The following is a 47705-nucleotide window of genomic DNA, read 5'->3' on the forward strand; positions in this document are numbered from 1 at the left end:
TTCCAGCGCCTCCTTCCATTTAGCGTAAGCATCTTTGGTAGCAGCGCTGTGTTCAGCATCAGGTTCTATGGTTTGTAATGCACTAAGGCCATTAAAAGCGTCTGCACGGTTCTTGTAATAACCAAGGCCGAAACCAGCAGCCCGGGCGGCTCCCTGTGCGCCGTCGGTATTGTATAACTCTACCGTAGCACCTGAAACGTTGGCAAAAGTTTCGCGGAATACAGGACTCAGGAACATATTGGCTTCTCCCGCACGTATATTTTTGAGGGATACACCCACTGTTTCCATGATCTCCATTCCATAGTATAAAGCAAAAACAATTCCTTCCTGGGAAGCACGCGTATAATGCGGCAATCCGTGGCGACTGAATTGCAGACCTTTGAAAGTACTTCCTGGATCCTGGTTTTCAAGCATACGCTCGGCACCGTTGCCAAAAGGAAGGCAGTACAGTCCGTCTGAGCCGATAGGTGCCTCGGATGCAAGCTGGTTCATTTGCGGGTAGCTGATATTCCCCTGAAAAAGGGAGTTTCTAAGCCACCCGTTCAAGCTGCCGGTACCATTTACGCAAAGAAGAACGCCGTAACGGTCAACTTCCGAAATAGGGTTTACGTGCAAAAATGTATTTACCCTTGATTTCGGATCAAATTTGATTTGTTCGCTTACACCGTAAACAACGCCGGAAGTGCCTGCTGTTGCAGCGACTTCGCCGGGTTCCAGTACGTTGAGCGAGAATGCGTTATTAGGTTGGTCGCCCGCTCTGTAAGTAACTGGTGTGCCTGCTTTGAGACCAAGTGCCTCTGCTGCCTCGGCAGTAATGTGCCCCTGATCGGAAAATGTGGGTAGCACGTTTGGGATAAGACCGGCATCAAAGCCGAAATGATTAAACAGGAAGTCAGCGGGACGTTTGTTTACAAAATCCCAGAAGATACCTTCGGAAAGACCTGATGGTGTTGTCACAACTTCGCCGGTCATTCGCATTGCCAGGTAGTCGCCCGGTAGCATGAACTTGTAGACTTTTGTGTAAACATCAGGTTCATTCTGCTTCACCCAGCCTAGTTTTGCTGCTGTGAAATTGCCCGGAGAATTCAGCAGGTGCGGCAGCACGTATTCTTCTCCCAATTCCTGCATGGCAGTGTTACCCACTTCAACCGCCCGGCTGTCACACCAGATAATGGACGGACGGAGTACGTTTAAATTTTCATCAACCACAACCAAACCATGCATCTGATAAGAAATCCCGATGGCGGCAACTTCTTCTGGCTTGATTCCTGCCTTATTGACTACTGCCTGCGACGCAAGACACGCATTTTTCCACCAGTTTTCAGGCTGCTGTTCTGCAAAGCCAGGTTTAGGAGCGTCGATTGTCATTTCGCGCTCCGGAAAAAAAGCGGACGCTGCCACTGCGCCGGTATCTGCATGGACCAAACATGCTTTAACAGAAGAACTGCCTAAATCGAATCCCAGAAAATACATTATGTTACGAGTATTTATTGATTGCTAAATGCGGACTACGGATATTATAACTGCTGAAAAATACAAAAATGTTCACTTAAAATCACAAACCAATGCCATTAAGTGTAATGTTTACAATTAAAGTTTGATCCGCATGATAAATGTCATTTTTTCAATACGTTGGAAAAAATCCCGTGTAGAAAAAATTCTCTATATTGAAGTCGCATATGAAACCAGACCCAGCAAATTGTAGTTTGATTTGTGTTTAGTTTGCATAAGCTCAAATATCGGGTGGATATTTGTATTCTAATCAGTTGGATACATCCTTTATCAGGAACTATGAAAAAAATTGTACGGATCTTTTTGGTGAGCAGTTGTATCGTGTCGTTGCTCGGATTAAGTCCGGGGGAGAAGAAGTGGGAGAAGTCGTTTGCCAGGATTGACAATGAAGTAAGGAAGAACAGCAAAGCTTACGTCACACTTGAAAATGCTACCAAAACAATCGGTCACCGCCTCACAGGCAGCGCCAATGGGGAAAAGGCCGAGGAATATGCATTTAAGCTCCTGAAAAGCTACGGCTTTACCGATGTTAAGTACCAGCCTTTTGAAGTAGAAGCATGGATGCGGGACACGGTTACCCTGTCCATTGCACCCGGAAGTTCAGATAATTTCAGGGATGTACCAGTTGTTTCACTGGCGCACTCTCCGGTAGAAGCCAACCTGCAGGGTGAAATTGTGGATGTAGGCAATGGTTTGGAAGAGGACTTTGAGGCTGTAAAAGATAAAGTGAAAGGCAAAGTAGCACTTGCCAATATCAATCTCGTAGGTGTCACTGGCAAAAAGAACCTGCACCGTTCAGAGAAAACCGCATTGGCTATTAAGTACGGAGCCACCGGCGTAATCATGGTCAACGGAGCGCCTGGAAAGATCCTGCTTACAGGAACAGCTTCCGTTACAGGTGCGATTATATCCATTCCAGCCGTTTGCATATCAAGCGAAAGCGGTTTTGAAGTGCGTAAGTGGTTGAAAGAGGAAGGTCCGCTGGAAGCGCACATTGAAATGCATAATACCTCCAAGCAAATCAAAGCCCGCAATGTGATTGCAACACTAAAAGGGAAATCGGATGAACGCGTGATTATTGGCGGGCATTTAGACTCCTGGGATCTTGCTACCGGAGCGATCGACAATGGAATCGGCTCATTTGCAGTGATGGATATTGCTCGGACGTTCAAAGCCTTGAAGGTGAAGCCGGAGAGAACGATTCAGTTTGTTCTTTTTATGGGCGAAGAGCAGGGTTTACTTGGGTCGAAACACTTTGTGAGTGAGCTTAAAAAATCGGGAGATATCAACAAGGTCACTTACATGATGAATCTGGATATGACCAATGATCCAAAGGGAGTGAATGCATTCGGTCGTGACGAGATGAGTGAGTTCTTTGCGAATGTGGGCAATGCAATTCATTCAGTGGACACAAATTTTAAGAACGAAATTATAAACCGCGCAGGTTTGCACAGCGACCATCAGCCATTTATGCTGGAAGGTGTGCCTATTGCAGGCTTGTCGGGGCATCTGGATCCAAATGTGCTGCAATGCTACCACGCAGATTGTGATGATTTCAGTCTAGTGAATAAAGAGCAGCTGGAAACTACGGTTCGCATTGGAGCTATGTACTTATTTGCGCTTTCCAATGCTGATCAAATTGCAGTTAAGAAGTTATCAGATCAGAAAACGCGCGATTTCCTGATTTCACAGGGTTTGAAAGAAGAACTGGTGATTGGTCAGGAATGGCGCTGGGAGCACTAAACGAATTGAAATGCTTGTTTTCCCGAATGCAAAGATTAACATCGGCTTGAATATTGTTGAAAAGCGGGCCGATGGTTTTCATAACATTGAATCCTGTTTTTACCCGGTTGGCTGGAAAGATGCATTGGAAATTACGCGGGCAGAATCCTTTTCAGTGGAATTTGACGGTATCTCGATACCCGGCAACGAAGCGGAGAATATCTGTGTAAAAGCATATCAGCAACTTGCCGCAGATTTTGATTTACCGCCTGTTAAAATCCATTTGCTGAAAGCGATTCCTATCGGAGCAGGTTTAGGGGGAGGCTCGGCAGATGCGGCTTTCACTATCAAGGCATTAAATGAGTTTTTTAACCTGAAAATATCTTTTGAAAAACAACTTTCCTACGCACGTAGATTAGGCAGCGACTGTGCTTTTTTCGTTCTTAACAAACCCGCGTACTGTTTTGGTAAAGGTGATGAATTTGAGCAGTTCGACATGAATCTGAAAGGGAAGTGGATTGTGCTTGTGAATCCCGGAATCCATATTTCAACAGTAGAGGCGTATTCGGGAATAAAGCCACAAAAGAGTGGAGCAGATCTTAGAACATTGCTTAGCAGGCCGATAGAAACGTGGAAAGATGTTGTTAAAAATGATTTTGAAGCAACGCTGTTCCCTAAATACACTCTTTTAAAGGAAATTAAAGAGGAACTATATATACACGGTGCGCAATATGCATCAATGAGTGGCTCAGGATCAACCATATTCGGGATTTTTGAGCAGGAAACAGATCTGGCCGAACAGTTCAGTCAGTTTAAAGTATGGCAGGGGATTATGGGTTGAATAATTCTTTGCAAATTATGTTTAACAACATTTATACAGCGTTATAATCCAACAGAATGTAAGACTGAAAATTGACCAGAAGATGAGCCCAAAACCTACCACGAAACTGAGGGAAAGTCCCTTCACAAAGCGCCGAGAACCACTTGGGTTTATGCTTTGGTTGTGTGTAGCGGGTAGCTCGCTGCTCTTCCTGTCAATCTTCATTATCTTCTTTCTAAACCTTCGTCAGGAGTCTGGGCAGCTCGATTCACTGCCGGATATGTTCTGGCTTAGTACACTGGTAATCCTTTTCAGCAGCATTACCCTCCATGAGGCAAACCTGGCCTTTGCAAACGAGAGGTTCCTGCATTACCGCGTCTTTCTTTGCGCGACAATGTTCCTGGGTATGATGTTTATCGCATTGCAGATAGGCGGTTGGTTCGAGATGGTCAATACCCAGATTTTCAGCAACCTTAGTAATTCGAAAGGCTTCATTTATCTTCTCACAGGTTTACACCTCCTGCATATGCTGGGCGGAGTAGGATACCTGGTGTATTTATTCAGAAAGGCAGTTAAGAACCGCGCCTATGTTGACGCATTTGTTTACAGTGTCAACCCTCCTAACCGGCTACGCATTAAGCTATTTACCAGATACTGGCATTTTACAGGTGCGCTCTGGCTAATCGTTTTTGTAGTCCTGATCCTTCTTTATTGATCAAAATTCTTTTTGAGACTATTTCGGGCCAGAAATGTAGCTAGTAAGGTGAGAATTGCGGCCATGATCATCGGAGCGCCAGGTAAGTAGACCGGCGCAGAAGATTTAGTAAAAGCCGCAAAAAGGTTGGTCATCAAGGGCGGGCCGATGATAGAAGTCAGACTTTGCAGGCTCGTCAATGCACCTTGTATCTCACCCTGTTCATTTGCCGATACCTGTGTTGATATAATTCCCTGCAAAGAAGGTCCGGCAATTCCACCAAGAATGTAAGGAACTGTGAATACGTACATCATCCAACCTTCTGTGGCAAATGCATATAGCAGAAAACCGATGGCATAAAGCAGCAAGCCCAGATATACGCCGCGTTTCTGGCCAAGCTTGGGGATAATGAGCCGAATCAGATAACCCTGTACCAATGCACTCAGTACGCCTACCACGCCAAGTGAGTAACCTATTTCAGCTTCTCCCCATTTAAATTTTTCAATTACATAGAAGGACCAGTTACTGTGCACAGCATGCATGGCGATGTACATCAAGCCTAACGAAAAAATCAATCCATAAATAACCGGGTAGCGTTTCAGGTTTTTCAATGAACCGATCGGATTTGCTCTGCTCCATTCGAACTTGCGCCTGTTTTCGGGCTTCAAGGATTCCGGTAAAATGAAGTACCCGTAAAGCCAGTTGATAAAAGAGAATCCTGCGGCTGCCATAAAGGGAACCCGCGTGCCAAACTGCCCCAGTAAACCTCCCAAAACAGGACCGATTATAAATCCGAGGCCAAAGGCTGCGCCCAGTAAGCCGAAGTTTTGCGCCCTTTTTTCAGGCGTGCTCACGTCCGCAATATAGGCCGCGCCCGTAGTGAAACTCGCGCCCAGAATTCCTGCTATAATGCGTCCTGCATACAACCAGCCGAGCGAAGGCGCAAAAGCAAGGAAGAGGTAATCAATCCCGAAACCGAAAAGTGAGGCGAGCAAAACGGGCCGCCTGCCAAACTGATCGCTGATACCGCCGATAATGGGTGCACAAAGAAATTGCATGGCTGCGTAAGCAAACAGAAGCCAGCCTCCGTCACGTGAAGCCTGGCTGATGGTGTCGCCGGTCAGTTCACTGATCAGCTTGGGCATGACCGGAATGATAATTCCGAGCCCGATTACGTCGATAAGAAGTGTAACGAAAATGAAACCTATCGCAGGGGAACGGTTTGCAGACATTGTGGTGCAGTTTTAGGTCTTTATTACCTTAAAATTTTAATGCCTGCAATGGCTATTTTGTCAAAATCTTGAACTCTACCCGGCGATTAAGCTGCTGGCCTTCGGGTGTATCGTTCTTCGCAACCGGTACCGTCTCGCCGTAGCCCTTGCTCGCAATACGGTCAGGCTCTATGCCTTTGCCTATCAGGTATTCACGTACTGTATCTGCCCGTTCCTGCGACAATTGTACGTTGAATGCGGCACTACCTGTATTGTCCGTGTGTCCGCCGAGTTCGATGGTCATTGTTTTGTTTTCCACCATCGACAGAGAGATCCTGTCCAGCTCGGGATAAGATTCTTTGTTCAAGGTAGATTTTCCGGTAGCAAAGAATATATTGTTCAGCCTGACGATCTGGCCTTCTTCAATCGGGATCAGCTTTAAAGACTTGTTCGCAATTTCCCGGAAGTTCTTGCCGGATCCATTGGTTGTAGAATCCGTTAAATCGACATTTTCGCCTTCGGCGATGAAGTTCGGTGCAACAGCCCGCATGCTGTATTTGTTACCGTAAGGAAGTACAATCTTGTATTCGCCTGTAGTTGGGTTGGTAGTCGCGGTGCCCACTTCTTCTCCGTCCGCGAGATTTTCATACACGATGGTTGCTTCAACAGGTTTGCCTGTCTTAGAATCAATTACTTTCCCGCTGATCATCACCACCGGGTCAGCTGCCGGGATGTTCGCAATGGGAGCCTCGGATGCTGTGTCGCCTGGCGTTATTTTTGGCCGGAGGTCAAATCTTACAACATCGCCTTTACCCTCGGTATCTTTAAAAGACACCATATACGCAAAATCGCCTAGTGCTGAAATAGTGTAGTAAGCATCATAACCATCGGTATTAATGGCGGGACCAAGATTAACAGGCCGGCTCCATCTCTTCCAGGATTTATCAATTCGCTTGCTGTAATAAATGTCATTGCTTCCCTGCCCGCCTTTGCGATCACTCGAAAAATAAAGCGTTACGCCGTCAGGGGCAAGAAATGGGGTTGTTTCAGTGAATTCGTTCGTATTGATTTCAGGTCCCAGATCCATTGGCTTGGTCCATGTACCGTTTTTTTGTTTGAAACTGACGTACATATTATCGACTTTGCTGTTCTTTTTTTCGCTGAAAGACATGACCAGCGTTTTACCATCTGTGGACAGGTACCCGCAGTCGAACTGGCCTTTGCTGATTTTGGCATAACCCGGAATCTCGATCTTGTTCGGTGCCGACCAGCCTCTCGCCGTTTTCTTGCTGGTTGAAAATCCCCGTGTCTCGTAGACACCGTTTTTGTAAGCGCCTTTTAACAAAAGCGTATTTCCGTCGGGAGTAATGCTGTATAGCGAGTTGTAATCTTCCTTGTTCAATGGAGAAGGAAGTCGCCGCGCCTGTGTCCATTTGTCGTTTTTCAATTCAGAATACCAGATATCCTGGCTGCCTTTTGCCCCGTGCGTATTTTGCGGGTGACTCACCCTTGAAAAATAAATGGTTTTGCCATCAGGAGAGATAATGGGGCTGATCTCGTTGTATTCAGTATTGACAGTTTTTCCAAGATTTTCCAGTTGCCCGAAAGCGCTCAGGGATACCAGGCATACAAAAAGGTACAAAATTGAAATACGAATCATGCAGGGGAGGCTAACTAGTTGTTATCTACATATAACGAGCTATCAAGAGGCTTATTTTCCGGATTTTCGCGTCGGAATATCTCCATTTTCTCCAATAGTTCAGCAGAATTATTAGCAACTACCAGCAACTGTTGATTCTGCGGATGTAAAAAGCCTTCTTCAACCATTTTGTCCAGTTGAAGCAGCAGCAAATCGTAATATCCATTTACATTGAGCAAACCAATGGGACCGTGGAAAATCCGTAGCTGCGCCCAGGTTAGTATCTCAAATAATTCATCGAAAGTACCATAACCACCTGGCATAGCAATCACACCATCTGACAGCGAGACCATCTTGGCTTTCCGCTCGTGCATAGTATCTACAAAATGCAGTTCTGAGAGCGTTTTGTGCGCTTTTTCAAGGTTGGAAAGAAAGTTGGGGATGATACCTGTGACAAAACCGCCGTGGTCCATTGCTCCATCTGCAACCCGGCCCATTAAGCCCATATTGCCACCACCGTAGATAAGTTTGATGTTTCGTTTAGCCAGTTCGTGTCCTAGTTCGTAGGCGTTTTCAGCGTAAACAGGTTTTTTTCCGGGGTTTGAACCGCAATAAACTACAATGGATTGCATAGTGTTGGTGTTGTGGATTATGCTTCAAGAACCGCATTGCTCAATGCTTTCAAATCTAAGTCGCCGAATGTACCTGAGCTCATCAGGAGCAGGTTTGCATTCTGCCAGGTCAGCGATTTCAGGAATGCCTCCAGCTGAGTCGCATCAGTGAAAATCTTTAAATCATCTCTTTTGAATGCAGCGCGGATATCTTCTTCTGAAAGCGCTTCAAGCCGCTTGTGTTCTACGGTTTGGGGATTGTAATAAATAACCGCAACATCGGCCGCTTTCAGCTTTCTTCTGTATTGATTCAGAAATGCTTTGTTCAGGCTGCTGAAAGTGTGCAGCTCGGCGCAGGCTACCAGCTGCCGGTTGGGAAACTGCTCCTTTAATGCGGCAGTAGTCGCTTCCACTTTGGACGGTGCGTGTGCAAAGTCGCGGTAAACACTTACCGAATCGGAGCTACCCAGCAGTTCAAGCCGTTTGGATGCGCCTTTGAATGTTTGAATGGCATTGTAAAATTCTTCATCGGTCACGCCCAGCCGCTCGCAGACAGCTTTTGCGCCGCTGATATTTTTCATGTTATGGTTACCAAAAACCAAAACCGGCACTTCGCCTTGCTCAGCAGTTAGCAAAATGGTCTTGCCGTTTTCAATCTTATTCGGGTGTGCATTGTAGGGGATGCTAGCTACATCCGGCCGCTCCTTTTGTCCGATTACACTGAGCATATCATCGGTTTCATCAAAAATGATCGCGCCTGCCTTTGGCAGAGAATCTGCTAAAAGCTCGAACTGCTTCACGTAAGATTCCCAGGTTGGGAACACATTAAAATGGTCCCATGCAATGCCGCTGATCAATGCAATGTGCGGCTGGTAATGCATGAATTTCGGGGTAGGATCAAGCGGGGAGGTAAAGTATTCATCACCTTCGACAATGATCACCGGCGCATTTTCGGATAGCTTCACCATGTTATCGAAGCCTTCGATCTGTGCGCCTACCAGGTAGTTGAAAATGCGGTTATTGTGTTTCAAAACGTGCAGTACCATAGAGGTAGTGGTGGTTTTGCCGTGACTTCCGGCTATAACCACGCGCTGCTTGCTTTGACTTTGCTCAAAAATATATTCAGGGTAAGAGTACACTTTGATCCCCAACTCCCGTGCACGGGCAAGTTCAGGATTGTCCTGGCGGGCATGCATTCCCAGGATCACAGATTGAAGATCGGAAGTTATTTTCTCGGGAAACCAGCCGGTAACAGCAGACAAAAGATCGTATTGGGCAAGTCGGCTGGCCGAAGGTTCATATATCTCATCGTCTGATCCTGTAACGATATATCCTTTCAGATGAAGCTCGATGGCAAGATTATGCATGACGCTGCCACCTATTGAGATGAAGTGTATTTTAGTCAAGGACGAATTTGGACTCATTGATTGGGAAAACTGATTTGTCCGAAAGTTAGCAAGATTTGATGTTTGAGCCAACCTGTTACGTTGAGCAAACCTTTTGTCACATTGAGCGCAGTTGCGTTTCGACTGCGCTCAACGTGACAAACTAGCTCGACAAAACCGCTAAGCTAATTTCTTGTACTTAATGCGCTTTGGCGTAGCGTCTCCGCCGAGTCTTTTGCGACGGTTTTCTTCGTACTCAGAGAAGTTTCCTTCAAACCAATACACCTGGGAGTCGCCTTCGAATGCAAGTATGTGCGTGGCAACTCGGTCGAGGAACCACCTGTCGTGGGAAATGATTACGGCGCAGCCTGCAAAGTTTTCTAAACCTTCCTCCAATGCACGTAAGGTATTCACATCCAAATCGTTGGTAGGCTCATCGAGCAGCAGCAGGTTACCGCCTTCTTTGAGCGTCATCGCCAAATGAACGCGGTTTCTTTCACCGCCTGAAAGGTTACCTACTTTCTTTTCCTGGTCACCGCCGCCGAAATTGAAGCGACTTACATAGGCGCGTGCATTCGACTGTTTGCCGCCGATCATAATCCAGTCATTCCCGTCGGCAATGCTTTGATAAACCGTTTTGACAGGGTCCAGATTATCGTGTTCCTGGTCAACATAAGCCAATTCCACAGTTTCGCCCACATCAAAGTGTCCGGTAAGTGGTTTCAGCTGTCCCGTGATCAATTTGAAAAGCGTGGTTTTACCCGCACCATTTGGCCCGATAATACCCACAATTCCATTGGGAGGCAATGCAAAATTGAGGTTTTCATAAAGCAGCTTGTCGCCAAAGCCCATTGAAACATTATGTGCCTCAATTACCTTATTACCCAGCCTTGGACCAGCCGGAATGAAGATCTCCAATTTCTCTTCTTTCTCGCGTCCTTCCTCTCCAAGCAATCTTTCGTATGCGCCCAAACGTGCTTTTGACTTCGCCTGGCGGCCCTTTGCGCCCATTCGAACCCATTCCAATTCGCGTTGCAGCGTTTTCTGGCGTTTTGATTCCGTTTTTTCTTCTTTCTTCAGACGCTCTTGCTTCTGTTCCAGCCAGGATGAATAATTTCCTTTCCAGGGAATACCTTCGCCGCGGTCCAGTTCCAGGATCCAGCCAGCTACATTGTCGAGGAAGTACCTGTCGTGGGTTACCGCAATCACAGTTCCTTTATATTGTCTCAAATGCTCTTCCAGCCAAAGTACCGACTCAGCATCAAGGTGGTTGGTAGGTTCATCCAGCAAAAGCACATCAGGCTGGCGGAGCAGGAGGCGGCACAATGCTACCCTGCGTTTTTCACCCCCCGAAAGTGTCGATACCAGCGCATCCGAAGGCGGGCAGCGCAATGCATCCATTGCGATTTCAAGACGGTTATCCAGGTTCCACGCGTCGGCTGCATCCAGTTTTTCCTGAACTTCACCTTGTCTTTCCAATAATTTGTCAAAGTCTGCATCTTCCTCGCCGAAGGCTTCATTGATCTGGTCAAACTCTTTTAAAAGATCGACAATCTCCTGAACACCTTCTTCAACCACTTCCCTGACAGTTTTGGTTGGGTCTAGTTTGGGCTCCTGTTCAAGCATTCCGACGGAGTAACCGGGCGAGAAAACGACGTCTCCCTGGATGTCTTTATCGATTCCGGCAATAACCCGCAGCAGCGTTGATTTCCCTGAACCATTTAATCCAAGAACCCCGATTTTTGCACCATAAAAAAAGGATAAATAGATATTTTTAATAATATGCCTGTTGGGAGGAATGATTTTGTTGACCCCAGACATTGAGAAAATAATGGTTTCGTTACTCATTTTTTGTTTAATTTGTGCGTAACAAATATCGTTATATATCCCTACACTTAGCAGATAAAAAAATTGGAAGAATGGAAAATGCCACATTGAATGATGAATACGGCTACGTTAAGGACAGCAAAGTATTTTTAAAGGGGTATTTAGATTTCCCCGACCGGCAAATTGGAGAAGTTAAAAGGACAGAGCAGGAGGCGATAGATTATTTTAAAAATCGGTTTAATATCGTCCTGAACAAAGTCGAGCAACTGGAGAAGGAAATAGATGAAGCCCTGAACAAAGGCTCTTATCTGACCAAACTGATCCAATTGCAACGTAAGCTTAAAGGTTTTGACGCACTTGGGGATTTTGTCCCTCTGCTGCAGCGGCTGGAAGAGAAAGAGGAGTACCTGAAAGGCTTGATCGAAGTTAACCAGCTCAAAAATCTTGAAATAAAACGTGCACTGATCGAGGATGTCAGAGTGGCTGCCGCCATTGAAGACTATGCTGCCGCAACAGATCAGATACAGGAAATAAAAGCAAAATGGATCCGTACAGGGCCAGTTGAGAAAGAGTATCAGGAGGAAGTGGAAAGCACTTTCCAGCAGATACTCGACGATTTCTTCCAGCGCCGCCGCGACTATTTTGACGAACAGAATAAGATTAACCAGCAACGCATTGAAGAGTACGAAAAGCTGATCAAGATTACAAAAACACTCAGCTATTCACGCGACCTGGACGATGCTTATGCCAAGGCACGCGATGTACGCAACGCGTGGAACAATGTAGGAGAAGTACCGCCAAAGCGCTTTTTCAAAGTCAACAAAGCTTACAGGCACTTCCTGAAATTGTTTTATGATAAATATAATCTTGCAAAAGGCATTGAACCAAAAGTACGCGTAGACCCGCGGATTGTGGAACAACAAAAATTATTGGCACAAGCTGAAACACTGCTGCGCTCACAGGATATCGTGGAAGCTTCCCAGGAAGCCAAGGTGCTGCTGAGTAAGTGGAAGGAGATCAAAATACCATTCAAGCTGGCTGATAAAGAGCTTGCCGAGCGATTCAGAATGGTTTGTGATAAAATATTTGAGTTAAGCTACCTGGCGCGCGTAATTAGCAGAAAGTATCCTGCATTTGAACTGAAAAGTCAGGAGGAACAGCTTCGCACCAAATACCGGGAGCTGGAATGGCTTGCAAAACGCGAAAAGAGCGATCTTGAATTTGCAATCCTTGAATTTGACAGAACAGCTACCGGCGATCCTGAGCTGGACAAGCAGGCAGCCGGCCGCATTAATATCCAGAAACGTAAAGTTCAGATGAAAGAACGCATTCTGGCTGAATTTGACAGAAAGTTGAAAACCATTACAGGTTAACGATTAAGACTACTTCATAGAAGATTTGTTGATCACCAAATTAGAAGGCAATACCCTGGTCTCGAATTCGGCCGGGGTATTTTTGCTTTCAATCAGATCCAGTAACAAAGAAGTGGCCTGTTGCCCCATTTCGAAAGAAGGCTGCGTAATGGAGCTTACCGGCGGATCGAGCAGCGACGACATGGCCAGATCGCAAAAGCCTACCACTGCCACGTCGTCGGGCATGCGATAACCCAGCTGCCGCAATGCAGAATGTACGCCCATAGTAATCCGGTCACTTGCGCCGAAAATAGCATCTGGCCGCTCGCGCAGCGCCATTAACTGATAAGTCCTTTCCGTACCACCTGCCTGTGTTACTTCGCTATGCAAAACCCATTCATCCTGAAATGCGATATTGTGTTTCCGCAAAGCGTCTTTGTAGCCTTCCAGCCGGAAGTGCGTAATGGAAAGTGGCTTTGGCCCTGCAATGTGGGCAATCCTGCGGCAACCCTCATTGATTAAATGTTCCGTTGCTTCAAATGCGCCTTTGTAATCGTCCACACGTACTCTGTGTGTTTGCATGGCGTCGCTCACCCTGTCAAAAAACACTACAGGAATTCCCTGCTCCTGCAAGGAAATGAAATGATCTATGTCCTCAGACTGGCTCGAAATAGCCACTACCAAACCGTCGACGCGCCGGGATGCAATGTGCCGGGACGCAGAACGCTCTCTTTCGAGCTGCTCGTGGCTCTGGTAAATCATGGTATGATACCCGCGGCTGTAAGCAATATCCTCAACCCCGCCGATCGCCGAGGAGTAAAATCGGTTTGCAATATCCGGCACGATTACCCCAATTGTTTGTGTGCGGTTTTTCAGCAGGCTGATCGCGATGGGGTTAGGGTAGTAGTTGAGCTGCTCAGCCAGAGCAATGACTTTCTTCTTGGTTTCTTCGCTGATTTCGCTGCTATCCCTTAATGCACGGGAAACTGTCGATTTGGAAATGTTCAGCTGTCGTGCGATTTCTTTGATGGTAATGGAAACCTTTTTCATAGAGGATATGGGAATAATGCAATCGTGCTAAAAAACCTGTGGAATGCACCAAAGCCGGATGGTTGCACAATTTACCGAATTAAGGCAAAAGTTCCGGGAAAAATACCGGGAACGGGAACGGTTCCGGGAACGGTTGCGTGAATTAATTGCTTTTTTTCAAGATTTATTTTTGTGTATCACTGAATCATTGGTTAAACTCGGTTCATTGTTGACGAAGATCAGCTACTGCACACCACTACCAATCACGGAAATTTCTAAACCAACCCAGCCTGAAAATACATGGAAGCGAAATCGTTTACCTCTACAATATCTTCTGCCACAAATCAGAAAGGTTTGTTGGAGAACCTGTTTGGCAAAGTAGTGGCGACCGGAGACTACCATGCTTTCCGCGAGCTCTTCAACCACCATTACAGATCACTCTGCAACTACGCAATGCGCGTAGTAATCACCCGCGAAATCGCCGAAGAAGTTGTTTCGGATGTGTTTGTGAAACTTTGGAAAAATCGCGAGCAGATTGAAGTGCATACTTCTTTTCAGGCTTACATTTACCGCGCGGTACGCAACCAGGCTTTGGATTATCTCAAACTACGGATACACCGGCAGAATGAGCGTGAATCACTGGATTCGGTACAATGGAATATGACCCACGCGGATCATTTTTCTCCCTGCGAGGAATTGTCGTTCAATGAGTTTTACGAGCACGTTGAAGATTGCATTCAGGCACTGCCAAGACAATGCCAGCTGATTTTCCGGTTAAGCCGCGAAGAAGGCTTGCGTTACCGGGATATCGCCGAAAAGCTCGCTATTTCTGTCAAAACAGTAGAAACTCAGATGAGCCGCGCATTGAAAGTGTTGAGAGAGCGCGTGCCTGAGCATAGGTTGGTAGCTTAGGAAACTTCGGCTGTCGGCTTTCGGCAATTTAGGAACTTCGGCCGTCGGCTTTCGGTAATCAGCCTTTTTTAAGATACCATTGATAATCACTTGTGCTGACAGATCGATCTGAAAAGCATTTAACTAAAACTGCTAAAAGCCGACGGCCGACAGCCGAAAGCCCCCTTTAAAATGTCCCTGGAACAAACTTGGCGGTGGTTCGGACCTAATGATCCTGTTTCTTTGCAGGATATCAGACAGGCTGGTGCCACCGGAATCGTCACTGCATTGCACCACATCCCTAATGGTCAGATTTGGGAGATAGAAGAAATTTCAGCAAGAAAACAAATGATTGAGCAGGCGGGGCTTACCTGGTCTGTGGTCGAAAGTGTACCTGTGCATGAGGCTATCAAAACGCGTACAGGAGATTTTGAAAAATATATCCGCAATTACCAGCAAAGTCTACGCAATCTCGGGGCATGCGGTATTGATACGGTTTGCTACAACTTCATGCCGATCCTGGACTGGACGAGAACGGATCTTGATGCGCCTATGAAAGATGGCTCAACAGGATTAAGGTTTGATGCCGCGCAATTTGCCGCATTCGATCTTTATCTGCTGAACAGACCGGAAGCACAGGATTTGTACACCGACGAGCAAAAAACAAAAGCGAAAAGCTGGCTTGATGCTGCCAGGGAAGAAGACGTGCAGCGGCTAGTCCGGAATATCATCGCCGGATTACCGGGCTCCGAAGAGAGTTTTACAATCGAAGAATTCCGGAAAGTACTTGATACTTACAAAGAAGTCGGTGATCTGGAATTGAGAACGCATTTGTACCAGTTTATTCAGGCAATCGGTCCTGTGGCAGAAGAAGCTGGTATCAGGCTCGCCATTCACCCCGACGATCCTCCGTATCCGATTTTAGGACTTCCACGTGTAGTAAGTACTGAAAATGATGCGATGATGCTGCTCGAAGCCTACGATCATCAGGCGAATGGCATTTGTTTTTGCACCGGATCGTATGGAGTGCGGGCAGATAATGACCTGGCTGGTATGGTGGAAAGATTGGGTGACAGAATCCATTTCATCCATTTGCGAGCCACCAAGAGAGAGCACGACGGCAGCTTCTACGAGGCCGATCACCTGGACGGAGATGTAGATATGTACAGTGTCATGAAGGGGTTGGTCCTGGAACAAAAAAGAAGACTTGAAGAAGGGAGAACTGATCTCCGAATGCCTTTTCGACCAGACCACGGCCACCGGATGCTCGACGATTTGTCGACAGGAAAAAGAACCAATCCGGGTTATACAGCAATCGGCCGCCTTCGCGGGCTTGCCGAGCTACGCGGGCTGGAATATGGAATTGAGAGAGGGTTGAGAAATTAGCCCCCCAACCCCCCGGTGGGGGGCTTTAATTCGATATATAATAGGCCCCCTTCAAGGGGGTTTGGGGGTGGGGCAAACAAGGGTTAAACCGCACAAAAAATGACAACAATCGCTACCGCACAGAAGACATTTATCAGCGAAGATTTTCTCCTTCGCTCCGAAACAGCCCGCGTTTTATATCATGATTACGCGAAAAAAATGCCGATTATCGATTACCACTGCCACCTGCCGCCTGACCAGATCGCAGCAGACAGGCAATTCGATAATCTTACGCAGATTTGGCTGTACGGCGACCATTATAAATGGCGGGCAATGCGGGCCAATGGTATTAATGAGCGGTATTGCACGGGAGATGCGAGCGACTGGGAAAAGTTTGAACAATGGGGAGCGACGGTACCGTACACAATGCGTAACCCACTCTATCACTGGACACACCTCGAATTGCTGCGGTATTTTGATGTGGATATTCTCCTCAACAAGGATACCGCCCGCGAAATTTACGAAGAGTGCTCTGCCAAATTAAAGCAGCCTGATTTTTCGGTAAAAAGCCTGCTTAACAAGATGAATGTAAAGGTCATCTGTACCACGGATGATCCGATTGATGCGCTTGACTATCACAAAATGATTGAGGAAAGCGGCTTTAATATCAAGGTACTGCCTACTTTCCGACCGGATAAAGCAATGCTTCTGATTGATACACCGGAGGATTTTAATGCGTATTTAGAAAAGCTGGCGGCAAGTGCGGGAAAGTCTTCGATCTCAGATTATAACGAGCTTCTGGCAGCACTTCAAAACCGTCACGATTTCTTTGCTGCTATGGGCGGCCGACTTTCTGATCACGGATTGGAGCATATTTATGCGAATTTCGATGAAGAGGCAGCTAAGAATGCATTCCATTTAACCAGGTCGGGGCAGATTGCAAGTGAGGCGGATCGTACTGCTTTCAAGTCGATGCTGCTGTTTGATCTTGCCAAAATGGATCATGCGAAATCGTGGACGCAGCAGTTCCATTTAGGCGCGTTAAGAAACAACAATGCACGAATGCTGCGGGAACTCGGGCCGGATACGGGCTGGGACTCCATCGGCGATTACAGCCAAGCGCAGGCTTTATCCAAATTTTTGAACAAACTCGATTCTACCAACCAGCTGGCTAAAACTATACTTTACAATCTCAACCCGTCTGATAACGAAGCGCTGGCCACTATGACAGGCAACTACAATGATGGTACTGTCGCGGGCAAAATGCAGTTTGGTTCGGGCTGGTGGTTTCTGGATCAAAAGGATGGGATGGAGCGGCAAATGAATGCCTTATCGAATATGGGACTACTCAGCCGCTTTGTTGGAATGCTGACAGACTCACGCAGCTTCTTATCTTACCCCCGTCACGAATATTTCAGAAGGATATTGTGTAACCTGATCGGTAACGATGTGGACAATGGGGAGTTGCCAAACGATATTCCGTGGCTGGGCAAAATGGTACAGGATATCTCGTATCACAATGCCAGCAGGTACTTTAAGTTTTGAAAAATACTAGATTCTCATAAAATGTAATTAGATAGCCCAGACTCTTAGTTATGGGCTATTTTGATGTTTAAGTGTTATTTTTGATCAATTCTTAACCTTTACCAAAGCCTTTTCCACATTGGTATACAAAAAAGGCACTATCTAAAATATGGCTCAAATAGTTTCTTTCGGTGAAGTCCTGATGCGGCTTTCCACTCCTGGTTTTTCCCGTTTTGAACAGGCTCGGCAGCTCAATGTTACCTATGCAGGGGGCGAGGCGAATGTATCAACGGCGCTGGCTTACTGGGGACATCATACCGCTCACGTCACACGGTTTCCGGATTCTCCGATCGGGCGGGCTGCGGCGCAGTACCTGCAATTTCACGGTGTCGATATTTCACATATTATTTACGGCGGACCTAGAATGGCCGTATACTTTCTTGAAATGGGCGCAGCATTGCGGGGAAGCCAGATCGTATACGATCGCGCGAATTCCTCTTTGGCTGAAATCGATCCGAAAGAAATTGACTGGGATAGCATTTTAAAAGATGCCAAATGGTTTCATTGGGCGGGTATCACTCCTGCATTGTCGCAAGGTGCGGCGGATGCACTGCTGGACGGGATTAAAGTTGCCAGAAAATATGGACTGACCGTTTCGGGTGATATCTTCTATCGCGCGAATTTGTGGAAATACGGTAAAAAACCTTCTGATATCTTACCGGAGCTTACTGCAGGAACCGACATCGTGATTGCCAACAAGGAGAACATCAAAGAGATTTTCGGCATCGAAGGAAACGATTTCCAAGAGTCCTGCGTCAACTTACAAAAGGCTTATCCGCAGGTTAGCACAGTTGTAGATACAAAAAGGACCTCCATAAGTGCCTCCCACAATTTGCTACGCGCTTATTTGTGGAATGGGAGTCAACTTCTGGAAACAGAGGATATTGAGATAAACCCGATTATTGACAGGGTAGGAGGCGGAGACGCTTTTATTGCCGGTCTCATTCACGGGTTAATCACTTTTAACGATCAGCACAAAGCGTTGGAATTTGGCGTGGCAGCATCTGCATTGAAGCATACGATAGAAGGAGACGCATTGATTTCGACCATCGATGAAGTGGAGGCAATCAGGCAGGGTGAAACCTCGGGGAGAATTAAAAGATAAATCAAGTACCCGGTTGAACTGGCTCACTCAAATCATTATGGATAAAGAAACAACATTGGTACTATTGAACGAAGTGGGCATTGTGCCCCTGTTCTACCATGCAGATATAGAAGTTGCCAAAGAGATTGTTAACGCAAGCTACCGCGGCGGCGCAAGGGCAATTGAATTTACAAATCGCGGGGACAATGCATTTACCGTTTTTACGGAACTGCTGACATATACGAAGGAAAGCCTGCCAGGGCTCTCACTGGGGATAGGTACCATTTATGATGCTGAGACTGCTCAGAAATTCATCGATGCAGGGACAGATTTCATTGTGACACCCTGTCTCAACCCGGCGGTTGGAAATGCATGTGCTGCGGCAAATATTCCGTGGATTCCCGGTGTGGCTACGCTTACCGAAATATACAATGCGCAGCAGGCGGGTGCGGAAGTTGTTAAGTTGTTTCCGGGAGACGTTGTGGGATCTGCATTTGTAAAAGCGATCCGGGGACCAATGCCAAAGGTAAAGATTATGGTAACAGGCGGAGTGCAGCCGACACGAGAAAGTATCAGCGAGTGGTTTGGCGCTGGTGTGTATGCAGTCGGCTTGGGTTCAAACCTGTTCCCAAAGGACATTGTTGCAGAAGGAAATTATCCCTGGATCGAGCAAAAAGTAGCCGAAAGTATTGCACTCGTTAAAGAGTTTCGTCAGAATAGCTGAGGACTTTTTAACCTTAGTATTCTAAAATATCACTCAGGCGGACTGAAAACTCAGAGAGTACAGCTCCGCCTGAAAGTGTTTCTTCAAAAGTTACAGATACTACCTCTTTCCCTGGTTCATAGATGTAAGTGATTTGGTTGTCTGTGCAAATCAGCCAAGCTAACTTCACGCCATTTTTGATCCATTTATCCATTTTGCTTTGCAAATCCGCCAGGCTGTCCGTTTCTGATTTTAATTCAATAATAAAGTCAGGGGCAAGATGCGGGAAGGACTTCTTCTCGGCAGTACTCAATGCATTCCAGCGTTCCAGTTTTATCCAGGCCACGTCTGGTACGCGCATGGAAGAATCCGGAAGGAAGTAGCCTCCATTCGATTCGAGTACCTTTCCAGCTTTATATTTCCGGTTCCAGATTCCTAATTCCGTTATCAGTTCGCTGTTATTTGAACTACTAAGTGCAAAAGTGGGCGTCATATTGATAAAGAGTTGACCATGCTCGTCTCTTTCAACAGACAGTTCCGGGTTGGCAATGCTGAATGCAACCAGTTCTTCGTCATTGAAAAACTCATGTACCGGAATGTTCAATGGGACAATCATAATGCAGTGTTTTACCAAATATAAGCATACTGCGGAAGTAATGAAAATACTGCTGCTGCTCCTAATTCTTTGGGATAATCGTTAGTACTTCTGCATTTTCGGCCATGTTTTCCTTCACTGCATTGGCAAAACCGGGCAGCAATGTCAGGTTAGTATCCCACAGCTCAGTGTCGCTCATTACCTGTTCCGCAAGGTCGACTGGCGAAGCCGCATTTCTCCACTTTTCATCGAAATAAGCCGCAGAGTCGCAGCGGATGGAATAGGGTTTACCGTCCAGGTCTCCGTAATAATTACCGTCTTTATGCACAACCGGTTTCATAAATTTCAGAAAGGCAGCAAAACCTTTTGCAAATAGCAGCGGCGGCTGGTCTGAATGCTTATAGTGTTGCAGTAAGGTTGGAATATTCCGCATTTTCATCTTCGCCGTGTATTGCACCGTAATGTCAATCAGCTGGTGGCGGATAAATGGATTGCGAAAACGATCCAGTACCAGATTCCCGAATTCCCGCGCACGCGCCGGATCCACCTGGTAGGGTATCGCCGGAGCCAACTCGTTCAGCATTAAATCTGAAACGAAAGTGGCAATTTCAGGCGTTTCCATACTCTCACGCACAGTCTCCAATCCATGCAAATAGCAGAGCCCGGAAGACAATGTGTGTGTTCCATTGAGCAATCGCAGCTTCAACTCGCGATGCAGATCGATGTTAGGCTCAATTACTACCCCGCTGTCTGCTTCGGCGAAGCTCAGCACTGAGCGGATATTTGCATCACCTTCAATTGCCCAAAGGCTGTAAACTTCTGATATAATCAAAAGATCGTCCCTGAAACCCTGTTTCTCGGAAAGCTCCGCTATGCTCTCCGCGTCCGGTTTGCCTGGTACTATCCTATCTACGAGAGAATTACAAAAATGGTTTGCATTTTCAAGCCAGCCTATGAACTCACTGCCCAGCTCGTGCCGCGAAGCTTGTTCCAGTACAATCTCACGCAGTTTTGTTCCATTGCCAACAATCAGCTCAGTCGGGACGATCACCATTCCTGATTCCATGGAACCGTCGAAGGCCTGAAAACGTGCATGTAAAAAGGCGGTAAGCTTGCCCGGAAAAGAGGCTGGGGGAGATGCGAAAATATCATCATCTGTAAGCTGAATACCTACTTCCGTTGTATTCGAAACGACAATCTGCATTTCAGGGTTAGCCGCGCATTTCAGAATTTCATCCCATTCAGAACTCGCGCTTAATGTCCGGCTAATTGAAGCATTAACAACGGTTTCATCAACCTGCCGACCGTCTGCTATCCCGCGGATACTATGCGAGTACAGGTTTTGTTGTTGTCTAAATGCATCCGTTCCACCATTTCCTGTGGATTTTACAACCACAATCCTACCATTGAAAATCCCTTTTTGATTCGCCTTGTTCACGAAATAATCGGGCAAGCCGCGCAGAAGCACGCCTGTGCCAAACTGAATGATTTTTTCGGGCAAAGCGAGCAGCTGCCTGTGATTTGCCAGCAGGTCAGGACGTTGATCCAGGAGTTCGGGTGAAAGTTGCGGTAAAGACATTTTTAAAGAAATAGGTACATTCATGTGACGCCAATTACAAATAGTAACCCCTAACAAAAAGAGGCGCCGTCAAGCGCCTCTTTAATCATATATATTCTAAAAAACCGCGCCTAAGCCTCAATGGTAACAAAGCCGCTTTCTTCCTTTTCTTTCTTCTTGTCCGGAAAAACAAACTTGATCGGATTTTTAACTTGCTCAGGTAGCAATGCAATCGCAAGTACCTCGTCTATTGTGTCGACATAATGGAAAGACAGGTCCTTAATGTAGTTAGCAGGTACTTCTTCCACATCCTTCCGGTTTTTAACACACAGAATAATTTCCTTCACGCCGGCTCTGCGTGCCGCCAGGATTTTCTCCTTTACACCGCCGACAGGAAGTACTTTTCCACGCAGGGTAATCTCGCCTGTCATTGCAATAAAAGGCTTAACCCGACGCTGCGTGAAAATGGACGCCATTGAAGTTACCATCGTAACCCCGGCCGAAGGTCCGTCTTTCGGAACAGCACCCGCAGGAACGTGTACGTGAAGATCGTACTGGTTGAAAATGCGGTAGTCAATGTCGAGCCTGTCAGCATTTGCTTTCAGGTAAGACAATGCAGCTACTGCTGATTCTTTCATTACATCGCCCAGCTGTCCGGAAAGTGTCAGATTACCTTTTCCGCGGCTCAGGCTTGTTTCAATAAACAAAATTTCGCCGCCAACAGAAGTCCAGGCAAGGCCGGTAACTACACCGGCAAAATCGTTATCCTGGTAAAGGTCTTTGTCAAAAATCTCTGCACCCAGGTATTTTTCAATCTGATCAGCTTTCAGACTTTTAGGGTAATCCTGCTCCATTGCCACCAATTTCGCGATCTTGCGCACAACCGTACCCACTTTCTGTTCGAGGTTGCGGACGCCGGATTCGCGGGTGTAACCTTCCGCGATTTTCAGCAGCGCCGAATCGTCGATCTTGATATCTGTCGATTTCAACCCGTGGTCTTTACGTTGTTTTGGTACCAGGTAGCGTTTTGCAATCTGCAATTTCTCTTCAATTGTGTAACCCGTCATTTCGATGATTTCCATCCGGTCGCGCAATGCGGGATGAATGGTATCAAGCGAGTTGGCTGTGGCTACAAACAGTACCTTCGAAAGATCGTATTCTACTTCCAGGTAATTGTCTGTAAAAGAGGAATTTTGCTCAGGGTCAAGTACTTCCAGCAATGCCGACGAAGGATCGCCGCGATAATCGGAGCTTACCTTATCGATTTCATCCAGAATAAAAACCGGATTGGCTGAACCTGCTTTTTTGATATTTTGAATGATCTTACCCGGCATTGCGCCAATGTAAGTCTTGCGGTGGCCACGGATTTCAGCTTCATCATGCACGCCGCCGAGCGCCATTCTGATGTATTCCCGGTTCAATGCTTTTGCAATGGATTTTCCCAAAGAAGTTTTACCCACTCCCGGAGGTCCGTATAAGCAAAGAATAGGCGCTTTCAAATTGCCTTTCAGTTTCAAAACTGCCAGGTATTCGATGATCCTTTCTTTCACTTTTTCCAATCCGAAATGGTCTGCATCAAGTACTTTCTGTGCGCGTACCAGGTCGAAATTGTCTTTTGTATATTGTCCCCAGGGCAAATCTACCAGTGTTTCCAGGTAATTCATCGTCACCGGGTACTCTGGCGCCATCGGGTTAATTCTTTGCAGCTTGTTTAGTTCTTTATCAAAATGAAGACGTACCTGATCAGACCATTTCTTCTGACTTGCCTTTAAACGAATTTCGTCCAGATCCCGCTCGGGACTATCCATTCCAAGTTCGTCGTGCAAAACTTTGATCTGCTGGCGCAGGAAATAGTCACGTTGCTGCTGGTCAATGTCAGAGCTCGCCTTTGTCTGGATTTCGCGTTTCAGTTCCAGCATTTCGATCTCCCGCATCATGTATTGAAGCAAAAGCGTCGCCTGCTTATGTCCGTTTCTTTCTTCAAGCAGCTTCTGTTTGTCGGCTACTTCTACATTGATATTGGAAGAAAGGAAATGGATCAGGAAAATCGGGCTTTCGATATTATCCAGTGCAATGCGCGCCTCCTGAGGTATCTCGGGGTTCAGCCGCATGATTTTATGCGCCCCGTCACGAAGTGATTGCAGCAGTGCTTTTGACTCTTTTTTAGTAGGACCAGCAAACGAATCCTCTATCGCGCGGACTTCGGCTGTAAGATAAGGCTCTTCGTGAATGATATTCTTGATCTCAAAACGCTGCCTTCCCTGCACGATAATGGTCACATTTCCATCGGGCAAAGTGATCATTTTCAGGATCTGCGCAACTGTACCAATGTTGTAAAGATCTTCCGCAGTAGGATCTTCCTTGTTGGGAAGAGCTTGCGTAACAGCACCGAGAATCCGTAGGTTAATGTCAGAATTACGATATATCTTTTTTACCAAACGGATCGCTTTCTGGCGCACCACAGTGACAGGAATAACCATTCCCGGGAAGAGTACAGTCTGTCTGATTGGTAAAATGGCAAGTTCATTCGGAAGTTCAAAAGGCTCATCGGAACCGTCAGGTCCGCCAAGTGGAACAATTTCGAGGCTATCCATGTCGGAATCAGACATTAGCAGCCGACTATATAAGTCAGAAGGTTCAAATTTCATAGGCATTCTGTCAAAATGACAGATAATCTTTTCCCAATATATAAATAAGGCCTTTCAAAAGAAAGGGAATAATAAAACAAAATAGCTGTGCCAATTGGTGCTTGTCAGGTCGGTTTTGGCCGTTTTTAAAGCGCGTGTACGGTCTGTCCTTTTTTGAAAAGAAAGGTCTTTTTCTCCGATACAAGCTTCAAATTTGTCATATTCACCTGATCGTCGAACACCTCCATCAGCGTGCTGTTTTGAAGACGGTAACCATCGGTTTTTCCCTGAAACGGAATTTCCAGATAAATCCAGGTCGCGTCCTCCTCCTGCTCTTTTCCAACGTAATGCATTGCCACAGGATTTCTACCCGAATCTGTTAAGACGAAGCCTTTTCGGATGTACTTTTCAACCAGCGGATCATTCTTGTCATTGTCTTTTACAACAAAGCGCTGGTTTCCGTTGCTCTGAGACAACCCTTTTTCAAGATCATCGGTAAAGATCCGGATACTCACCTCAAAGGATTTTTGAGCAGGATTGAACTGCATGTGCGTGACCGAAACGTGGTATTCGTGCTTCGGTGCAAAGGAGGTGAGAAGGAGGAAGGAGGAAAGGAAGAAAAGGGGGAAGGAGGCGGGAACACGCAATCCCTTCCTCCATCCTCCCTTTCGTCCTTTCTCCCCTTTAAAAAACAGCTTTCCAAACATCATTGAAGATCGCAAATGCCATCAGGCCGAGCAATAATACCATACCTACTTTCTGCGCGTTTTCGAGGAATGCGTCAGAAGGTTTGCGGCCGGAAACGAGTTCGTAAGTAAGAATAACCGCGTGACCACCGTCAAGCGCAGGAATTGGAAGTGCGTTCATGAATGCGAGTACCATAGAGAGCAAGCCTGTAAGGTACCAGAACCGGCTCCAATCCCAAACGCCGCCAAACATACGGGCAATGCCGATAGGTCCGCTCAATGCTTTGGATGCAGATACTTCGCCGCGGAAGATTTTACCAAAACCTTTGATATTATCAAAAACAACATTGAATGCATCCTTCGTGCCGACGCCGATCGCCTCTCCAAGGGTGTACTCAACTGTTGTGTATTTTAAAAGACTGTTTCTGTAAAAACCAATTGTACCATCTTCCGAAACCTGCAGTGGAATGCTTTTCTGTGCACCGGCCCTCTCAACAACAATGGTAACCTGCTTTCCTTTTACCTTGTCCAGCTCGTCCTGCATCTGGTGAAAAAACTGGATCGGTTTTCCATTTAGCGTAAGTACTTTGTCACCTGTCTGCAGACCCGCCTTTTCAGCAGGCAAGCCAGGGATCAGCTCTCCGATCGTAAACGGTTCCTGTGCACGGATGAAATTCCCTTTTTGTTTAGGGTCTGAGACTTTTTCGATGAAATTGTTAGGTATCTCAACCACCAGCTCCTTTCCATCGCGGTTAACCGTATAAGAACTGTTGCTGCCCAGGAATACTTCCGAGCTCACGATTTCACTGAAATTCGTAAAAGGTTTTCCATTGACCTTTACAATCTTGTCGCCGGTCTTCAACCCGATTTCCTGTGCAAGTTCACCTGCAACAATACCGTATTTATTTACTTCCGAGCTCGACAGGAACTGGTCTCCTTCACGGTAAGCGATCAGGATAAATATGAAAATCCCGACAACCACATTCACGATAATACCTCCCAGCATGACGATCAAACGCTGCCAGGCTGGCTTGGAGCGGAACTCCCAGGGTTGTGGCTCCTGGTTCATGGTAGCGGTATCCATCGACTCGTCGATCATACCCGATATTTTTACAAAACCTCCCAATGGAATGGCGCCAATTCCATATTCTGTTTCGCCGCGCTGGATGCTGAAAATTTTAGGAGGAAAACCAATGAAGTATTTTTCAACCCGCATCCCAAACATTTTGGCCGCGGCCATATGTCCCCATTCGTGTAGTCCTACCAAGATGGACAAGCCCAGGATGAGCTGTCCGGCCATTATTAATACTTCCATTCAGGTTTTTTCGTAATCGTTATTGGTAATTGATTTATTAAGCTCATCCAGGCGGATCTTGCGTTTCTGCATTAGAAACGTAAATGTAATCAGTAAAGTTACGTAAAAGCTTTGATAAGGATAAAAATGGCCCCTTACTCTGATGCAGCGGTATTTTTGTCGGGAACTGCTATTTCTATCCCCATCATCCGCATCAGTTCCGACGCATTGAAACTCCGGCAAATACCTTTGTACAACCGATAATCGAAATGCAGTTTGCCCTCTTCTACGTCGGAGCGGAAGTGATAATTATGCACGTACCCCTCTGTTTCTCCCCATTGTCCCAGTTCCAGATCGTGCGTGGAGACGAGCCCGGAAGCATTTTTACCGTGCAATTGTCTGATCAGCGCCTCAGCGCCGCGGTGCCGGTCTGCTGAATTGGTACCTTTCAGGATTTCATCAAGAAGATAGAAAACGGGCGCTGCGTTTTCACCGGACAGTTCAAGAAGTAACCTGAGCCTTTTCAATTCTGCGTAAAAAGACGATGTACTTTCTTCCAGTGAATCCTGGGTGCGCATGCTGCTGAAAACACGGAGGGGAGAGCAGGAAAATGCGTTGGCACTTATTACTGCGCCCATCTGCGCCAGCACCAGATTAAGCCCGATTGTGCGGAGGAATGTACTTTTTCCCGACATATTAGAACCTGTCACCAGCATCGTAGAGCCAGTTCCGGTTAGTTCGAAATCGTTGCTCACGCGCTTTTCCGTAGGAATGAGCGGGTGGCCCATTGATTTTGTTTGAACAAAAACCTGCGGCTGGTCATTTACTTGCGGAACAACATACTGCGGGTTTGCAAATGCATGCCCCGCCAGCGAATTCATCGCTTCGGTATCTGCAAGTACATCGAGCCAGTGCCACATTTTAGATTGGTTAGCCTGCTTCCACTTTTCCAATGCAGCCAGACAATGTATATCCCAAAGTGTAGGTATCCCTACAAAAAGTCCGAAAAATGGATTATTTCGGTAGTCAAGGCGCTCAAACAACGCACCGGCGCGGTGCAGGGAACTGGAAGAACCTTCGATCAATGCTTTTCTGCCAAGCCACCAGCGTGACGTATAAGGCGCAGCTTCGGCCAGTTTCAACAGATCTGCATAAGCGACGAGCGTTTTACCCAGGGTTGTTGTTTTGTTGGTAGTCACCTGGATAACCGCCTGAAATTGTTTCAGAATGTAAAAATGGGTTCCGAGGCAAAGCAGTATGCCCCAGTAAGGAATAATTCGGAAGACAACGAGTGCAATAACAGCCAGGGTTACCAATGGAAACCACCGGAATTTCAGAAGTGATGCCAGTTTCGGATCAAGCGTCTCGGTTGACCATGCCCGGAATGCATTTACCTGCGCTGCTGCATGTTCGTGGAGCAATGCAGTCGCCTCCCAGGTTTGCATTAGTTCGGGGTGTTGCTTGAAGTCAGCCGAGGCTTGTTGGCGGGCTAGTATATCATCGGGAGCTGCGTGATTTTTGAGCCAGTTTGAAAGTCTTTTACTACCCTCGGAAGTGCGCGTGCGGTTCAGTAGTTTGTAAAGGGAGTACTCCCCGAAAATATCCAGGTCAGAGAGGAAAGCGTGCTCTTTTTCGATAAACTGCATTCCATTGTCGGTGCGTTTGAAGCGGAGCGAAAGTCTTTCCAGTTCATCTTCATTTACAGTTTGCAGGTTTTTATGAAAATCGCGGGTCTGCTTCACCTGCTGGTGTTTTCGCATTAGAAATAGAAACGCGAAAACCAGTACTGCAACCGCCAGTGCCCAGGCAGCCTCACCGGACCGGATCATCAGCCAGACAAAAAGAATGATTGTCACAAACACGGCCAGACGGGCAAAAGAAAGTTCGTTAGATTTTTGCTGGGCGGCGGCTTCGGCTCCGCGTGCATCTTTGAGCCTTGCTTCAAAAAAAGCTGCGGGCGGGTTTTGTGCGGTGGTATTTTCCATTAATTACTTTGGGCAGTTTCAAACTGCAATTTGATCAGATTGGCGTACAATCCGTTATCCAGCAGCGATAATTCATTGTGCGAACCAGATTCGGCGATCATTCCTTCACGGATCACATAAATCATATCCACTTTGCGGATAGTAGCCAGCCGGTGCGCGATCACAATCGTTGTACGATCTTTCATTAATTCGTCCAATGCAACCTGAACCAGCTTTTCCGATTCTGCGTCCAGAGAGCTCGTTGCTTCATCAAGGATCAGGATTTTTGGATTTTTAAGAATAGCACGTGCAATGGCAATGCGCTGGCGCTGTCCGCCTGAAAGCTTGATACCTCTTTCGCCTACGACAGTTTCAAGCTTTTCCGGAAACGATTCAATGAAGTCAAGCGCATAGGCGCGCCGGGCTGCATCGTAAATTTCTTCCCGGGTTGCATCCGGTTTTCCGTAAGAGATGTTTTCGTAAATGGTACCGCCAAATAGCATGACTTCCTGAGGTACAATAGCGATGTTTTTGCGCAGCTCAGAAATCCCGAAATCTGAAAGCGGTTTTCCGTCAATCATAATCCGGCCCGATTGGTAGTTATAAAACCGCATGAGGAGCTGGACAATCGTAGATTTGCCTGCGCCACTGTATCCTACGAGCGCGATCTTTTCGCCTGCATGAATGCGGAGCGATATCCCTCTGAGTACAGGCAGATCAGGCCGCGACGGATAGGAGAAATGGATGTTATCATACAAAATATCGCCACGAACAACACTGGTACCTGCATTCCTGGCCCCGTCAATGGTAATCTCAGGCTCTTCTTCCAGTATCTCAAAAATACGCTCCGAAGCACCGATCGTCTTGTTGACCTGCGCATACAAATCACCCATTCCGCCAATGGAAGCGCCAATGAATGTAGTATAAAGTATAAATGTAAACAGGTCAGACAATCCGAACTCTCCCGCCTGCACCAGCCCGGCCCCATACCAGATCACGGCCACAATGCCGCCGAACAATGCAAAAATGATAAAGGATACAAACCCGCCGCGAAAGCTGGCTGCATAAAGCGAAAGCTTTACTACTCTTTGCAGTATAGTCCCATAACGCGAAACTTCCAGGGGTTCGTTGGTAAATGCTTTGACAACATGGATGGACTGCAATGTTTCTTCAACCACCACATTTGCTGCGGCAAGTTCGTCCTGCGCCTTCCTGGAAAGCTGCCGCATCCGCCGGCCAAAGAAAACGGAAGCAACTACCAGCACGGGAAAAGTCGCGAGCATGAAAAGCGTCAGTTTCCAGGAGGTATAAAAAAGAATCGCCATGCCGACTACAAGCGTGGCGATTTGCCGGAAAATCTCCGCCAGCGTGAATGAGAGTAGTCCCTGTAACTGGGATACATCAGCAGTAATGCGGCTTGTCAGCTCACCCACGCGCCGGGATTCCAGGAATGTAAGCGGGAGTGTGATGATTTTGCTGAAAACATCCAGGCGAATGTTTGTCATCGCCATTTCACTAACCTTGGTAAACAGGTAAATCCTGAAATAGGAAAACACAGCCTGGCAGACCAGTATCAAAAACAGGAACATCGTGATCTGGTTGATTGTATAAGGCGATTTACCTTCGATCACCTCGATAATGCTGCCTACCAGTTTTGGAAATGCGAGGGAAGTACCTGTCGATAATGCAAGAAAAATAAGTCCGATAAAAAACATCCCGCGATAAGGACGAAGGTATTTAAAGAGACTTACAGTCGTTTTTAGTCCCGCCCAACTGATTTTCCGGATAGAAAAGAAAGAAGTGGGTGTATTGGTTTGCTCATTTGTAGCCATCAGAATCGGGCATATTGCGTGAGCGCCGAAGTGGTACTCACCAGGATATGCATTTAGATATCAGGCAGCAAAAGTAATTAAAAATCATGGTTGCGGTACAGCAGAAAAACGGCTGCTGTCAATGGACCACAAGGTCCTGATCCTGCTGGCGATAGACCGGCTTGCGCATCTGCTCATACCAGTTTCTGACAAGGTCATAGCAGGGAACCTCTATAAACCGTGTAATCAGGTGCGCTACCAGAATGCATAAGCCGACTGTCAGCACCAGAGCGGGGTAAATGTTCCATCCAAAGTTGTTCGTCAGCTTCAACATAAGCTGCAATCCCACGTATTGATGTATCAGATACAGACAGTAAGAGATTTTTCCGAGGAAAAACAAAGGGCGGTGATTGATGAATTTGAGATTGCCTGTAAGGAAAAGTGCGAAAATGATGTGAAACAATGTAATTGCAATGCAGTGGCCCACGAATGAGGTATGGTATTGCGCAGTGCCGCCTTTATCGTGCAGGTAAAATGCCGCCGCCAAACTGAAAACCATCAGCAACAGATTTTGCCTGATGTTCTTGCCGGCATTCAGCCTGAAAAACAGGATTCCTGAATAGAATAGCGGAAAGTGGTTTAGCAATTGGACCTTCTTGGTCGCAAATGCATAAAAGCTGAGGTAGTATCCGCTGAAAAAATGAAATGCAATAATCGCTACGATCGTCAATGCGCCAATTTTTTCCACACTTTTTAGTTTGTGTGAAATGAATACCGCAAGAATCCACACGTAGAACACGAGTTCCACTAATAAGGTCCAGTAGGATCCGTCCAGGTCTTCAATACCGAAATAGGCAGCCGCCATGGTCGCATTTGCGAGTATGCGCGTCGGATTAATGTTATGTGGCTCTATCAGTACGGCGACAAACGCGGTGATCAGCATACAGTACCAGAATGCAGGGTACAAACGTGCAAAACGTTTTACCACGAAATCCTGCCATATTTTCGTATTTTCCATGGATTGAAAAATAACGAAGCCGCTGATCATGAAGAATAAATCAACCGCGGTAACACCGTAGCTGAATTCCCAGCCCAGTAGTTGTTTGTTATGGTTGATCGAAAAATGAAAGATAACAACACTCAGTGCTGCAAGTCCTCTTAGTGAATCCAGTTCTGCAAACCGGTGTTTCCTGACGGAGTCAAGATGATGTGTATAGTTAAACATAAACGCGCGTCTCCATGTGGAGCGAGTTAAATATTGGGGAATATTTTACGCTGTTATACGACTTTACGCTGTTATGCGAAAATGGTAAAAATTCCGGTGTTTTACAAAGGGGGCTGTGGTAAAACCTGGTGTTTATTTTTGCTGTAAGAGTTTTTGTATCAAATAGTTACAAAGTTTTTTGAAATTCTCCTACCAGTAAAGCAACCCTGTGGTCTGTTTGCCCGTAATAGGGTAAAAAAAGCAAATAGCATGCCCGAGTATAACTCCGCCGTTCTTCATGAACTACTCGCCGGCTGTTTACAGAGAAACCGCCGTAGTCAGGAGCTGTTGTATAAACAGTTCTACGGCTATGCCATGAGCATTTGTTTGCGCTATACACGCAGCCGGGAGGAGGCCAAAGAAATACTCAACGATTCTTTTTTGAAGGTTTTTACCAAGCTGGAAAGCTATGATACGGAACGTTCATTCAAGACGTGGTTGAGCAGGATCATCATCAATACCGCACTTGACCATTATCGTCAGGAGATTCGGAGGGATGTGTTTGAAAATGTGGAGTTTGCGGAGAATGTGTCCGTAGATGAAACAGTTATCAGCCGCCTTTCTCACGAAGAGCTGATGGGTTTGATCCAGAAACTTACACCCTCCTACCGGATTGTTTTCAGCTTATCGGTCATTGACGGCTATACACACGAAGAAATTGCAGAACAGCTGGGCATTTCGGTTGGGGCGTCAAAATCAAATTTGTCGCGTGCAAGAGAAAAACTAAGAGAAATGTTATCCAAAATCAATATTGACGATTATGACAGAGTTACCAGATGACGAACTGGACAAGCTCTTCAGAAAGTCATCAGAAGAGTTTGATCCGCAGTATGATCCCGAAGATTGGAATAATCTAAGGAAGAAGCTTGACCAGCAGGATAGGCAGACGGGTGGATCGTGGTTGAGAAAGTGGTGGCCGCTTGGCTTATTGCTGTTGCTGATCCCGGCAGGAATTGTGGGATACCTGTGGCGTGACAATGGAGATGAGAGCGGAAATACGAGGTTTGTAAATGCGGCACAGGATAGCATAACAAGGAATTTGCCTGAAAACCCGGAGCCGGCAGCAGCAATGCAACCTCCGCTTATAAATGCAGATACCTCCGCCTCGACCCACACAAATGCAAATGCCGCTGATGCAGATAAAGAGGAAGCAAAGGCTGAGAAAGGTACTATAACAGAATTGAACAAAAATACGAATGGAGTAGCAACAGGAAATTCTGAAAATACATTTAGTAAGCCACTCTCTCGATCAGGTTTAAAAACTGCTGATGTAAAAAGCAGTCCAATATTGCCCCGGAGCCGATCTAAGGCAGGCGGAGTGTACTTAGAGCCTAACCGCTCAAAGACGGAAGGAGGCGACGGAGCTCTTATTTTACCAAAAACCGCATTGATCCAAAAGAAGAAAACAGATACGGATGAAGGCGGTACCTACATTTCCGGCGAAGGCGAACAAAATGCGGCTGCAAAGCTAAATGCAAGCAAATTGTCCGCAGATGAACAGCTAATTGCGGCCAGGAAAGACAATGCGGGGGAGCGAATGCAGATTGCTGTGGTTACGCTTGGAAACAGACAGCCAAGCTGGAACAATAAGCACTTGCAGCGGCAAATAACCTTTGAAATGCCAGAGAAAGCGACTGCTTCCGTAGAGGAAAAAGAGGTAGTGATGCAGGCAAAATGGGCAGTAAGATTTGGCTATTCGCCTGATTTAAGCACTGTTGGCGGCGAAAAGCTCACCAAGCCGGGAAGCGCAGTATCGATGATGGCTGAACTTTCTGTACTGCCAAGGCTCTTCGTTCAAACCGGGGCCGTGTGGAGCCGGAAAGACTACCGCGCCAATGCAGGCGACTACATTCTCAACCCCAAATGGGGCTACTATACCAAGCCGGAAAGCATTGAGGGTATTTGTAAAGTGCTGGAAGTTCCTTTGAACCTGAGATATGACATTGTTTCCGGCAGCAGATCAAGAATTTTTGCCGGATCGGGCCTGTCTTCTTACTATATGCGGGGAGAGAAGTATAAGTACAACTACGAATACCCGAATGACCCGCACATCAAGTATAATGGGTGGCAAGGGAAAACAGGTTGGTACATTTTCAGTCACCTGAATGCCTCTGCCGGATATGAATATAGGCTGACAAATAAACTCTCACTTGTTGCTGAACCTTACGCAAGAATGCCGCTGAAAAGAGTGGGTTATGGGAAAGTGAACCTGTTCACTGCCGGCGTGTGGATTTCGGTTCGCTATGTACCTGCATTCAGGTAAATCCAGGAATTACCGATACCAAATTATAACTGCTAATTTAATTTAAACTGTTCACCATGGAGACTACAAACCAAGAGAAAATGAAGCGGGGAGAATTTTTGAGGAGCCTGGGACTGAGTACCTCAACGCTGATGGCATTTTATTGCCTTGGCACCACTATGACCGCCTGTGGCTCCGATGACAACGAACCCGAGCCGGCCAATCCGGGTACTGGCGGCAATGGCATCGCAGGAACTATAACCGGTAATGCAATCAACTTTACGATTGATTTGAATAAAGTAACTGACCTGAAAACAAAAGGTAAGTTTCAAATTATCGGCGATACCATCGTGGCGCTTACTGAGGCAGGTACCTATGTAGCACTTGCGAGAAGATGTACGCATGAGGGTACCAATGTGCAATACCGCCTGGCGCAGAATGATTTTTGGTGCCCGAATCACGAATCTGAATTTTCAAGTACCGGTGCTGTGGAGAAGGGACCCGCTACTACTGCGCTCAAAACTTACAAGACCAGCCTGTCTGCCGACGGCAACACGATTACAGTTACCGCATAACTTCCACTTTTATGAAAATGCTCCGCTTTGTACTACCATTGGTGGTTTGTACAACAAACCTCTATGCCCAAGACGATCTGCTGAATGAACTTTCCCAACAGGATAGTGCGCATCGGGTACCCGTCACGGCCACGTTTAAGTCTACCCGGGTTGTGAATGGACACTCGGTGGAGACGATGAAAAAGAAGCATCTCGACTTCCGTATCTCCCACCGGTTTGGCCGGCTGAACTCCGGCGCCTATCAGTTTTTCGGGCTCGACCAGGCTACAATGCGAATGGGATTTGAGTATGGTGTTACCGACGATTTCATGATCGGAGTGGGCCGCAGTACTTCCCAGAAGGTTTATGATTTTTTTGGAAAATATAAGGTGTTAAAACAAAGTTCAGGCGCGCATTCCATTCCGGTTTCGGTTACGCTATTTGGAGGGACCGGAGTGGCTACTGTGAATAAGGAGCTGGAATTTCAGGACAAGCTGTATTACTCCGCCCAGGTGCTGATCGCCCGGAAGTTTGGTGAAAGGCTCTCGCTGCAACTGTCGCCTACTTATTTATACAGAAACAAACCCGAGGTACTTGGAGATGAAAAGCTCCTGCTGGCTTTGGGAATAGGCGGCAGGTTTAAGTTGTCAAAACGTGTTTCGCTGAACGGCGAATATTTTTACACTGCACGCGAGAAAAATACAGCGACTGCTCCTTACTACGATTCCATGTCTTTCGGAGTGGATATTGAAACTGGCGGTCACGTTTTTCAGCTGCATTTTACCAATTCGCTGGGCATGATTGAGAAGCAATTCATCGGAGAAACAGCCGGTACTTGGGGCAAAGGGGATATTCATTACGGATTCAACATTTCGCGGACTTTCAGTTTTGATAAAAACAACAGAAGGCCGAAATCAACTGATCAATAACAAACGATGAAACAGCACATATTACGCGCGGTGTTCATGACCGTGCTCGGGATTGCTATGTCATTCCCAGAGGCTTGGGCTCAGGGAAGTAAGTTCTCGACTTCGACGGGCAACACCCGTTTTTCATCAGAAACTCCTTTGGAAAACATCAATGCGGAGAACAAAAAGTGCCAGGCTATTTTAAATACCGCAAATGGAGAAATGGCAATCCGGATGAACATGCGTGATTTCGTTTTCCCTAATAAACTGATGCAGGAACATTTCAATGAGAATTACATTGAATCCGAAAAATACCCGACTGCCACATTCACTGGTAAGATTGACAATGTGCCTGATTACTCGAAAAACGGGCAGTATGATGTTTCTGCAACCGGCAAGTTTACGGTACACGGCGTCACCAAAGAGCGGACTTTAAAAGGTAAAATGAAAGTAGACGGAGATAAAATCACCATTACTTCCAATTTTGAAGTACCACTTACAGATCACAAAATCGAAGTACCGCAAGTTGTTTTTGTCAAGATCGCGCAGGTAATCCAGGTTAAGGCGGAGTACGTTTTAACTGCTGCCAAAAAGTAGCTGTTACCTTCTACGCCGGCGCCGGGAAGACTTTTTCTTTTTCACCGGCGCTTTTCTGACAGCCGCTTTCCGCACAACCGGCTTGCGCACAGGCTCGGCAATTTCTTCTTCTTCGACATCCTCTTCGCCCGCGACCGGCGCATTATCTGATTCAGTAGTCACGGTAACATTGCTGCGGGATGTTTTGGAAGTAAATGGAAGCTGTGAGCTGAGGATCTGGTCGATATTGGAAGTGCTGTTAATTGCTTTCAGACGGAACTTGTACGAATAGGATTTGGCCGGAAGCAGGTAAGCTTCGTGTACTCTGGGCGACCAGCTATCATCGCCACCCAGTCCCATTTGCGCCAAGTCGATATTGACGGTAGTAGAATTGCCGCGCGCCAGAACTGCCGCCCGCTTTTTGGCTGCAAGTAAATCCTTGTCCGTATAGTCATGTACGTTGAAGTTGAAAGCCGAATCGCTGGCTGCAAGTAAGCCGGTACCTTCTGCATTCACCACAGTTGCCCAGCGCACATTTGTTTTGTTTCCATTCTCCTGAGGGGTAATGTAAGAGAAATGCTGATCGGCTACCTGGCCTGTATATATACCGATTTTGCCACTCGTTTTCCGGTCCGCATAAGTTTCGTGCGAACCGTTTCCGTACCATTGGGTTTTGTTAAATGCAGCGGGCATTTGGAGCTGAAATCCGACTTTCGCCAGCGCCGGCCACTCGCCAGTTGGCGAGAATGTGTTCTGTACGTAAATGTCCCCGGAGGTATAGACAATGTACTCCGAACTCACCGCCATTTCTCCTTTGAGGCTTTTCAGTTTTTGGTTTAGAGTAACGCGGTAAGCTTGTGAGGTGAGGCGCTGCGTTTTGATATCGCCGGACGTAATTTCCAATGTATCCAACCCGGCATTGCGCCATCGGCTCGCGTAGCTTTCAGCGCCTCCGCCTTCGTCGTTATCAGTGGGTACCCGCCAGAAATTAGGAAAAGGCCCCGCTTCCAGCATTTCCTCTTTTTTGTTTTTAAAAGAAATAATGCGGCCTGCATTCTTATCGAATGTAACCGAAAAATCGTCCCCGCTCAGTTGAATGCGGCCGGCGCTCAGCTGCACGACGCGCAATGGTCTCTCTCCATACAAATTCAGGACCGGGAGTTCCGGAGCAGGTTTCACAACAGGTACCTGATGCCAGGCTACTTCATGACCTTTCGCTGCCCAGAGCGTATTCTCCTTCAATCGCACACTCAGATTCAGGAAGTATTCGCTGTTTGGCTTCGGCGTGGCAGGCAGCTCGAATGGAATGTTAATCTGCTGTTTTTGCCCAGCCGGGATATTCAGGTTTGCTATCGTACCGCCTTTTCCTATCACCTTTCCATTCTCCTGTAAAGACCAGACTAATTCGTAGCCGCTGAGTGACTGGAAATCGTATCTATTTGCGATAGTTACCTGGGTTTGACCGGGCCGCAAAGTGTCGGGTACTTCAAACTTGACGTACTGATATACCTTTTTTACCTCACTTAATTCTGGCTGCGGGGTTCTGTCGGGGTTCACCAGTCCGTCGCCTGCATTAGCTCCGTCGATGTAGTTGAAATAGTCCCAGTAGGTAGTTCCGTCGGGTCTTTTGAGCTGTAAACCCTGGTCAACCCAATCCCAGATAAAGCCGCCTTGCATAGTGGGCGATTTTTCGATCAAATTCCAGTATTCGTTCAGGTTACCAATGCTGTTGCCCATTCCATGCGCATATTCACAAATGATCAGCGGCCTCGTTTTGTCTTTTTTTACAAGTTCAACCATATCCTGCGTGGAAGGATACATCACCGAAATGATATCAAAACTGCTCAGCGACGTCGGTTTGTAGTCTTTTCGTCCCTCGTAGTGAATAGGGCGGGTAGGGTCGGCGAGGCGGATGAATTCGGCCATTGAAACAAAATTCTGCCCCATTCCCGATTCATTACCCAGCGACCAGATGATAATCGACGGATGATTTTTATCCCGCTCCACCATTGCATTGCCGCGCGCGAGGAATGCAGATTTCCATTGCGGATTATCAGCGAGAATAACGTTCTGTCTCCAAAGCTCATGGCTTTCAATATTAGCTTCGTCAATGACATACAGTCCGTACTGGTCGCAGAGATCGTACCACTCTGAAACATTGGGATAATGCGAAGTTCGTACAGCATTGATATTGTGCTGCTTCATCAATGTAATGTCTTTGATCATCGATTCGCGGCTGATCACGCGGCCGGTTTCAGGATCAAATTCGTGGCGGTTAACACCTTTGATAGTAATCGCCTTTCCACTGACCAGTAATTGTCCGCCTTTGATTTTCACATCCCGGAATCCCACGCGCTGACTCGCTGTTTCAAGTACCTTGCCGTCTGAATTCATTAGCTGCACGGTGAGGGTATATAGGTAAGGCGTTTCAGCGCTCCATTTGATCGGCGCAGTTACCGGTACATCCACCCGCACAGCTCCTTCTTTGCCATTTTCCAGCGTGCCTACCATTTGACTTACCGGCGTCGTGACTACCGATTTGTTGGCATCGTAAAGTGTAAATAATACCTGGTGCGCGTGAATGGCCTGTTCGTTGTAATTTTTGACATAGGCACTTAATTTCAGCGTTGCATTTTCCTGGTTTGCATCCAGGACCGTTCTTACCGAATAGTCGGTCAGGATTACTTTTGGTAAAATCAACAAGTTGACATCGCGGAAAATACCTGAAAGTCGCCAATAGTCCTGGTCTTCCAGGTAACTTCCGTCCGACCAGTTAATTACCTCCACAGCCAGGTGGTTGAGCCCGGGTCTAACATCTTCGGTCACATCAAACTCAAACGGCGTCATTCCATCCTCGTGGTAGCCGATCGCAACGCCATTTAACCAAACATAACAGGCTGACTGCACGCCCCCGAATTGCAGGAAAATCTGCTTATCCTTATTGTCTGCCGACACCGTGAATGTAGTCCGGTACATACCCACTGCATTCGTATCGGCCGTAATGCGCGGCGGAGTTGCTTTAAACGGGTGTTTGATATTGGAGAAAATCGGGCGGTCGTATTTACGGCCTTCCCGCGCGCCTACCACTTGCCAGTTTGACGGAACGGGAATATTATCCCAGCTGGCATCAGAGATATTCGGATCAAAGAAATTAAGTTGTGCTTTTGAGGGATGTGACGCCCATTTGAACTTCCAGGTACCATTCAGTGACTGGACAAACGGTGATTTTTTGGTCATCGTCAATGCACTCTTTTCATCGGGATAAGGTGTGAAATCGGCGTGAGGCTTTTCTGTATTAATACTGATCACCTGCGGATCCTGCCATTCCGGAATGGCCTGCGCCTTTACTTTGGATAAAAAGCAGGTATTTAGAAGGAGGATTATACAGGTGCAAAAATGGGTATAAAAAGACATATTTATCCAGGTAGATATAGGTATGTGCCTGCCGGGTCCGGCTAGTTTGATCGATTCTTCTGATAAAATTATAGATAATCAAAAAGAAACAGATGTTAAAGCAGGGAATGATCCAGTTTTATTTGAATAATGTCTTTATTTGCCCCGACACGTAAATGATCTTTCATGCTGTTAGCAGTAGATGTCGGCAACACCGACACGGTTTTCGGACTTTATCAATTTGGCTCCTGGGAGCATCTCTGGCGAATGCGGTCGCTGCCGCAGGAAAGTGAGTCACATTACGAATCCAGGCTTCGGCTGCATTTCCTGGAAGCCGGACTTTGGTTTGGCGATGTGGAAAAGGTGGTGCTGAGCAGCGTTGTCCCTGCATTGACACCCACAATATTGAAAATGCTGCGGGCACTTTTTGGTGAAGGAATTATCGTGGTAGGTCCGGATATTTACCCGGAACTTGAAATTCAGATTGATCACCCGCACGAAATAGGCGCAGACCTGATCGCCAATGCAGTGGCCGTAAGATCGCGGTACCAGCAAAATTGTGTGGTAGTGGATTTTGGTACTGCGCTCACTTTTACAACCGTTTCTAAAGACAGCAAGATCCTGGGAGTAGCCATTTTGCCCGGTTTGGTCACGGCTGTGAAAGCCCTGTTTGCCAACACAGCCCAGTTACCCGAGGTACCGCTTGTACTTCCTGCCACAGCAATTGGGAAAAATACCACTGAGGCGATTCAGGCAGGTATATTGTTGGGTTATGAAGGATTGGTGAAGTCGCTTATCAGCCGCATTCGTGAAGAACTTGGCGGTGAATGCATTGCCGTGGCAACAGGCGGACTTTCGTCCATTATTGAAACGCTGAAAGATGAATTTGTGGAGATCGATAATAAGCTTACGCTCGACGGGCTACGGGTGATTGGTGAAAAGGTGAGGAGTTAGGCTTTGAAAATGCCGGTTTCTATTAATCTTAAATCCTGTACGGGTTGGTTGTAGATGTAGGTCCAGCAATCAAGACAGTTTCCATTCCGTAAATGCACGGGTATCCTATTTCTGAGGTATAAACTTCCCGCATTGTCTTCCAAAACATCTTCATATTCGTCGAGCTCGCGCAGTATCTCCGGTGATGTCAGCTGGAAAATTTCCCCATAAACTTTCGATGTACCGTCCGGTGTGAAGATTGCACCGGGATACCATTCTACCTGGTACAAAAGTCCGTAAAAAAAGCCTTCGTCAATGAACCTCGAATGTGCGTGCAGCATTTGTGCAACCGGGTTTTTGAAGCCGATTTTCAAAGTTCCATAAGTAAACAGATACGGTAGCTCTTCCATTGATTTCTGAGGTAAAATCGTCTGTTTTTGGCAATAAATTTTAGAACTTTTCCATTTTGAATATATACCCGAGCCAAATGTAATTACATATCAGGTGTATTTTTTTTATATTTACATGTAAGCCGTTCATCTAATTCATATAAAAGTTATGTACGAAAAAAATCTTGGTACAAAACAAAAAGCGTTAAGAATCAATCTTGATCGCAGGATTTATGGCTCTTTTGCGGAGATCGGGGCAGGCCAGGAAACAGCAGCATATTTTTTTAAGGCAGGAGGCGCATCGGGTACAGTTGCCAAAACGATGTCAGCCTATGATATGACTTTCAGCGATGCAATTTACGGTACGGAAGAGGGCGGAAGGTATGTAGTAGAATCGCGACTAATGAAAATGCTGAACCGCGAGTACAATCTTGTTGAGAAGCGGCTCTCTGAGAAGCGCGGCGAAGACAGCCAGTTCTTCGCATTTGCCAATACGGTAGTTGCACTGAATTTTCAAAAGACCAACGAGTCGCATGGCTGGATTGGTCTGCAATTCCAGTTGTCGCCCATGGGACCTACCAACTATGTGGTTATACACGTCCGCATGCGCGACGATGAAAATATTTTGCAGCAGCAGGCACTTGGAATTATCGGGGTGAACCTGATGTACGGTTGCTTCTTTTATTATAAATCCCCTGAAACACTGCTGCTTTCCTTGATGGACGATCTGACGACGGATCGCATTGAAATCGATATGGTACGTTTCAGCGGGCCAGATTTTGCGAAGGTTGATAACAGGTTGATGAGTCTGCGTCTTGTAAAAAACGGCTTTACTGACGCAGCATTGTTTGGTAGTGATGGCGGTGTTTTGCAACCCTCGGAGGCTTTGTACAAAAAGCACATTCTGATGATGCGCGGGCGGCTACGTCCGATCACCAATGTACATATCGACCTGATCAGCAATGGACAGAAGCAGTTTCTTGCTGAGCCGGACGTGGACGAATCCAAGGTTGTACTGATATCCGAGCTTACTTTGCATAACCTGAAAGCAGGCGACCGGGATATCGACGAGAAGGATTTTCTTGACCGTGTGGATATCCTGTGTTCGCTGGGCCACATGGTAATGATATCAAACCACCATGAATATTACAGGCTGGTTGCATATCTTTCAAGGTTGACCAAGCTAAAAGCCGGCTTGCTGCTGGGTAGTCCGAGCTTGCAGGATATTTTTGAGGAAAAGCATTATGAATTTCTTCCGGGCGGCATTCTCGAATCTTTCGCCACATTGTTCAGTCGCAAAGTGAAGCTGTTTATTTACCCGACATTGCAGCCTGACGGATCGGTTTACAGTTGCGAAAACTTCGTGGTACCGGCGCATTTGCAGCCCCTTTTCCAATATCTCACGATCAATGACAAAATTGAGGATATCAGGAATTACAATAAAGAACACATGCACATTACGACCGATAGCGTACTTGAAAAGATCAAGCGCGGCGAACCGGGATGGGAAAAGCTGGTTCCTGAGAATGTAGCGCAGATTATTAAGGAAAAATCACTGTTTGGGCTTCCGAATGAAGATAATTACGTAGATACTGTCAAGCAGATTCACCAGGCTGTTGGGAATCTATAATTCTTATTGCCACGAATGCACAAATGGACATGAATTAGCTTTCGTGTCCATTTGTGTATTCGTGGCAATACAATGAAGTAACTAACTTCAAAATCAGGCTTTTGGCTAAAAGCATTTTTGCAATGGCCAAAATCCTGAATCCTCCTTCCACATTCTTCGGCCGACTTCGTTACCTTGGCCCCGGTTTCATTTTATCCGCCGCCATTGTCGGTTCCGGCGAGCTGATCGCCACCACTGCCTTAGGAGCAAAGGCAGGTTTTGTGATGTTCTGGATTATCATTCTCAGTTGTTTGGCAAAGGTTGCCTTGCAGCTCGAATTTGGAAAGAATGCAATCTATTCAGGCACTTTCATCATGCATAACTTCAACCAATTGCCTGGATTGAAGCTTGGAAAAGCGCATTGGAGCATCTGGCTGTGGCTTTCGCTGCAAGGTTTGAAACTGTTGCAGGTAGGCGGTATCGTAGGCGGAGTCGCGATTGTGCTGCACATGGCGTGGCCCGGAATACCTGTTAATGCGTGGGCGGTGATCTCTGTTTTGCTCACCTCTTTTTGGGTATATAAAGGGAATTACAGCGTGGTTGAAAAAGGCTCGCTGGTGATGATCATGCTCTTTACCTCTGTCATTCTCATCTCCCTCTTCTTATTACAGGACACGCAGTACGCTATCAAATGGCCGGATATCCAAATCGGACTTGAATTTTCGCTTCCAGCAGGAATGGTGGCAGCTGCATTTGGTGCATTCGGCATTACGGGAGTAGGCGGCGATGAAATTATGTACTACAATTATTGGTGCATTGAAAAAGGCTACGCTGCTTATTCGGGCCCAAACGACAATAGCCGGGAATGGAGTGAGCGGGCAAAAGGCTGGTTTGATGTGATGTACCTGGATGCTGTTTTGTCAATGGTTGTATATACCATTGTTACTGCGGCTTTTTACTTGCTGGGAGCGGCAGTTTTGCACAGGCAGGGTACTGTTCCCGAGGGATATCAAATGGTTGAAACACTTTCCGGGATATTCACCGAAACGCTGGGTCCCTGGGCTGAGAACCTCTTTCTGGTAGGCGCATTCTTTGTTTTGTACTCCACCCTTTTTACCGCAACCGCCAGCTGGGCGCGCGTCTGGGGAGATGCTTTCGGACAATTGGGCTGGATGAAATTTGATATGGAAGCAAGTCAGCGGAAAACGATAGGTATTCTTTCCTGGGCACTGCCTGTTGTCTGGTGCGTACTATTCCTGTTTTTTCAATCACCTGTCATGATGGTGACATTGGGCGGTATTGCTACCTCTGTTTTGCTGTTGCTTATTGTTTACGTATCACTCGAATTCCGCTTTCGCGAGTTGCCAGCTGCATTAAAGCCCTCGTTGCTGTACAATGCTTTTTTCTGGATCAGTGTGGTTTCTATCTTGACAGTAAGTGCATATGGTATCATACAAATTATGTAAAGTGAAAGTACTGTCGGAGGTGGGTTGTATTTAAATGTATTTCCGATGGATAATCGATTACTGATCCAAGCTCATGTATCCTGATTTAAGTTTGATAATTGACTAACTTGTATCTGAATAAAACTTTAAACCGGTAACTACACACATGCAACATCAGGAAATTGACAGGTATCTTTCAAATGCGAAGGAGATATTGACTACAAAGGCGGGGAAAGAAGGAAGCGAATATCGAGATATCAAATACGTTCAAATGGCATCAGGAACAGCCTACAATGCGGCTTTGATGATCGTCGACGAATACCTAAGGCGTAAAGAAGGACATAAGTTTGTCAAACCTAAAAGCATTGAAGATTACAGATGCAGGCTGAGGAAGTATAACAAAACATTGCTCTCCTATTTGAATGAAGCCTACGACACGCTGCATCTTGCAGGGTATTACCACGGAACTCCCTCAGTGCGGACCATCCGAGAAGGAATGGACGCAGCTTACAAGATGCTGGCTATAATTAGTTGAGATTGCGTTATTAAGCAAAACGCCAGCCAAGAGAGACTTGGCCGGCGTTTTGCTTAATTATGTATTCAGTTTCAAAGAGACTTGAAGTCGAACGTTTCAAGGTATTTCGTAGTGAAATTCCCTGATTTGAAACCCGGATCATCCATTAATTTGATGTGGAAAGGAATTGTTGTCTTTATTCCTTCTATTACAAACTCCTGCAATGCGCGCTTCATACGGGTAAGTACTTCTTCACGTGACTGCCCGCTGACAATCAGCTTGGCAATCATTGAATCGTAGTTTGGAGGGATGGTGTAGCCGCTGTAAACGTGGCTGTCAATCCTAACTCCGTGACCACCGGGGAAATGCAGGTTAGTAATTTTTCCAGGTGCTGGTCTGAAGCCGTTTGCAGGATCTTCTGCATTGATGCGGCACTCCATTGCGTATAGCTTCGGAGTATAGTTCTGTCCTGAAATCGGGTAACCTGCGGCAACTTTGATCTGTTCTTTGATCAGGTCGAAATCAGTTACTTCCTCTGTAATCGGGTGCTCTACCTGGATACGTGTATTCATTTCCATGAAATAGAAATCGCCGTGCTTGTCGACCAGGAATTCGATTGTTCCTGCGCCTTCGTATCCGATTGCCTGCGCGCCTTTGATCGCGGCAGCCCCCATTTGTTCGCGCAATTCAGGTGTAATAATAGGGGAAGGAGTTTCTTCTACCAGCTTCTGGTGACGGCGCTGGATAGAGCAGTCGCGTTCTGACAAGTGGCAAACCTTACCAAACTGATCTCCGATGATCTGAATTTCAATGTGACGGGGCTCTTCTACAAACTTTTCAAGGTATAAACCGTCATTTCCAAATGCAGCTGCGGATTCTGTGCGAGCATCGTTCCATGCTTTTTCGAATTCATCAGGCTTGTTGATAATCCGCATTCCGCGTCCGCCGCCGCCGGCAGTAGCTTTGATGATAACCGGATATCCGATTCCTTCTGCAAGCTTTTTACCTTGTTCGATAGATTCCAGCAAACCTTCGGATCCGGGAACAACAGGTACTCCGGCCTGGATCATAGTTGCTTTTGCAGTAGCCTTGTCTCCCATTCCATTGATCTGGGCGGCTGTTGCACCAATAAACTTGATACCATAATCCGCGCATATCTGCGAGAATTCGGCATTTTCAGACAAGAATCCGTAACCCGGGTGAATTGCATCCGCACCGGTTACTTCGGCAGCAGATATGATATTTTGAATGCTCAGATATGACTGACGACTTGGGGGAGGACCGATACAAACGGCCTCGTCAGCAAATCTTACATGGAGACTGTCCCTGTCAGCAGTAGAGTAAACAGCTACCGTTTTAATGCCCATTTCACGGCAGGTCCTGATAACCCGCAGGGCTATTTCGCCCCGGTTGGCAATGAGTATCTTTTTAAACATAAAATCAATTTGGTTTTGCAGACCGTCTCTCGCCTCAGGCGGGCTCTACAATAAATAGAGGTTGGTCGAATTCAACAGGCGTAGCGTTTTCAACAAGAACTTTCACGATTTTACCTGAAATTTCAGATTCAATTTCGTTGAAAAGTTTCATTGCTTCAACCACACAAACAACCTTGCCTGGTTTGATTTCATCGCCGATACTTACGAATGCAGGAGTATCAGGGCTGGATGCGCGGTAGAATGTACCGATCATCGGTGACTTAATTGTAATCAGGTTTGAAGAGCTGTCTGCCGAAGTAGTTGGCTCAGTTTGTGCAGAATGCGTTACGGCAGTTGTAGGTACCGGAGGCGCAGTCGTAGGAGCGACTGTTACCGCAGCAGGAATAGAAGTAGGCGATGCTGCAGGAGCTGAGCCGTAACGTTTTACCTTGATCTTAAGATCGGTAGTTTCAATATTCACTTCATCAAGTCCCGACTGGGCAATGAAGTCAATCAATTTCTGGATTTCTCTGGTTTCCATTTATTCAAATTTAAACTGTGGTGATCTTAACCTCAAAGGCTTGATAATAAGCAACTCGCAAAGGCCATTTACCTCACAGATTTCATAAAGTTATGATTTTACTCTTTCTACGTAATCGTAAGTACGGGTGTCCACTTTAATTTTCTGACCCTCTTCAATAAAAAGTGGAACCATAATCCGGGCACCTGTCTCAACTTCAATTGCTTTCTTCGGAGAGTTGGCAGTGTCGCCTTTTAGGCCTGGTTCTGAGTAGGTTACCACCAGCTCGACAAACGGAGGCAGCTCACAAAGTAAAGCTACGTCGTTTTCAGTGTTGATCAGGATTTCCACTTCCTGGCCTTCTTTCATCAAATCCGCATTGGTAACCAGTTTTTCATCGATCAGAACCTGGTCAAATGTTTCAGCATTCATGAAGTTATATCCAACCTCATCTTTATATAAATACTGGAATTTATGTCTTTCAACACGTACCGGTGTAATCCCCGCGCCGGAAGAAAAGGTGTTATCCAATACTTTTCCGGTAGTAAGGCTTTTCAACTTGGTGCGGACAAATGCATTGCCTTTTCCCGGCTTCACATGTTGAAATTCAATCACCTGGAAAAGATCATGGTTGAAATCTATCACCAATCCGTTGCGCAAATCTGCAGTAGTTGCCATATAATCAAAAATTAATATTAAATTCTGTATCAGGGTTAACCTATCTTGGATCGTAAGCCCATTTCAGATAAATGGAGCCCCAGGTAAAACCGCCGCCGAATGCAGCTAGAATAAGATTATCCCCTTTTTTGAGCTGTGATTCGTAGTCCCAGAGACAGAGCGGGATTGTAGCAGCAGTGGTATTACCATACTTCTGGATATTCACCATCACTTTCTCCATACCTACACCCATCCTGTTAGCTGTGGCTTCGATAATGCGTTTGTTGGCCTGGTGTGGTACCAGCCAGTTTACATCGGAACCTTTCAGGCCGTTGCGCTCCATGATTTCTGCTGAAACGTCGGCCATGTTTGTGACAGCAAACTTGAATACCTGCGCACCATCCTGAAAAACAAAATGCTGGCGTTTTTCAACAGTCTCGTGGGTAGGCGGAAAGCGGCTTCCTCCTGCCTTTTGGTTCAGGTATGGATAACCAGCACCATCAGACCGGATGATTGAATCCTTAATACCGGCACCTTCCGAGTTAGGTTCCAGCAAAACAGCGCCCGCGCCGTCACCAAACAAGATGCAAGTCTTTCTGTCGGTATAATCCACGATTGCGGACATTTTATCAGTACCGACGACAATGATCTTTTTATATTTTCCGGTCTCAATAAATTGCGAGCCGAGTGTCAATGCATATAGAAAACCGGAGCACGCCGCCTGGATATCGAAGCTTCCTACATTCCGGATGCCCACCATATCGCAGATCAGGTTAGCCGTGCAGGGGAATATAAAATCAGGGGTAGTTGTAGCGCAGATTAACAGATCAATTTCTGCGGGTGCGGTGCCTGTTTTTGCCAACAAACCTCTCACAGCCTCAGCACCCATATGTGAACTTCCCAAGCCTTCTCCTTTCAGAATACGCCTTTCTTTAATACCCGTTCGACTTACAATCCATTCATCGTTCGTCGCAACCATTGTTTCCAACTCGGCATTCGTCAAAATATAATCAGGCACATACCCTTGTATTCCTGTTATAGAGGCTTTTATATGGGTCATGATAAATTAACTATTCAAAATCCGAATAGGTTTTGGTAAAAAGGACAGTTGCTGTTTAATCATAGGTGGTTCGGACTAACTCAGTGCTTGTGAAATATGCAAATATGCTTTGGACTTAACCTGTTTGTAAGCCCAGCCAACCATGTTCTTGATTGCCAGCGGAGACGAAACTCCATGAGCGATCATGACATTTCCGTTAACACCTATAATAGGACTGCCTCCGATTGATTCGTAGTTTGTCTGGTCGATAAAATCATCCTGA

General features: G+C 46.4%; 39 protein-coding genes and 1 pseudogene. 18 read left to right on the forward strand and 22 right to left on the reverse strand.

All coding sequences use genetic code 11. The annotated features are described in order from the left end of the window. The coding region (locus tag ACTIE6_RS17755) for a xylulokinase (RefSeq protein WP_439557916.1) at nucleotides 1-1473 on the reverse strand (1473 nt) is incomplete at its 3' end. A 318-nt stretch (nucleotides 1474-1791) separates the two neighbouring features. Here ACTIE6_RS17755 and ACTIE6_RS17760 point away from each other — a divergent pair. From ACTIE6_RS17760 to ACTIE6_RS17770, 3 genes are all read left to right on the forward strand, one after another. Continuing rightward, on the forward strand, nucleotides 1792-3255 hold the full coding sequence (locus tag ACTIE6_RS17760; RefSeq protein ID WP_439557917.1) for a M28 family peptidase: 1464 nt from the start codon (nucleotides 1792-1794) through the stop codon (nucleotides 3253-3255). Nucleotides 3256-3265: 10 nt separating this feature from the next. After that, a complete protein-coding gene (ispE, locus tag ACTIE6_RS17765) occupies nucleotides 3266-4075 on the forward strand; it encodes a 4-(cytidine 5'-diphospho)-2-C-methyl-D-erythritol kinase (RefSeq protein ID WP_439557918.1) in 810 nt (269 codons plus the stop codon). Between the two features lie 151 nt (nucleotides 4076-4226). Next, nucleotides 4227-4769: a cytochrome c oxidase subunit 3 gene (locus ACTIE6_RS17770; RefSeq protein WP_439557919.1), complete on the forward strand. Its 543-nt coding sequence runs from the start codon at nucleotides 4227-4229 to the stop codon at nucleotides 4767-4769. On the opposite strand, the gene ACTIE6_RS17775 is transcribed toward ACTIE6_RS17770, so the two are convergent. From ACTIE6_RS17775 to ettA, 5 genes are all read right to left on the reverse strand, one after another. Continuing rightward, nucleotides 4763-5980 carry a TCR/Tet family MFS transporter gene (locus ACTIE6_RS17775; protein WP_439557920.1) on the reverse strand — a complete coding sequence of 406 codons (1218 nt, stop codon included), beginning with the start codon at nucleotides 5978-5980 and terminating at the stop codon, nucleotides 4763-4765. The genes ACTIE6_RS17770 and ACTIE6_RS17775 overlap by 7 nt on opposite strands. 52 nt (nucleotides 5981-6032) lie before the next feature. Next, nucleotides 6033-7619: an OmpA family protein gene (locus tag ACTIE6_RS17780; protein ID WP_439557921.1), complete on the reverse strand. Its 1587-nt coding sequence runs from the start codon at nucleotides 7617-7619 to the stop codon at nucleotides 6033-6035. 14 nt (nucleotides 7620-7633) lie between these two features. Next, complete coding sequence (locus tag ACTIE6_RS17785) at nucleotides 7634-8230, reverse strand: TIGR00730 family Rossman fold protein (RefSeq protein ID WP_439557922.1); 597 nt, start codon at nucleotides 8228-8230, stop codon at nucleotides 7634-7636. A 17-nt stretch (nucleotides 8231-8247) separates the two neighbouring features. Beyond that, nucleotides 8248-9633: a UDP-N-acetylmuramate--L-alanine ligase gene (locus tag ACTIE6_RS17790; RefSeq protein ID WP_439557923.1), complete on the reverse strand. Its 1386-nt coding sequence runs from the start codon at nucleotides 9631-9633 to the stop codon at nucleotides 8248-8250. 141 nt (nucleotides 9634-9774) lie between these two features. After that, nucleotides 9775-11442 carry an energy-dependent translational throttle protein EttA gene (gene ettA / locus ACTIE6_RS17795; RefSeq protein WP_056283128.1) on the reverse strand — a complete coding sequence of 556 codons (1668 nt, stop codon included), beginning with the start codon at nucleotides 11440-11442 and terminating at the stop codon, nucleotides 9775-9777. Between the two features lie 71 nt (nucleotides 11443-11513). Here ettA and ACTIE6_RS17800 point away from each other — a divergent pair, with 71 nt between their 5' ends. Further along, nucleotides 11514-12794, forward strand: a complete 1281-nt coding sequence (locus ACTIE6_RS17800) for a DUF349 domain-containing protein (RefSeq protein WP_056279610.1) — start codon at nucleotides 11514-11516, stop codon at nucleotides 12792-12794. A 9-nt stretch (nucleotides 12795-12803) separates the two neighbouring features. Here the strand turns inward: ACTIE6_RS17800 and ACTIE6_RS17805 are convergent, their stop codons facing one another. Further along, on the reverse strand, nucleotides 12804-13823 hold the full coding sequence (locus ACTIE6_RS17805) for a LacI family DNA-binding transcriptional regulator (RefSeq protein ID WP_439557924.1): 1020 nt from the start codon (nucleotides 13821-13823) through the stop codon (nucleotides 12804-12806). Nucleotides 13824-14102: 279 nt separating this feature from the next. Here ACTIE6_RS17805 and ACTIE6_RS17810 point away from each other — a divergent pair, with 279 nt between their 5' ends. From ACTIE6_RS17810 to ACTIE6_RS17830, 5 genes are all read left to right on the forward strand, one after another. Next, on the forward strand, nucleotides 14103-14714 hold the full coding sequence (locus ACTIE6_RS17810; protein WP_439557925.1) for an RNA polymerase sigma-70 factor: 612 nt from the start codon (nucleotides 14103-14105) through the stop codon (nucleotides 14712-14714). 171 nt (nucleotides 14715-14885) lie between these two features. Then, a complete protein-coding gene (gene uxuA, locus ACTIE6_RS17815) occupies nucleotides 14886-16079 on the forward strand; it encodes a mannonate dehydratase (protein WP_439557926.1) in 1194 nt (397 codons plus the stop codon). 99 nt (nucleotides 16080-16178) lie between these two features. Further along, complete coding sequence (gene uxaC, locus ACTIE6_RS17820) at nucleotides 16179-17603, forward strand: glucuronate isomerase (RefSeq protein ID WP_439557927.1); 1425 nt, start codon at nucleotides 16179-16181, stop codon at nucleotides 17601-17603. 148 nt (nucleotides 17604-17751) lie between these two features. Continuing rightward, nucleotides 17752-18747, forward strand: a complete 996-nt coding sequence (locus tag ACTIE6_RS17825; protein ID WP_439557928.1) for a PfkB family carbohydrate kinase — start codon at nucleotides 17752-17754, stop codon at nucleotides 18745-18747. Nucleotides 18748-18784: 37 nt separating this feature from the next. Then, entirely contained in the window at nucleotides 18785-19450 is a 666-nt protein-coding gene (locus tag ACTIE6_RS17830) for a bifunctional 4-hydroxy-2-oxoglutarate aldolase/2-dehydro-3-deoxy-phosphogluconate aldolase (protein WP_439557929.1), read from the forward strand. A 13-nt stretch (nucleotides 19451-19463) separates the two neighbouring features. Here the strand turns inward: ACTIE6_RS17830 and ACTIE6_RS17835 are convergent, their stop codons facing one another. The 8 genes from ACTIE6_RS17835 to ACTIE6_RS17870 form a co-directional block, all read right to left on the reverse strand. Beyond that, nucleotides 19464-20045 carry a Uma2 family endonuclease gene (locus ACTIE6_RS17835; RefSeq protein ID WP_439557930.1) on the reverse strand — a complete coding sequence of 194 codons (582 nt, stop codon included), beginning with the start codon at nucleotides 20043-20045 and terminating at the stop codon, nucleotides 19464-19466. A gap of 61 nt (nucleotides 20046-20106) precedes the next feature. Next, the gene (locus tag ACTIE6_RS17840; protein ID WP_439557931.1) at nucleotides 20107-21603 is read right to left on the reverse strand and encodes a tagaturonate reductase; all 1497 of its coding nucleotides are present in this window, start codon (nucleotides 21601-21603) and stop codon (nucleotides 20107-20109) included. 110 nt (nucleotides 21604-21713) lie between these two features. After that, nucleotides 21714-24191 carry an endopeptidase La gene (gene lon, locus ACTIE6_RS17845; protein ID WP_439557932.1) on the reverse strand — a complete coding sequence of 826 codons (2478 nt, stop codon included), beginning with the start codon at nucleotides 24189-24191 and terminating at the stop codon, nucleotides 21714-21716. 164 nt (nucleotides 24192-24355) lie between these two features. Then, nucleotides 24356-24919, reverse strand: a complete 564-nt coding sequence (locus ACTIE6_RS17850; protein ID WP_439557933.1) for a DUF6702 family protein — start codon at nucleotides 24917-24919, stop codon at nucleotides 24356-24358. Then, complete coding sequence (rseP, locus tag ACTIE6_RS17855; RefSeq protein ID WP_439557934.1) at nucleotides 24894-26210, reverse strand: RIP metalloprotease RseP; 1317 nt, start codon at nucleotides 26208-26210, stop codon at nucleotides 24894-24896. The genes ACTIE6_RS17850 and rseP overlap by 26 nt, the downstream gene beginning before the upstream one ends. A 134-nt stretch (nucleotides 26211-26344) precedes the next feature. Continuing rightward, on the reverse strand, nucleotides 26345-28174 hold the full coding sequence (locus ACTIE6_RS17860) for a MutS-related protein (RefSeq protein ID WP_439557935.1): 1830 nt from the start codon (nucleotides 28172-28174) through the stop codon (nucleotides 26345-26347). Further along, a complete protein-coding gene (locus ACTIE6_RS17865) occupies nucleotides 28174-29985 on the reverse strand; it encodes an ABC transporter ATP-binding protein (protein ID WP_439557936.1) in 1812 nt (603 codons plus the stop codon). The genes ACTIE6_RS17860 and ACTIE6_RS17865 overlap by 1 nt, the downstream gene beginning before the upstream one ends. Before the next feature lie 118 nt (nucleotides 29986-30103). Next, nucleotides 30104-31189, reverse strand: coding sequence for an acyltransferase family protein (locus ACTIE6_RS17870; protein ID WP_439557937.1), 1086 nt, complete (start codon nucleotides 31187-31189; stop codon nucleotides 30104-30106). A gap of 249 nt (nucleotides 31190-31438) precedes the next feature. Here ACTIE6_RS17870 and ACTIE6_RS17875 point away from each other — a divergent pair, with 249 nt between their 5' ends. Genes ACTIE6_RS17875 through ACTIE6_RS17895 form a run of 5 tightly spaced genes read left to right on the forward strand, consistent with a single transcriptional unit; the run spans nucleotide 31439 to nucleotide 35529 of the window. Next, nucleotides 31439-32008, forward strand: a complete 570-nt coding sequence (locus ACTIE6_RS17875; protein ID WP_439557938.1) for an RNA polymerase sigma factor — start codon at nucleotides 31439-31441, stop codon at nucleotides 32006-32008. After that, nucleotides 31989-33491 carry a hypothetical protein gene (locus ACTIE6_RS17880; RefSeq protein WP_439557939.1) on the forward strand — a complete coding sequence of 501 codons (1503 nt, stop codon included), beginning with the start codon at nucleotides 31989-31991 and terminating at the stop codon, nucleotides 33489-33491. Before ACTIE6_RS17875 ends, ACTIE6_RS17880 begins: the two co-directional genes overlap by 20 nt. Before the next feature lie 56 nt (nucleotides 33492-33547). Beyond that, complete coding sequence (locus ACTIE6_RS17885; RefSeq protein ID WP_439557940.1) at nucleotides 33548-34045, forward strand: ubiquinol-cytochrome c reductase iron-sulfur subunit; 498 nt, start codon at nucleotides 33548-33550, stop codon at nucleotides 34043-34045. Nucleotides 34046-34056: 11 nt separating this feature from the next. After that, nucleotides 34057-34953: a DUF5777 family beta-barrel protein gene (locus tag ACTIE6_RS17890; RefSeq protein ID WP_439557941.1), complete on the forward strand. Its 897-nt coding sequence runs from the start codon at nucleotides 34057-34059 to the stop codon at nucleotides 34951-34953. Between the two features lie 6 nt (nucleotides 34954-34959). Next, nucleotides 34960-35529, forward strand: a complete 570-nt coding sequence (locus tag ACTIE6_RS17895) for a YceI family protein (RefSeq protein WP_439557942.1) — start codon at nucleotides 34960-34962, stop codon at nucleotides 35527-35529. Nucleotides 35530-35532: 3 nt separating this feature from the next. Here ACTIE6_RS17895 and ACTIE6_RS17900 read toward each other — a convergent pair whose 3' ends face one another. Then, entirely contained in the window at nucleotides 35533-38922 is a 3390-nt protein-coding gene (locus tag ACTIE6_RS17900; protein ID WP_439557943.1) for a glycoside hydrolase family 2 TIM barrel-domain containing protein, read from the reverse strand. Nucleotides 38923-39087: 165 nt separating this feature from the next. Between ACTIE6_RS17900 and ACTIE6_RS17905 the strand changes: the two genes are divergently transcribed. Next, nucleotides 39088-39855: a type III pantothenate kinase gene (locus tag ACTIE6_RS17905; protein ID WP_439557944.1), complete on the forward strand. Its 768-nt coding sequence runs from the start codon at nucleotides 39088-39090 to the stop codon at nucleotides 39853-39855. Here ACTIE6_RS17905 and ACTIE6_RS17910 read toward each other — a convergent pair. Then, nucleotides 39852-40244, reverse strand: a complete 393-nt coding sequence (locus tag ACTIE6_RS17910) for a gamma-glutamylcyclotransferase family protein (RefSeq protein WP_439557945.1) — start codon at nucleotides 40242-40244, stop codon at nucleotides 39852-39854. The genes ACTIE6_RS17905 and ACTIE6_RS17910 overlap by 4 nt on opposite strands. Before the next feature lie 148 nt (nucleotides 40245-40392). Here ACTIE6_RS17910 and ACTIE6_RS17915 point away from each other — a divergent pair, with 148 nt between their 5' ends. The 3 genes from ACTIE6_RS17915 (at nucleotide 40393) to ACTIE6_RS17925 (ending at nucleotide 43812) form a co-directional block, all read left to right on the forward strand. Continuing rightward, nucleotides 40393-41853: a TonB-dependent receptor gene (locus ACTIE6_RS17915; protein ID WP_439557946.1), complete on the forward strand. Its 1461-nt coding sequence runs from the start codon at nucleotides 40393-40395 to the stop codon at nucleotides 41851-41853. 101 nt (nucleotides 41854-41954) lie between these two features. Then, complete coding sequence (locus ACTIE6_RS17920) at nucleotides 41955-43298, forward strand: Nramp family divalent metal transporter (RefSeq protein ID WP_439557947.1); 1344 nt, start codon at nucleotides 41955-41957, stop codon at nucleotides 43296-43298. 145 nt (nucleotides 43299-43443) lie between these two features. Next, nucleotides 43444-43812: a DUF5618 family protein gene (locus ACTIE6_RS17925; RefSeq protein WP_439557948.1), complete on the forward strand. Its 369-nt coding sequence runs from the start codon at nucleotides 43444-43446 to the stop codon at nucleotides 43810-43812. Nucleotides 43813-43883: 71 nt separating this feature from the next. Here ACTIE6_RS17925 and accC read toward each other — a convergent pair whose 3' ends face one another. The 5 genes and pseudogenes from accC to ACTIE6_RS17950 all read right to left on the reverse strand — a co-directional run. Beyond that, complete coding sequence (accC, locus tag ACTIE6_RS17930; RefSeq protein ID WP_056279663.1) at nucleotides 43884-45227, reverse strand: acetyl-CoA carboxylase biotin carboxylase subunit; 1344 nt, start codon at nucleotides 45225-45227, stop codon at nucleotides 43884-43886. Between the two features lie 34 nt (nucleotides 45228-45261). After that, complete coding sequence (gene accB / locus ACTIE6_RS17935; protein ID WP_439557949.1) at nucleotides 45262-45747, reverse strand: acetyl-CoA carboxylase biotin carboxyl carrier protein; 486 nt, start codon at nucleotides 45745-45747, stop codon at nucleotides 45262-45264. 90 nt (nucleotides 45748-45837) lie between these two features. Beyond that, nucleotides 45838-46404, reverse strand: coding sequence for an elongation factor P (gene efp, locus ACTIE6_RS17940; RefSeq protein WP_056279667.1), 567 nt, complete (start codon nucleotides 46402-46404; stop codon nucleotides 45838-45840). Nucleotides 46405-46444: 40 nt separating this feature from the next. Further along, entirely contained in the window at nucleotides 46445-47443 is a 999-nt protein-coding gene (locus tag ACTIE6_RS17945; protein WP_439557950.1) for a beta-ketoacyl-ACP synthase III, read from the reverse strand. Between the two features lie 75 nt (nucleotides 47444-47518). Then, a pseudogene (locus ACTIE6_RS17950) lies at nucleotides 47519-47705 on the reverse strand (phosphate--acyl-ACP acyltransferase); the annotation flags it as partial.

It is taken from the genome of Dyadobacter sp. (assembly GCF_051859145.1).
GTDB lineage: Bacteria > Bacteroidota > Bacteroidia > Cytophagales > Spirosomataceae > Dyadobacter.

Excerpts from the sequence above, each read along its gene's own strand:
- ACTIE6_RS17760 (WP_439557917.1), top strand. The coding sequence starts at position 1,792 with ATGAAAAAAATTGTACGGATCTTTTTGGTGAGCAGTTGTATCGTGTCG.
- ispE (WP_439557918.1), top strand. The coding sequence starts at position 3,266 with ATGCTTGTTTTCCCGAATGCAAAGATTAACATCGGCTTGAATATTGTT.
- ACTIE6_RS17770 (WP_439557919.1), top strand. The coding sequence starts at position 4,227 with ATGCTTTGGTTGTGTGTAGCGGGTAGCTCGCTGCTCTTCCTGTCAATC.
- ACTIE6_RS17775 (WP_439557920.1), bottom strand. The coding sequence starts at position 5,980 with ATGTCTGCAAACCGTTCCCCTGCGATAGGTTTCATTTTCGTTACACTT.
- ACTIE6_RS17780 (WP_439557921.1), bottom strand. The coding sequence starts at position 7,619 with ATGATTCGTATTTCAATTTTGTACCTTTTTGTATGCCTGGTATCCCTG.
- ACTIE6_RS17785 (WP_439557922.1), bottom strand. The coding sequence starts at position 8,230 with ATGCAATCCATTGTAGTTTATTGCGGTTCAAACCCCGGAAAAAAACCT.
- ACTIE6_RS17790 (WP_439557923.1), bottom strand. The coding sequence starts at position 9,633 with ATGAGTCCAAATTCGTCCTTGACTAAAATACACTTCATCTCAATAGGT.
- ettA (WP_056283128.1), bottom strand. The coding sequence starts at position 11,442 with ATGAGTAACGAAACCATTATTTTCTCAATGTCTGGGGTCAACAAAATC.
- ACTIE6_RS17800 (WP_056279610.1), top strand. The coding sequence starts at position 11,514 with ATGGAAAATGCCACATTGAATGATGAATACGGCTACGTTAAGGACAGC.
- ACTIE6_RS17805 (WP_439557924.1), bottom strand. The coding sequence starts at position 13,823 with ATGAAAAAGGTTTCCATTACCATCAAAGAAATCGCACGACAGCTGAAC.
- ACTIE6_RS17810 (WP_439557925.1), top strand. The coding sequence starts at position 14,103 with ATGGAAGCGAAATCGTTTACCTCTACAATATCTTCTGCCACAAATCAG.
- uxuA (WP_439557926.1), top strand. The coding sequence starts at position 14,886 with ATGTCCCTGGAACAAACTTGGCGGTGGTTCGGACCTAATGATCCTGTT.
- uxaC (WP_439557927.1), top strand. The coding sequence starts at position 16,179 with ATGACAACAATCGCTACCGCACAGAAGACATTTATCAGCGAAGATTTT.
- ACTIE6_RS17825 (WP_439557928.1), top strand. The coding sequence starts at position 17,752 with ATGGCTCAAATAGTTTCTTTCGGTGAAGTCCTGATGCGGCTTTCCACT.
- ACTIE6_RS17830 (WP_439557929.1), top strand. The coding sequence starts at position 18,785 with ATGGATAAAGAAACAACATTGGTACTATTGAACGAAGTGGGCATTGTG.
- ACTIE6_RS17835 (WP_439557930.1), bottom strand. The coding sequence starts at position 20,045 with ATGATTGTCCCATTGAACATTCCGGTACATGAGTTTTTCAATGACGAA.
- ACTIE6_RS17840 (WP_439557931.1), bottom strand. The coding sequence starts at position 21,603 with ATGTCTTTACCGCAACTTTCACCCGAACTCCTGGATCAACGTCCTGAC.
- lon (WP_439557932.1), bottom strand. The coding sequence starts at position 24,191 with ATGTCTGATTCCGACATGGATAGCCTCGAAATTGTTCCACTTGGCGGA.
- ACTIE6_RS17850 (WP_439557933.1), bottom strand. The coding sequence starts at position 24,919 with ATGATGTTTGGAAAGCTGTTTTTTAAAGGGGAGAAAGGACGAAAGGGA.
- rseP (WP_439557934.1), bottom strand. The coding sequence starts at position 26,210 with ATGGAAGTATTAATAATGGCCGGACAGCTCATCCTGGGCTTGTCCATC.
- ACTIE6_RS17860 (WP_439557935.1), bottom strand. The coding sequence starts at position 28,174 with ATGGAAAATACCACCGCACAAAACCCGCCCGCAGCTTTTTTTGAAGCA.
- ACTIE6_RS17865 (WP_439557936.1), bottom strand. The coding sequence starts at position 29,985 with ATGGCTACAAATGAGCAAACCAATACACCCACTTCTTTCTTTTCTATC.
- ACTIE6_RS17870 (WP_439557937.1), bottom strand. The coding sequence starts at position 31,189 with ATGTTTAACTATACACATCATCTTGACTCCGTCAGGAAACACCGGTTT.
- ACTIE6_RS17875 (WP_439557938.1), top strand. The coding sequence starts at position 31,439 with ATGCCCGAGTATAACTCCGCCGTTCTTCATGAACTACTCGCCGGCTGT.
- ACTIE6_RS17880 (WP_439557939.1), top strand. The coding sequence starts at position 31,989 with ATGACAGAGTTACCAGATGACGAACTGGACAAGCTCTTCAGAAAGTCA.
- ACTIE6_RS17885 (WP_439557940.1), top strand. The coding sequence starts at position 33,548 with ATGGAGACTACAAACCAAGAGAAAATGAAGCGGGGAGAATTTTTGAGG.
- ACTIE6_RS17890 (WP_439557941.1), top strand. The coding sequence starts at position 34,057 with ATGAAAATGCTCCGCTTTGTACTACCATTGGTGGTTTGTACAACAAAC.
- ACTIE6_RS17895 (WP_439557942.1), top strand. The coding sequence starts at position 34,960 with ATGAAACAGCACATATTACGCGCGGTGTTCATGACCGTGCTCGGGATT.
- ACTIE6_RS17900 (WP_439557943.1), bottom strand. The coding sequence starts at position 38,922 with ATGTCTTTTTATACCCATTTTTGCACCTGTATAATCCTCCTTCTAAAT.
- ACTIE6_RS17905 (WP_439557944.1), top strand. The coding sequence starts at position 39,088 with ATGCTGTTAGCAGTAGATGTCGGCAACACCGACACGGTTTTCGGACTT.
- ACTIE6_RS17910 (WP_439557945.1), bottom strand. The coding sequence starts at position 40,244 with ATGGAAGAGCTACCGTATCTGTTTACTTATGGAACTTTGAAAATCGGC.
- ACTIE6_RS17915 (WP_439557946.1), top strand. The coding sequence starts at position 40,393 with ATGTACGAAAAAAATCTTGGTACAAAACAAAAAGCGTTAAGAATCAAT.
- ACTIE6_RS17925 (WP_439557948.1), top strand. The coding sequence starts at position 43,444 with ATGCAACATCAGGAAATTGACAGGTATCTTTCAAATGCGAAGGAGATA.
- accC (WP_056279663.1), bottom strand. The coding sequence starts at position 45,227 with ATGTTTAAAAAGATACTCATTGCCAACCGGGGCGAAATAGCCCTGCGG.
- accB (WP_439557949.1), bottom strand. The coding sequence starts at position 45,747 with ATGGAAACCAGAGAAATCCAGAAATTGATTGACTTCATTGCCCAGTCG.
- efp (WP_056279667.1), bottom strand. The coding sequence starts at position 46,404 with ATGGCAACTACTGCAGATTTGCGCAACGGATTGGTGATAGATTTCAAC.
- ACTIE6_RS17945 (WP_439557950.1), bottom strand. The coding sequence starts at position 47,443 with ATGACCCATATAAAAGCCTCTATAACAGGAATACAAGGGTATGTGCCT.